The sequence below is a fragment of the Amycolatopsis circi genome, assembly GCF_003385235.1.
GTDB lineage: Bacteria > Actinomycetota > Actinomycetes > Mycobacteriales > Pseudonocardiaceae > Amycolatopsis > Amycolatopsis circi.
The window spans coordinates 1-57,671 of record NZ_PQIA01000036.1 but is presented as its reverse complement, the minus strand read 5'-3'; the positions used below and the strand labels follow the sequence as shown (position 1 = coordinate 57,671).

Sequence of the window (57,671 nt, the reverse complement as noted above, 5' to 3'; positions counted from 1 at the left end):
AGGCGACGCAAGGCGATGTCGCTGAGTGCCGCACAGGGCCACTGCTGATCGTCGCCCGCGGAGATCAGCAGAACGGCGCCCCGGATGCGTTCGACCGGAATGGTCGCGGCCGCCAGCCGCTGGGTGTCCTGCATGCCGTGTGCGAACGCCGCGCGCATCACGACCGGCTCCCCGGCATCGACCTGCCGACGCACAGCGGGCGTGGCGGGGTTGGCGATGAACGGCAGCGGCGTGTCACGCCAGGTCCATGGTGCGACCTCGGTGTCCATGATGTGCAGAAAGTCCCCGTTGGCGGTGTCGCCGTCGATGCCCTGGGTGACGACGCCACTGCCGGCCAGGCTCACCACGGCCGCGACCTCGGGGAACATCGCCCCGGCCAGGAGCGCGGCTTGGCCGCCGAAGGAAGCACCGACCACGCCCAAACCCTGGCCACGGACCTGTTCGTGACTGGCGAGGTAGCGCAACGCCGTGCCGAAATACTCGACGGGAATGCGCACCAGGCGTGCGGGAACGCCGGCAGTGCCGAAGTAGGCCAGGGCCAGCACCGTGAACCCGTGCCCGGCCAACAGTGCCGCGTCGTCCTCGTGCAGGCCGCCTTCCGAACCGCCCAGCAACAACACTCCCGGACAGGGACCATCCTGCGGGGTGAACAAAATCCCCGCCAAACCCTGCGTCCGAACGTCGGTTCTGCGCACGCCGCTGGGCAACCGCAGACGGTCCACCCGGTGGCAGGCGACTGGTTGGCCGCCGCGTTCGGCGGTCAGCAGCAACGGAACAGGCGAGAGAGCATCCGCCGTGGTCACCTCATCCGCATTCGAGCCTGTCTCCCGGGTCATCGACCAGACCAGACCCATCGGATCCACGCCGGTGTAACTGCCGTCTACAGGTGCGGTCGACGTCAAGTCCAGCACACCACCGGATGGCACGACGAACTCCGCGCGCGAGGCCCACCAGACGCCATGCCGGTCAAGGCTGCGAGCGCGGATCGTGACTCGCGCGCCCGCAGGAACACCAAGCAGTCGGATGTGCAGCGAATCGTCCAAGGCCGGGCGTTCAGGGGACACCTGGAGTCGTATGTCATGGCTGGATGTTGCCGTGCTCGTCATGGTCCATGAGCGTGGAGGACCACGAACGGTCGCGTCCAAGCGCCAGTGGGCGCCATCACACCAGCAGAGCTTCCTGCCACCGCATCCCGCAGGCCAACGGGTTTTGTTAGGAACTTTGAGCCGGTTTCCCGCGGCTGCCGCTGAGCGCGACGACCAAGGCGACGACCGCGGTCAGTCCGTGCAGCCAGTTGTCCGCCCAGTTGACGTTCACCGGGTCGTCGCGTGCGGTGCTGAACGCCGTCGCCAGAATCCCGTACGCGGTCAACCCGGTGAACGCCACGAACAGCACCCAGCAGTACGCGACAGCGCCGGAAAGCTTGCGTGCGGCCAAAAGACCGAGCAAACCCAGTGCCGTGTGGACGATGTTCAGCACCGTGCTCGAACTGAACAGCCAGACGGTTCGCGTGGTGTCGTGCCCGGCGTGCGCGGTTTCCGGCACGAAAAACCCGGCGATGCCGAGGACCAGATAGATCAGCCCGAGCACGGCGACGACCGGACGGGCCCAGGAACGGGTGGTGACCGTCGGCATGAGGACTCCTTTCCGTGATGGCCCGCGGCGGTTTCCCTTGCTATTCCTCGCGAAGCGACTTCGCGACGGAACCGCCGGCTTCGTCGGCCTGTTCGCCGGGATCGGGATCCGCCCGGCGCTGCGGGAGATCCTCCGCCGGGGCTGCGGCCCGGGCCGCTTCCGCGCGGGCGAGCGTCTCGTCGTCGGGCGGGTTCGGCACGGGCTGGACGTCCGGCCGTTCCTCGGCGAGCCTGCGGCCGAGCGGCTGGCCTTCGCGCGCCTCGGCGGGCGTCGTGGCCTGCTGCGTTGCCGGACTCCAGCGTTCGGCGGGTTCGACGCCCTCCTCTAGCGGGTCGACTCGCAGTTCGTCCTCGTCGAGGGATTCGGACTGATCGAGCGTTTCGGGCTCGGCCGGATCGCTGTCGGCCATCATGCTCCCTTCTCCGTGCGGCGCTTTCCTCGCCGGGTACCCGCCGGGAAGGGGACAAAACGATCTCAGGCGGCGGCGAGATCGCGGATCGCGGTCTGCGCTTTCTGGATTTCCTGTCCGACCAGGAGCGCGGTGAAGCGGGCGACCGAGATGCTGTGCGCAGCCGAGGCGACCGCGTCCCAAGCCGCTTGTGCGTCGCCCGAAAGGTGTCGCATGCGACCGGCGAGCAGGGCCTCTTCGAGGTGGCCGGACAAGTCGGGGAGGAGTTCGGAGAGGTCGTCGGCGAGGATGCTCAGCGAACCGAGCGTCCGGTACAGCTCCGCGGGGGATTCGTAGCCTCCGGCGCCGGCTTCGCGACGGAGCCTGCGCAGCGCGGTCTGCGCCTGCTCGGCCGGTGCGGGAGACATCGCTTGATGGTCCATGGACCGCTGGTACCCGGTCGTGGGACGGCTAACCGGACGGTTGCCGGGCGGTTGCGGGCCGTTGTCCCGGGTATCCGGGAACGATGGACGGCATCGTCGAACTGATCCGCAGGCGGGCCTGCCTCGCGGAAACCCGCGACGCCGAACGCGTCGCGCACGCGGTGCTGCGGACGTTGTCCGAGAGGATTTCGCCGGAAGCGGCGGGAAGTTTGGCCGCGCAACTGCCGTCCGAGTTGGCGGAAGATCTGCGCCCCGGCGGCGGTCCGGTCGAAGAAGGCTTCGAACTGACGGAATTCGTGGGGCGGATCGCGGAGCGGGCGAATCTGCCGGATCCGGAAGCGGTGCACCGGGCCGGTGTGGTGCTGGACGTGCTGGGCCGGGAGACAGTGCACGTCGCGGACGAGGTGTGGGACGTGCTTCCGGAACCGTTGCGGCGCCTGGTGGAGGCGGAGCGGTCTCGGGTCGCCTGATTCAGGTGTTCCGCATCCGGGGCCGGTGCGGCTGGACGTGGCCGCCGGGTTCGCCCGGAATGTCGCGGTCCACGTGGTCGGCGTGGTGCAGCGCCTGGGCCAGCAGGCCGCGGACGTGCTCGTCCGCGGCGGAGTAGTACACGAACGTCCCCTCGCGGCGGCCCTTCACCAGGCCCGCGAGCCGGAGCTTGGCCAGATGCTGGCTGACCGCGGTCGGCGCGGCCCCGGCCAGTTCGGCGAGGCAGGCGACCGACGATTCTCCCTGCAGGAGCGCCCAGAGCACCTTGATCCGCGTCGGGTCCGACAGCAGCCGGAAGCTTTCCGCGGCCAGGTGGACCTGCTCGTCGGAGGGCATGTCGAAATCCGGCAGGGAGGAGTGCATGTCCCGATGCTACCGCCCCTTCTCGACTACCTGCGCATCTGCGCAGGTATGCTGACAGTCGAGCGGCCCGTGCACGCGGTCGCGAGAGGCCTCGAGCATCCCGGGAGCACCTGATGGCAGAGCCGCGCCGCGACCGTCCGCAGCCGGAGCACGGCCACGGTCATGGGCACGGCCACGGGCACAGCGAGCCCGCGACCTGGCGGCACCGCATCAAGCACTTCTTCACTCCGCACAGCCACGACAGCGCCGATCGTCTCGACACCGCTCTCGAAACCAGCCAACGCGGCATCCGGGCGCTGATCTGGTCGTTCGCCGCCCTCTTCGGCGCGGCCGTCATCCAGCTGGCTCTGGTCGCGGTCACCGGCTCGGTAGCCCTCCTGGGCGACACCATCCACAACTTCGCCGACGCCCTCACCGCCCTCCCGCTCGGCATCGCCTTCGCCCTGGGCCGCCGCGCCGCGACCCGCCGTTACACCTACGGCCTGGGCCGCGCCGAGGACCTGGCCGGCGTCGTCGTGGTGCTGATCATCGCCGGATCCGCCGCGCTCGCCGCCTACGAAGCGATCGACCGCCTGCTGCACCCGCACCCCGTCCAGCAGCTCTGGGTACTCGCCGCGGCGGGAGTAGTCGGGTTCGGGGGCAACGAACTTGTCGCCCGGTACCGGATCACCGTCGGCCGCGAGATCGGCTCGGCCGCGCTGGTCGCCGACGGCCTGCACGCCCGGACCGACGGCTTCACCTCGCTGGCGGTCGTCCTCGGCGCGGCAGGCGTCGCCCTCGGTTTCCCGGCGGCCGACCCGGTGATCGGTTTGCTGATCACCGTCGCGATCCTGTTCGTCCTGCGCGACGCGGCCAAGGAAGTCTTCCGGCGGCTGATGGACGCCGTCGATCCGGCGACCGTCGAACTGGCCGAGCAGACGGCCGCCGCGGTGCCCGGGGTGGAGGGCGTCCGCGAGGTCCGGATGCGCTGGATCGGCCACAGCCTGCGCGCCGAACTCGCCGTCCAGGTCGCCAACACGCTCACCGTCGAGCAGGCGCACGAACTCGCGCACAGCCTGGAACACGAGCTGATCGCGGCAGTGCCCCGGCTGACCGCGGCGGCGGTGCACGTCGAACCGGCGGTCGGGGCGGAGGCCGTGCACCTCGGCTGAGTGTCCGCGGCGGATCGACCGATCGGTTGATCCGCCGCTCCGCCCGGGCAGGCCGGAAAGTCTGGCCACGCAGTCGATTCGCCGCACCGGTGCCGCCCGGCACGGTTGACGCATGGCAATCATCGAGGTGGACAGCCTCGTCAAGCGGTACGGCGGGCAGGCCGTCGTCAACGGCGTCAGCTTCGCCGTCGAGCCGGGCGAGATTTTCGGCATTCTCGGCCCGAACGGAGCTGGCAAGACCACGACCGTCGAATGCGTCGAAGGACTGCGGAAGCCGGACGGCGGGGCGATCCGCGTCTGCGGCCTCGACCCCCAGCGCGACGACGGCGAACTGCGCCAGGTGCTCGGCGGACAGCTCCAGGAAAGCGAACTGCCGGACAAACTCAAGGTCGGCGAGGCGCTCCAGCTGTACAGCTCGTTCTATCGCGATCCGGCCGATTGGCGGGAACTGGCCGAGATCCTGACGCTCGACGGCAAGCTCGGCACCCAGTTCCGCCGGCTGTCCGGCGGCCAGAAACAGCGGCTGTCGATCGCGCTCGCACTGCTCGGCAATCCGAAGGTCGCGGTGCTCGACGAACTCACCACCGGACTCGACCCGCAGGCCCGCCGCGACGTCTGGGCCTTGGTCGAGCGGATCCGCGCGCGAGGCGTGACGATCCTGCTGGTCACGCACTTCATGGAGGAAGCCGAGCGGCTCTGCGACCGGATGGCGATCATCGACGCTGGTCAGGTCGTCGCGGTGGACAGTCCGGCCGGACTGGTGTCGCGCATCGACGACCGGCAGCGGATCCGGTTTCGCGTGCCTGGGCCACTGGACGACGCGGTCCTGACCGGACTGCCGGAGGTCGCCGCCGTCGAGCGGGCGGGCAGCCAGCTCGTCGTCACCGGAACCGGAAACCTGCTGCTGGCCGTGACGGCCGCGCTCGCCCGCCATCAGCTCACTGTCGCGGACCTGCGAGTGGACCAGACCACGCTGGACGACGCGTTCGTCGCGCTCACCGGCCGTTCCATCGAATCCTGAGGAGATCCCGGTGCCCGCTTTGGTCCGGCTCGCCGCCACCGAAACGAAACTGTTCTTCCGCGAGCCGATCGTCGTGTTCTTCGCGCTCGCCTTCTCGCCGATCCTGTTCGTCGTGCTCGGCCTGATCCCCGCCCTGCGCGAACCCGGCCCGGACGGGGTCCGGATGATCAGCCGGTACCTGCCGATCGTGGTCGCGATGGGAGTTTCGCTGTTCTCGCTCAGCGGTTTGTCGCAGCTGTTCGCCTCCTACCGGGAGAAGGGCGTGCTGCGGCGAATGCGGCTCACTCCGGTGAAACCGACGGTGATGCTCGGCGCGCAATCGCTGATGGCCGTGGTCCTGTCGGCGGCGTCGACACTGGTCATTCTCGTGCTCGGACGGCTGGCCTTCGACGTCGACCTGCCTCGGCGACTGCCCGCGTACGTGCTCAGTTTTATGCTGCTGGCCTTGGCGTTGTTCGGGATCGGACTCCTGGTCGCGGCGCTCGCCCGGTCCGCCAAGAGCGCGAGCGCGGTCGGTTCGCTGGTGTTCTTCCCGCTGGTGTTCTTCGCCGGACTCTGGGTGCCGCGTGCCAGCATGAACCAGGTTCTGCTGACGATCAGCGACCTGACACCGCTCGGCGCGGGCGTACAAGCGTTGCAGGACACCGCTTCCGGGAATTGGCCGCAGCTGTTGCACCTCGGGGTCATGCTAGGGTGGCTTGTCGTGGCCGGGGGCTTGGCCGCACGCTACTTCCGCTGGGAGTAACAGGTGGGCATCGAGGGCGATCTGCGCGAAGAGTTCGACCGCTGGGAACACGCACAGACGGCGACCTTCAAAGTGCTGCCTTACTGTCTTCTCGCGGTCAGCGTGAGCATTACTTTGCTGCAGCTGCCAGTGCAGCTTCCGCTCATTCTGGGGCTTTCTTTCGCGGCGGCGCTTTGGCTGCTGTGGTTTCACACGCTTCGTCCGCACGCCTTGAGGGCGGGGTATTACGCCGGTCTGCTGGCGATGACGGCGGTCTTGGCGGCCCTCGCGCCGTGGTACGGCTTGTTCGCGTTCGCCGGTTACCCGCAGGCTTTTCAGCACCTGACGGGACGTTCGCGGTACGCGGGCGCCGCGGCCACCGCGGTGATCTCGGCGATGGCGTTCCTGGGCGGGATCGCCAAAATCAACGCGGAGAATCTGTGGTGGGTGTGGCTGGGCGTCAGCGCGCTTTCGGTCGCGCTGGCGGGAGCGGTGTTCTATTTCGTGGAAATGGCTTATCGGCGCAATGAACTGCAGAAGCAGGCGCTGGCGGAAGTGCACGAGGTCAATGTGAAGCTGGAGGCCGCGTTGGCCGAGAACGCCGGACTGCACGCGCAATTGCTCGTCCAAGCCCGCGAGGCCGGGGTCCTGGACGAACGGCAGCGGATGGCGCGGGAAATCCACGACACCCTCGCCCAGGGCCTGGCCGGAATCCTGACCCAACTCCAGGCGGCTGAGCAAACCGCGGCCGAGCCGACGGTGCTGAACCGCCACTTGGCGAACGCGACGAACCTGGCCCGGGAAAGCCTGGTCGAAGCGCGTCGAACGGTCCAATCCGTCGAACCGTCGGTGCTCGCCGAAGCCCGGCTCCCGGAGGCGATCAGCGAGGTGACCAGGAACTGGTCGGCGGCCAACGACGTCGACGCCGTGCTCACCACCACCGGCGACGCCCGGCCGATGCACACTGACGTCGAGGTGGCGTTGCTGCGGACCGCGCAGGAAGCGCTGTCGAACGTCGCCAAGCACGCGCGGGCGAACCGGGTCGGCCTGACCCTGTCGTACATGCCGGACCTGGTGACTCTCGATGTCCGCGACGACGGCGTCGGTTTCGAGCCGAATGCCAAGCGCGCCAACGGTTCCGCGAACGGCGGATTCGGACTGGCCGGGATGCGGCAGCGGGTGCAGCGCCTCGCGGGGCGACTGGACGTCGAATCGGAACCGGGCCGCGGCACGGCGATCTCGGCGACCGTGCCCGCGATTCCGGCCGGGGGCGAGCGATGATCTCGCTGCTGATCGTCGACGACCATCCGGTGGTGCGCGACGGCCTGCGCGGCATGTTCAGCGCCGACCCGCGGTTCGAGGTGGTCGGCGAGGCCGCCGACGGGGCGGCGGCGATCACCGCCGGTGAGGAACTCCGTCCGGACGTGATCCTGATGGACCTGCGAATGCCGCGAACGGACGGCGTGACGGCGATCAAGGAGCTGGCGAAACGCGGTGTGCCCGCGCGAATCCTGGTGCTGACGACCTATGACACCGACAGTGATGTCCTCCCGGCCATCGAAGCGGGAGCCACCGGGTATCTGCTGAAGGAAGCCCCTCGGGAGGAGCTTTTCCGTGCGGTCGAGGCCGCGGCGCAGGGCCAGGCGGTGCTGTCGCCGACAGTCGCGACCCGGCTGATGGGACAGCTGCGCCAACCGGCGGCGGACCCGTTGTCCGACCGCGAGTTGGAGGTACTGCAGCTGATCGCGAAGGGAGCGACGAATCGTCGGGCGGCGGAGCAGTTGTTCATCAGCCAGGCGACGGTGAAGACGCATCTGCTGCACGTCTACGCGAAACTCGGAGTAAACGACCGCGCGGCGGCGGTGGCTGCCGGGTTCGCGCAGGGGTATTTAACGCTGTAGGGCTAGAGCGGTGCGTGGAGGGTGAGTTCAAACGGCGCGAACCCGCGACTACGGTAGAAGCTGATGGCGGATTCGTTGGCCGCATAAGCTGTGACGCTGAGCTGGTTCGCGCCGGATTCTCTGGCCCACGCGAAGAATTCTTCCGCCAAGGCTGTTCCGACGCCGATTCCTCGGTGCGCGGTGTCGACGCGGAGGCTCTCCAGCACGCCGACCACTGCCCCTGGCCGGAGCGGGTCGGGGCGGCGGATCCGGCCGATCAGGTGACCGATCGCGGAACCCGAGGCGGAGAACGCCAGCAGGCACAGGGAATCGTCGCGGTGTAGTAGATCGGCGAAGTAGGCAGAGCCTTCGCGGCGCGGCCAGGTGAGGTCCATCCATGGGTCGCGCTGACCGCCGTCCTCGGCGAACAGGGCCGTTGCCGAGGCGACGAGCTGCGGTACGGATCCAGATGTGGCGCGGACGACGACAGCATTCATTCCGAAAACGATAACCGGCGCGATTTATCTTGGAAATATCGAATTGCTGCGGAAGCCGCGGGTTGCGGGCCGTGAGGGGAACCCTGAGGGACTCAGAGTCCATGAAGGTTCCCCTCACGGCACACCCGCCACGCAACCGCTAAGCCGACCAGACCCGCTGCCCGCCAACCCAGGTCTCCCGCACCTGAACCCGATCCAACGCCTCCGGATCCGACTCGAACGGGTCCTCCGCCAGCACCGCGAAATCGGCCAGGAACCCCGGCGCGAGTTGCCCCTTGGTCGTCTCTTCGCCAGAAGCGTAAGCCGACCCCGTCGTATACACGCCGAGCGCCGCCTCGACGCTGATCCGCTGCGAAGGCCCGAACAATTCCCCGTCCGGCGCCCGGCGCGTCACGCAGCTGCGCAGCGCGTACAGCGGCGGGAACGGCCCGCACGGATGGTCGGACGAACCGGCCACAGCGACCCCGGCGTCGAGCATCGACCGGTGGGCGAACATCCGCTCGACGCGCTCCTCGCCGTAATACCGGGTCAGCTTGTCCCCGTGCGCGGCGGCGTAGTTCGCGAACGGCACCGCGATCATGCCGTGGTCGCGCATCCTCTTCAGGATCTCGTCGTCGATGATGGAACAGTGTTCGATGCGGTGGCGCGGGTCCTGTCGCGGGTGGGCGGCCTGTGCCTGGTCGACGGCGTCCAGGACGCGGCGGATCGCGCGGTCGCCGTTGGCGTGCACGCAGACTCGCCACCCGGCGTCGTGCACGTGCCGCACGGTCTCGGCCAGCTGAGCGGCGGAGACGCGCTCCAGGCCGTAGCTGTCGGTGCCTTCGATGGGCTGTTCGACCAGGCAGGTCCCGCCGTTGACGGCACCGTCGGCGAAGGTCTTGACCCCGCCTAGCCGCAGCCGGGTTTCCGGAGTGAGCGGGGAGCCGGGGAGGGCGCGGAAGTAGTCGAAGTGGTCGTAGGCGGCCAGCGCGTTCACCCGGAGCGTCAGCTGGTCCTGGTCGGCCAGGTGGCGGAGCATCTGCCATTCGGTGCGGCCGACCAGGGCGTCGCCGACCGAGGTGATGCCCGCGGCGTGCAGGTCGGCGGCGTGCCGGGTGAAGGCGGCGGCCAGTACCTCGGTGGGCGGGTCCTTCACGATCGTCGGACGCGGGGTGAAGGCCGGGAACGCCAGGTCGTAGAGGGCTTGGTCGTGGACGACACCGTCGAGGCGGCCGGCGGCGTCCCGCCCGAGGTGGCCGCCGGGCGGCGGTTCGCTGGCGTCGGTCAGGCCGGAGAGTGCGAGGCCGGGGGAGTTGAGGACGCCGGCGTGCAGCGTCACGTGCACGACCAGTACGGGGTGGTCCGGGCAGGCTTCGTCCAGCTCGGTGCGGGTGAGTTCGCGGCCGCCGTTGCTGCGGAACGAGTCGTAGCCGCAGCCGATGACCCATTCGCCGGGCGGCGTCGCGGCGGCTCGTTCGCGCAGGGCCGCGGTGAGGTCGGCGGTCGAGCGGATCCGGGACGGCGACAGGTCGACCTGCAGCGATTGCGCGGCGACGACGGTCGGGTGCTGGTGGGCGTCGTTGAAGCCGGGGATGACGGTGGCATCGCCGAAATCGTGCACTTCCGCCGAGGGGAACTCGCCGCGCAGGTCGGCGACGCTGCCGTGCGCGACGACCCATTCGCCGCGGACCGCGAAGGCCGGAGGCTCGGCTCCCGCCATGGTCACGATGCGCCGGGCGGTGACGATCTGCACGGATTCCGGTGCGGACACGAGGTTCCCTCCAGGTTCGAAGCAGGCTGCCGCGCGGCGCGATGTCCACAAAGGACAGTGGCAACGGTGCCGCACCGCCGATTCTAGGGGCGGCGCGGGTGCGGGCGCATCGTCGAAGCGGGTTGCGGCAAACGGGTGATCTAGGTCCCACCCGGGTGAGCTGCGGAATGAGAAGCGGCCGCGCGGCGGTGTATACGCTGGAAGCACAGGGCACCAGGCCCGGCTCCCGCGACGGCAGGAGGCTCCCATGTCCGGCATCGGTTCGGCGCGGGCCGCGCTCACCGCTGCGGCGGAGCCATGGGAGATCCAGGTCGGCCGCGACCTCGCCGACCGGCTCGACACCAAACCGCCTTCCCGCTGGTCCCGGCCGGGCGCGGCGGCGGAGGACCTCGCGGACCTGGTCGGCCCGGGCGAGGTGGTCCTGGCCCCGTCGGCGACCCGGCCGTCGAGCGACGGCGTGGTGTGGACGCCGGAGCAGGCACTGGGCGCGGGCGCGCGCGGGGTGGCGCTGTGGGTCGACGACCTGCCTTATCCGCGCATCGTCGGCGCGATCCCGTACCCGGAGCTGATCGCGGTCGAGCACGCGATGGCCGGAAAGCATGCCTGTCTGGTGCTAACCGGCGTCCGGACAACGCTGGTTTTCCGTTACCGCTCGTGGGCATGGCCCGCGGTGGCCGACCTCTTGACGCACGTGCGATCGCGCGCGCATCGGCCCGGCGCGGCGGAACCGGCGCACGCGGGGCCGCCTTCGCTTGGCTGGGACCGGCTTCCGGCGTCCCCGCTGGTGGCACTCGGGCATACCCGGCATACGCGCTACCTCGGTGCGGAACCCGAACTGCCGCGGCGATGGCTGTGGCAGCAATCGCGGCCAGCCGCGTTCGTCGCGCTGACGCGGCAGGAACTGGTCGTCGTCCAGCACGTGCTGGGGCGGCGGCCGTTGACGCACGGGGTGCAGTTGCTGGCGGTGGCTCGGGATCGGGTCACCGGTCTTGCCGGGCGGGGTGGTCGGTTGCGTATTGCTGCGTCGGCGGGTGGGTTCGAGGTGGACCTCGGTGCCGAGTTGGCGGGGGAGGCGCGGTCGCGGTTCGGGCCGATGTTGCGTGCGGACGGGCGGCGTCGGGTGGTGCGGAAGACGTCCGCTCCGCAAGCCTGATCCGGTTGGTGGTGGTCCGGCATGTGCTGGGGTGGCGGCCGTTGACGCACGGGGTGCAGTTGTTGGAGGGCTCGGGGTCGGGTCACCGGCCTCGCCGGGCGGGGTGTTCGGTTGCGTATTGCTGCGTCGGCGGGTTGGTTCGAGGTGGACGTCGGTGCCGAGTTGGCGGGGGAGGCGCGGTTGCGGTTCGGGCCGATGTTGCGTGCGGATGGGCGGCGTCGGGTGGTGCGGAAGACGTCCGCCCCGCAAGCCTGATCCCGAGTTCTCGCGCTGCACAAAGGAAGTCGCACCGGCCCAGCGGCGGCCGGACGAGGATCGGACTGTGCGGTGCCGCCGAACGGCGCGCGCACGGCACCGTGATCGCCGCCGTGCCGCGGATGATGAAGACGGCGCTGGCCGGTGTACGACGCCTACACCAGCGCGTGAACTTGTGGTAAGCAAGCGGGCTATGCGCGGAAAGATGATGCGCGGCTTGGTGGTCGCCGCGATGAGCCTGCTGACCTGTCTCGTCGCCGCACCGCCGGCACCGGCCGCACCGGAGCCGAAGGCGCCGCCCGAGTTCGTCGCCCTGCGCGACGTCGATCCGACCATCGTGCAGGAAATCCGCTACATCACGCCACACAACTTCACTGGCGCGCCGGTCGACGGCTACCGGCAGCCGATGTGCATCCTGACCCGCGACGCCGCGGTGGCGTTGCACAAGGCGCAGCTGTCGTTCCTGCGCCAGGGCTACACGCTGAAGGTCTACGACTGCTACCGGCCGCAGCGCGCGGTCGACAACTTCGTGCGCTGGGCCGAGGACCTGTCCGACCTGCGGATGAAAGCCGAGTTCTACCCGCGCGTGGAGAAGGACCGGCTCTTCGAGGACGGTTACATCGCGGCGAAATCCGGGCACAGCCGGGGAAGCACGGTCGACCTCACGCTCGTCCGCCTCCCGGCGTTCCCGACGCGGCGGTACCGCCCCGGTCAGCCGCTGAAGCCTTGCTACGGCCCGGAAGCCGACCGGTTCCCGGACAATTCCATCGACATGGGCACCGGCTTCGACTGCTTCGACACCCTCGCGCACACGCTCGACCCGCGGATCGTCGGCAAGCAGAAGGAGAACCGGATGCTCCTGCTGCACGGGCTGGAGCGGGCCGGGTTCAAGAACCTGCCCGAGGAATGGTGGCACTACACGTTCCAGCCGGAGACCTTCCCTGCCGCGTATTTCGACTTCCCGATTTCGCGGAGGTCGCTGCGCTGCCCGGTGGCTTAGCTAGCTCTCCTTCGCGGCGGACTTCCGCAGTCCCCGGCGCACCAGCGGCCAGAACAGCGCGATCACGGCCAGCGACACGATGCTCGTCCAGACCTGGGTGCGGGCGGAGTCGTCGGTCAGCAGCATGACCACGATGATCGCCACGACGCCGAGGACGGTCAGAATGCCGAGCCACGGGTGCAGCCACATCTTGAGCTTCAGCCCGGCGCGCTCCTCCGGCGTCATCTTCTGTCGCATCCGCATCTGGGTGCACGCGATGAACGAGTACACGAACAACGCGACCAGGCCCGCGGAGTTCATGATGAAGTCGAAGATGCCGGAGTCCGGCGCGACGAAGTTGACGAAGACCGCGATGTATCCGCCGATCGTGCAAGCCACCACCGCGACGACCGGCACGCCGGACTTGCTCTTCTTCGCCACCGCCCGCGGAGCCAGCCGCTTCTCGGCGAGAGCAGAGAACATCCGGCCCGCGGAGTAGAGCCCGGAGTTGAGCACCGAACACGCGGCGGTCAGCACGACCGCGTTCATCACCAGTCCGGCGCCGGGGAGCCCGAACAGCGTGAAGGCGTGCGCGAACGGCCCTTCCTGCTTGGGATTCGGCAGCTGGTTCCACGGGACGATGGTGACGATCAGCAGCACCCCGCCGACGAAGAACAGCAGGATCCGCCAGATCACCGTGCTGACCGCCTGCCGGACACCCTTGGCCGGATCCTCGGACTCGGCCGCGGCCATCACCGCGATCTCGGTGCCGAAGTAGGAGAAAATCACGATCGCGACGCCGCTGAGGATCGGCCACCAGCCATTGGGCGCGAATCCGCCGTGCTGCCAGAGGTTCGGGATCGAGAAGTTCGCCTTCGGCCAGAGCCCGAACGCGAACAGCGTGCCGACCGCGAGGAACACGATGATCGCGGCGACCTTGATGCTCGCCAGCCAGTACTCGACCTCGCCGAACGACCGCGCGGACACCAGGTTCGTGGTGGTGAAGAACAGCAACAGCAGCACCGAAAACACCCACTGCGGCACCGCCGGGAACCACCCGCCGAGCACCGACCCGCCGACGACCGCCTCGAACGCGATCACGCCGATCCAGTAGTACCAGTACAGCCAGCCGACGAGGTACCCCGCCCACTCGCCGAGCCCCACCCGGGCGTACTCCATGAACGACCCGATCGCCGGACGCGCCGCGGCCATCTCGCCGAGCATCCGCATCGCGAGGAAGACGAGGAGCCCGCCGATGAGGTAGGAGATGACGGCGGCCGGTCCGACGGCGCGCACGACGTTCCCGGAGCCGACGAAGAGGCTGGCCCCGATGATGCCGCCGAGGGCGATCATGGTGATGTGCCGGGAGCGGAGCTTCTTGGAGTTGGTGGTGGTTGTTTCGCTTGTGGTTGTTGCGCCTGCGGTCGGCTCGGCGGGGCTCGCCTTGTCTGCGGCCGCTTCGCTTGGAGTTGCGTCGCCGGGGGTTGCAGTGCGTTCGGCTGCCTTGGAGGGGGCTGCGTTGCTCGCGTGCGTTTCGGCCGGGGACGCGGTGCGTGCAGTTGTCTCGGCTGGGGTCGCTTTGCCCTCGGTCGCCGAGCTGGGCGCCGTCTTGTCTGCGGCGGTCTTGCTCGCGGTTGCCTCGTCGGGGGTCGCCGTGCGTTCGGCTGCCTCGGCTGGGCCTGCTTGGCTCGCGGGTGCTTCGGCCGGGTTTGCCGTCCGTGCAGTCGCTTCCGCCGGGATCGCCGTGCCCTCGGTCGCCGCGCCGGGAGTCGTTTTGCCTGCGGCCGCTTCGCCCGAGGTCGCCTCGCCCGGGGTGTCCGGGCTTCCCTGGCCCTGCTCGGTGATCCGATCAGCCATTGATCGATCTTCCTCTCGTTCGGCCGTGCCGTCCCGCGTCGCGCCCCGGCCGACAACGTTGTCGGAATCGGCCGCGGAGCTGGGCCTCGCTGACGCGGGACAGTGTGCGGCCGCCGGGTCCGTCGAGGCTAGGTGCGAGCGGGTCAGGATGCTGGACGGGACAGTTGTCGATCATCCGAATGGAGCAGCGATACGCGCCGGATTTGTCGGTTATCGACCAGCTCTGGTGCGGAATCCGTTGTTCAGGCTCGCTGGAGGTCTACCAGCGTCTCGGTGATCTGGTGCCTCGTGCTCGCCGCCACCCGAGGATTTGTTGTCGCGTAAGCGGTGTAGGCGTTGAGGCCGGTGCTCAGCGCGTAGCCGTGCCCGCGGGCGTCGGGTTAGTGCGGCTGGGAGAGGTCGCCGGGCCGGAAGGTGTCCACTGTGGTGCTGACAGGCGTGTCGAGGTCGGTCTTGTGCTCGCGCGGGTAAACCCAGCGAAGCGAGGCCGTCGAATCGGCCCCAAGGAAATCGCGCTCGTAGAAAATTTTGCCGTCGCTTTGGTAGCCGGAAATCGAGTAGTGATCGCCTTCGTCCTTGCGATAGGTCACTTGGCCGCCGTTCGCTTCTGTCTCGGCGGCTGCGTCGGCCAATGCCGCCGCGGAGGTTCGGCCGCCCGCGTTGGTGCCCCATACGGTCAGGGTCGCGTCGAGGGCGGTGTTGGTGAACGTCATTCCGTCGCCGTTGTCCGGGCTGTAGGGCGCGGCGGTGTAACCCTGTGGGATGCGCACGGTGAAGCCGAATCGGGGGTTCGTGTAGGTGTTGCTTACCGGTGAGGATGATGGCGGTGTCGGCGAGGAAGGCGTTGCGGTGCCGAGCATTGTCACGAACTTCGGTTGCAGCAGATCGGAGATTTCGGCGTACGGGACGGTTACGGTTTCTTTGCCCGCCGCCGTAGTGCAGCCCAGGTCGTACCACAGGATCTCGAATTCGGCCCCGGTCTTGGTAAATCCGATCGAGGCCGCCGGAACGTGCCCGCGCGCCGGGGTCTGGTCGGCGGCGTCGATGGTGGTTTTCCGGCCGTTGTCGTCGACGGACGCCAGCTGGCAGAAACCGTTCCTGGTGTGCGGTTCGATCCGGTCCGTCAGCGTTCGCATCCCGGCCGCGGTCAGCACTTCGGGTCGGAACATGTCCGGCGGGCCGAGCGGGTTCCCGGTGGCGAGGTCGACGGTGACGGTTTCCGGGAACCGCCACGTCGTGTGCCCCAGCACTTTCGAGTCGAGATCGTGGTCGTAGCGGACGGAGAGCAGCGTCGGGGTCCGCAGCAGAATCTGCGCGGTCGATCGCGCGGCGGGGGTTTCTCCGGCTTCGGTGAACTGGCTTTGCCAGTTCGGATTGGCGCGCGCGTCGCGAATGGCCTTCAGCCGCTTGTCGATCGGGGCGCGCAAAGCGTCGTTGAGGCGTTGCCGCACAGCGGCATCCGGTCCGCCGGACACCTGCGGATACTGGAGGTCGTAGGTGATGGGGAGGGCTTGGTCGCGTCCGGAGTCGGTCCGCATCGCGACGGTGAGCGGCGCGGACGCGGGCGGATCGTCCTGGCGGTTGAAGACCAGGATTCCGCCGGTGACCAGTGCGCCGACGACCACGAGCACCGCGACGACCTTGCCGACGATCACCGCGGTCGCGCCCGCTCCGGTGCCGGTGGCAGGCACCCCGGCTGCCACCGCGCCAGCTCCGATCGGCGCGGCGGCGGTGCCCGCAGTGGTCAGGAGGGCCAGCGGGGTGAGCGCGGTCAGGGCGGCGGCTGAGGTGGCGAGACGCTTCCAGCCGCGCTTCTCCCAGTCCTTGCCGTAAGCCTTGCGGGCGACGGTTTCCAGTTCGGCTACGAAAGCGTCCGATGTGGACGGTCGCCAGGCCGGGTCCTTCGCCATTCCGCGCGCGATCAGCGGACGGAGTTTCTCCGGCACCGCGTCGAGCGGCACCGGTGCCATCTGGTGCAGCGAGCGAAGTTCGTCGGTAGTGCTCGCTTCGAACGGCTGGTGTCCGGTGATGCATTGGTAGAACACGCAAGTCGCGGCGTACACGTCGGTGGCGGGCTGGCCTGGTTGCCCGGCCCACTGCTCGGGTGCCATGTACGACGGGGAACCGGCGGTCAGTCCGTTGTGTCCGTCCAAAGTGGCCAGTCCGAAGTCGACCAGTTTCGACTGGCCTTCCCGGGACACCAGCACGTTTCCCGGTTTGTAGTCGCGATGGACGACTCCGGCGGCGTGCGCGTCGGCGAGGCCGAGCAGCGAACCCTTGAGGATGGCCAGTGCGGATTCGGGGGCGAGAACGTTCTCGGTCGCCAGGAGCGCGCGCAAGGACACGCCGGGCACGGCCTCCATTACCAGCGCCGCGCCTTGCGGCGTTTCGATGAAGTCGAACAGCTGCACGACGTGCCGGCTTCGGACGCCGGACAGCAGCCACGCCTCGCGCCGGAACGCGGCCGCGAGGTCCGGGTCGGCGAGGTATTCCGCGAGCAGGTATTTGATCGCCACCATGCGGCCGGAGTCCTGGTGCTTGGCCAGCACGACGCGCCCGAAGCCGCCGACGCCGAGCACGTCGACCTCGGTGAACCCGGGCGCCTGCCAAGTGTCGCTCATCCCCGCCGCTTCCCCTCCCCGCGAGGACGGTCGCGGTCCGCGAGAGCGTACTCCGGAAATGTGGCAGTGGGGGTGGAGTTGTCACATTTGTGCCTCGGTCGTGGGAAGCGCGGGGTTTAGGCCGCCGAGGTGCGGTTTTGGAGGGTGCGGGGGTGGGACTCGTCGGTTTTGTGCGTTGGCCGAGGGGTTCCGTTCCTTGGCTGGACGGACGGCTTGCGAGCGGGCTGGTGTTTCGCCGGAGGCTGGAGGGCGTGAAGGGCGAGGGCTCAGCAGGCACATTCCCTCGCTCGGCGTCGCGGCACAGGGCTGCGCGGACGGGTGCTTCGCCGGGAGCGGGAGGTTGTCGAGGCGTCACATTCGCTGTTCGGCGGAGGGGTTCAGCAGGCGCATTCCCTCTTTGGTAGTGCGGTAGAGGACCTCGCGGCCGGACCGTCGGCCGGAGACCAGGCCGCTGTCTCGCAGGACCCGGAGGTGTTGCGAAACGGCGCTCGGCGACACGTGCAGGGCGTCGGCGAGGTCGGTGGTCGTGGCGGGGGAGCGCAGTGTCTCCAGCAGTTCGGCTCGACGTCGGCCCAGGAGGCGGACCGCGGGTTCGGCGGGACGGCGTTCGGCGGCTGTCCACAATGCACCGCTGCCTCGGGCCGGGTAGCGGATCGTGGTTTGCGTGGTGGTGTGCAGTTTGATCATCACCCACGGCGGGCCGAGCACGACGGGGGAGAGAACCAGTCCGCCGGCGGGCCGTCCGGGCGAGGGGCGGTGGTCGCCGTCGAGGGTGAGTCGGCTGTCGTGCCAGTTCAGTTTGGTGTGCAGGTCGGCGAACAGGTGGCGCGCGCCGCCGTCGGCCCATTGTTTGGCGCGGTAGGCGATGTCGGCGTCGAGGACTGCGCGCAGCCGGGCCCAGTGCGGTGCGATCAGGCGGTCGTGCGCCTGGCGGAGTTCGGCGGCGATGGCGCGAAGCCCCGCTGCGGGGTCGGCGGCGAGTGCCCGGGCGGGGGCAGGCAGGTGATCGCCGAACACGCCGTGCAGGCTTTGCCGGACCTGGCTCGCGGTGGTCCGGAGCATCGCGGCCAGCGCCTCGTCGATCGTGTTCGCCGCGCGGGCCGGGGCAGGCAGGAGGAACTGCGGCCAGCTGGCCCGTCCGGTGACGAGCAATGGCCAGGTCCAAGGCAGGTCCAGCGGACGGGCGGCGAGTTCGTTCGCGGCCCAGCGGGTCCAGCGTCGGTGGCGCGTCGGGCCCCAGCAACCGGCGAGGGTCTGCAGACCGGAGACGGTCTCGGACAGCGGCGAGACGGCGAGCCTGGTGGCGGCCAGGTCGCCGGTGCTCAGTTCCAAAGTGAGCGGCACGTCGCGATTATGCGGCACTCGGCGGGTGTTCGGGTGAGATCGGCGGGCCAGTGGGTGGGTGTGGCGGCCTGACGGTCCTGTTGTGCTTGGGGGCGAGTCGGCCGAACTCGCGCGTGCGGTGCGGGGCTCGGTGGATTGTTCAGGGGACAAGGCACCGAACCAGCGGTCGCGGCGACGTCTCCGTTATGCAGCACTCGGCGGTTGCCTCAGCCGAGCGCGGCCGGGTCGCCGAACCACCGGGCGAGATGGCGGTCGAGGTCGTGCTGGTCCTCGCCGATCCAGGCGACGTATCCGTCCGGACGGAGCAGGATGGCCGGAGCATCCAGAACCGCGGCGGAGTCCGCGAGGAGGTCGACACGGTCCGCCCAGCCTTCGATGTTCAGCCGGTCAGTGCGGTCGAGCAGCAGGCCTCGGCCCTGATGCAGGCGGTCGTAAAGGCGGCCTTGTTTCAGGTCGAGGTCGGGGAGACGGCGGCCCAGCAGGTCGGGACCCTCGCCGAAGTCGTAGCGGAGGTCGATCGCGGTGATTTTCCCGATCAGGCGGCGGTTGACCTCGTCGAAGTCCATCAGTTCGGTGAGCAGCCGGCGCACGGCCCGCGGTCCCGCTTCGGCGGAGGACAGTTCCATCTGGGCGCGGGTGTTGTCGAGAACGTCGGCGGCGACGGGACGGCGTTCGGCCTGGTAGGTGTCGAGCAGGGGGCCCGGGGCCCAGCCGCGGACCTGGGCGGCGAGCTTCCAGCCGAGGTTGAACGCGTCCTGGACGCCCAGGTTGAGGCCCTGCCCGCCGGTAGGCGGGTGGATGTGCGCGGCGTCGCCGGCCAGCAGCACGCGGCCGACCCGGTACTGCTCGGCCAGGCGGGTGGCGTCGCCGAAGCGGGACAGCCAGTTCGGGGAGTGCATGCCGAAGTCGGTGCCGGCGATGGCGCGCAGTTGGTGCTTGAAGTCCTCGAGAACGGGCGGTTCCGCGCTGATGCCCACGGCCGGGACCACGACGCGATAGACGCCCTCGCCGACCGGCCCCAGCATGAACCGCTTGTCGGTCTCGCGGATCTCGGCCGCCTTGGCGGTGATCTCCTCCTGCGGCGCGGTCGCGGACATCTCGCCCATCAGGGTCTCGGTCCGCGAGGGTTCGCCGGGGAAGCCGACGCCGAGCAGCTTGCGCACGGTGCTGCGCGCGCCGTCGCAGCCGACGAGGTACCGCGACCGGATCCGCTCGCCGTCGGCCAGTTCGACGGTCACTCCGTCCTCGTCCTGTTCGAAACCGGCGACCGCGCAGCCGTGCCGGACCTGTGCGCCCAGTTCGATCGCGTGGTCTTCGAGCAGGCGGACGACGACCGGCTGCGGAATGCCCAGCAGGTACGCGGAATCGAGGCCTGCGGGTGCGGGTTTGGGGATGCCCGCGAAGATGCCGCCGACCGGACGCTGCCGTCCGCGTTCGAGGACTCGCTCCAGCAGTCCGCGCATAGCCAGCTGTTCGAGGCTGCGGATATGCAGGCTGACGATGCGGGCGAGGGGGACCGGCTCGGTTTCCTTTTCCAGGACGAGGACCCGCACGCCGTGCAGCCGCAACTCGGCGGCGAGCATCGCGCCGGTCGGGCCGCATCCGGAGATGACTACGTCGATCATGAACCACCTGTTCGTTCGGTTCTCCTGTGTTGAGCCGCGGTGTGCTGGACCGCAGCCGGCGTTCGGCGGGATGTGCCCGGCTGCCGCTCGACCCGATGCCAGGGACGCCAACCTCGCCAAAACGCCCGCCCCATGCCCTCGTTGCCGCTTGCTCGTGTCCGTGAGGGGAACCCTGAGGGACTCTGAGTCCCTCAGGGTTCCCCTCACGGACAGCCGCATCCCGCACCGCACCCGAAGTGCCGCTTGAGTTTCTGGCATTGGCTGCTCGGCGTGGTCGGGAGGGGTTGGCTGCTGCGCATCCGCTTGCCGGGTGCCTTGGCCAGCGCGTCTTGCTGTGGTGTGCCCGGTCGCGGTGCGTCTGGCCGCCACCAGTTCGACCGCGGGTTGCGTTTGACCGTCTTGTGTCGGCTCGCGTGGTGGGCTTGGCTGCTGCGCGTCCGCCTGTCGCCAGCTCAGCTGCTCGCGCTCGGTTGCCGTGTGCAGGGCTGCTGCGCGCCCGGTCGCCATCCGTTCAGCCGCACCGCGCCTGGCATCCGTGCGTCCGGACGCAGCGGATCCAGCCGTCGTGCGGGGTCGTCGGCAGGCGTGGCCGCAGGCGGACCCGCCGGGCCGGTTCCGGATTCGCGCAGGACTTGGCATCGGCCGGTCAGTCTGCAGCGCCCGGGACCCTTCGGCAAGCGAAATACCGCGGCTCAGCCACCACACGGCGAAACATTCGATGTAGCTCCAGCCTACATGATGGCGAACACCTGTTCGACCCGGAAAAGATCCCGGGCATGAAGGCAAGCGACGCGCAGACCAAGCTTCCCGCCGCGTACTGGCGGTTGTGGTGGGCCTCGGCGGCGGACAACGTCGGCGACGGTGTTTTCGCGGCCGCCGTTCCGCTGCTGACGGTCACGATCACCCGCGATCCGGTGCAGGTCTCGGTCGTCTCGGCGGCGACCTACCTGCCCTGGCTGCTGCTGTCCTTGCCCGCTGGTGCGCTCGTGGACCGCCGCGATCGGGTCGGTCTGTTGTGGCGGTCGCAGGCGTTGCAGGCGGCGATCGTCGCGGTGGCCGCGGGGCTGATCTGGCTGGGGCGGATCGACATCGCGGGTCTGGCGGTCATGGGGTTCGGGCTCAGCGCGTGCGAGGTCGTGTTCGCCAGCGCGTCGCTCGCGGTGGTGCCGGACCTTGTCTCCGACGCGCAGTTGCACCGGGCGAACGGCAGTCAGTACGCGATCGCCAATGCTGGGCAGTTGTTCGTCGGGCCGCCGATCGGGAGTCTGCTGTTCGCGGGAGCGGCGGCGTTGCCGTTCGGTGTGGACGCGGTTTCGTTCGTGGTGTCCGCTGTGCTGCTGGCGACCCTTCCGAGGCGCCAGTTGCCGCAGAGCGCGCGGCCGCCGATCCGGGTCGCGGTGGCGGAGGGGGTGCGCTGGCTCGGGCGGCACCGGTTGTTGCGGACTTTGGCCGGGCTGCTGGCGGTGAACACGTTCTGCTACCAGCTCGGCAACGTCACCGTCGTACTGCTCGCGACGCAGACTCTGCACGTCAGCGAGCGCGGTTACGGCGTGCTGCTCGCCGGGGCGGCGGTCGGCAGTGTGCTGGGCGGGATGGTCAACGCGCGGGTGGTGGCGAAAATCGGGGCGCTGCAAGCGTTGTTGACCGCCTTGGTCGCCAATGTCGCGATTTTCGGGCTCATCGGCGTCAGTCCGAATGCGGTCGTTCTTGGTGCCCTGTTGGGGATCAACGGATTCGCGACGACGCTCTGGAGCGTGGTCACGGTCAGCCTGCGCCAGCAGGCGGTGCCGACGGAACTGCGCGGGCGGGTGCACAGCGTCTACCGGATGCTGGGGTGGGGGTTGATGCCGCTGGGGTCGCTGGCCGGCGGGCTGGTCGCGGACGTGTTCGGCATCCGGGCTGCCTATCCGGTGGCGGGAGCGGTGCGGGGGATCGCGTTGGCCGTCGCGCTGCCGGTGCTTCTGCCGGCGATGCGAGCCGGGAGGTCCGCTGAGTGACGGGCAAGTGAAAAATGCGGCGGAAATGTCCTCAGTGGACGTATTCCGGAACCGCACAGGTCGAAGGTCAATCAGTGGGCAACCGACCGTATGGTTTCCTTTACCGTCCTTTTCGGAATAGTCCTCTTATTGGCAGGCCGCCGATAAGGGGACTTTCTCTTCGCGCCGTCAATAAGGCGGCTCCGCTGTTCGGCTATTGGTCGCGGAGAAGCTGCAACGTTTCGGTCGGCGGGGGCGACTGTGCGGGCGGAGGTGCTTGTGACGGAATCCACAGAAGCGGCGCGTACTCGAGCGGGACCGGAACATCCGAAGGGCGGCCGCGGGAGAGCGAGAGCTACTGCCGTCGCGCGCCATTCGTGTGGTCTCCGGGCGCCGGTGAATTCCGCTCGGCGGGATGCTCCGGAATTTTCCGGTGATCGGGTGAGGTTTAGCGGGCGGATTCGCTGATTCTCTGAGATCGACTTGCCGCGCTACCTGTCGGAAGCCTTTTGGCCGAAGGCGGAAGGTGATCGTTTCCCGCGAGACGGCGGAAGCCGGGCCAGCGGCCGCGAGGTTGCTGCGGTCGGAGTAACGGCGACGGCTGTTGGCACCACTTCTTTGGTGGCGGCCGTCGATTCGGTGGTGTCGGAGACAGCGGGTTTACGCTGGTCGGCGCAGCGGGAATCGGTGCTGTGCGCGGGATGAAGATCCACCGAATGCGAAGGCGGATCATCCGCTTATCTGCGTGTCGCCCCGAGGTGTGAGCCCGTTGTTCATATTTTAGAATGGTCTCGGCAATGTGTGACGCTGGGTGCGAACCGGCGTAAGCGGGAGTCCATCGTTTGGCGGTTGCTGGAGCGCGACCGAGCTAGGCAGGGTATGGATTCCGGTGCGGGTCCGGACTGCGTGACGCCCGCACTCCTGCTGGGGGATAGTGCTGCGCGAGCAGGGGGCAATTCCTCGTGCGGCTTCAACGAGTATTCGAAAGGCATGGTCATGCACTCCCGGAAAGAAAGATGCGAAGTCCCGAGACCGCGCCCGGTGCCCGGCGTCGGCAGCGCGGACCGGCTCGCGGCGGTCCTCGCGCGGCTGGCGGTCCGGCATCGGGCGCCGGGAGCGCAGGTCGCGGTCTGGTCCGCCGGCGAGACCGTAATGGTCCAGACCGGTGCCGAAAGCCGGGGCCGGCCGATGCGGGAGGACTCGCGGGTGCCGATCGGCTCGGTCACCAAGGCGGCGACCGCGACGCTGGCGATGATGCTCGTCTCCGACGGCGATCTCGAGCTGGACCAGCCGGTCGGCGAGATTCTGGGCGACCCCGGGCTTTCCTGTGCGCTGACCCTGCGCAGGCTGCTGAGCCACACGAGCGGGCTGCCCTCGGACCCGGCCGACGCCGCGGGGACGGCCCGGAAAGAAGTGCGGTCCGCGGAGTTCGTCTGCGAGCCGGGGACCGCGTTCTCCTATTCGAATCTCGGCTACGCGCTGGTCGGCCTGTTGATCGAAGAGGTCACCGGGATGGACTGGCGCGAGGCGGTCGAGTCGATCCTGTTGCGGCCCTTGGAGATCGAACCGGTTTACGTCGACAGTCCGGGCATCGCGACCGGGCATGCCCGCGACGGCGAACGTCCGCTCGATCAGGTGCTGCCGCCGATGCTGGACCCGGCGGGCGCGCTCGCGCTCAGTGCCCGCGACCTCGTCGCGCTCGGCCGGGTGCACCTGGGCAAGCCGGGATTGCTCGACGTCGTGACAGCCAGTGACCTGCATCGGCCGGTGCCGGGCGCGGAACCGTTCGGCCTCGCGGACGGCTGGGGACTGGGGCTCGCCTGCTTCGGCGAGGAGGAGTTCCGCTGGCTCGGCCACGACGGAACGGCCGACGGCACCTCGTGCCACCTGCGGATCGACCAGGCCGGCGCCTGTGTGCTCGCGCTGACCGCCAACGGCGCCGGGGGCACCGACCTCTGGCACGACCTGGTCGACGAACTCCCGGGACTCGGTCTCCCGTCCCAACGCGCCCAGGTTGCGGAATCCTGCCCGATTCCGTTTCCAGACGGCGATTTCGGCAATTATCGCAACGGGGCCATCGGATACACGATCCGGTCGGACGCCCGCGGCGACGCGTGCCTCGACGTCGACGGCGACGTCTTCCCCGAACTGACCCGGTACGCCGACGGCACGTTCACCGTCCGCGATCCGGCGACCGGCCGCGCCACCCCCTGCGGCCGGTTCCGCGGCGAACCCGGCGCGGCGACCGCCGTCGAAATCGGCGGCCGGCTCGCGCGGCGGTGCTGAGCGGCCTCTCGAACCCCTTGTCCCCACCCGCGCCCGGCGGGATCCCTTGGTGTGCCCGGAAGGTAGCGAAAAAGATGACCGCCCAAGACATTCCGGCCGAAACGGATGCAGTCGGCAGCCTGCCGGAGCTGTTCGCCGCCCAGGTGCGATCGGCTCCGGACGCGATCGCTGTGGACGGCGCGTCGACCCGGCTGACGTACGCCGAATTGGCGGATGAAGCCGCCAGGCTGGCTGCGTATTTGGTTCGGCTGGGGCTGCGCGCGGAGGACCGGGTCGGCGTGCTGGCGGAGCGGTCGGCCGCGTTGGTCGTCGGGGAGCTGGCTGTCGTCACTGCGGGTGGCGCGTACGTGCCGCTCGACCGGCGCGCGCCGGACAGCCGGTTGCGGGCGCTGCTGGTCGAAGCCGGGGTGACGGTGCTGCTGACCGACGACCCGGTCCGGGCCTCAGAAATCCACACTGGACAGATCGCGGTGCTCGGACTGTCGTTGCCCGAAGCGGACTTTCCTTCCGTGGCAGTGCATCCGGACAATCTGGCGTATCTGGTGCACACGTCCGGCTCGACCGGAAAGCCCAAGGGCGTCGCCGTCCGGCATCGGGACGTGGCGGCGCTCGCGGCCGACCGGAGGTTCGCCGGGAACGCGCATCGGCGGGTGCTGCTGCACTCGACGGCCGCGTTCGACGCCTCCACCTATGAGATGTGGGTGCCGTTGCTGACCGGCGGCACCGTGGTGGTCGCGCCGCCCGGCGACCTCGACGTCGAGAGCCTGCGCGAGGTTCTTTCCCGGTACGACGTCGGTGCGGTCTGGCTGACGGCGGGCCTGTTCCGGGTCGTCGCGCAGGAAGCGCCGGACTGTTTCCAGGGCGTGCGAGAGGTCTGGACCGGTGGCGACGTCGTCCCGGCCGGGGCGGCGCGGCGGGTGCTGCGCGCCTGCCCCGGCGTGACCGTGGTCGACGGCTACGGCCCGACCGAGACGACCACCTTCGCGACCGCTCACGCCGTTCAGCCGGCGGACGTCACGACGGTGCCGATCGGCCGCCCGCTGGACGACGTGCGCGCGTATGTCCTGGACGACGCGCTGAATCCGGTCGCTCCCGGCGAACCCGGCGAGCTGCATCTAGCCGGCGCTGGCCTGGCGCGCGGCTACTGGGCGCGTCCCGGGGCGACGGCGGAGAAGTTCGTCGCCGATCCCCGCGTGCCCGGCGAGCGGATGTACCGCACCGGCGACGTGGTCCGCTGGAACGACCAGGGCGAGCTGGAATTCCTTGGCCGCACCGACGATCAGGTCAAGATCCGCGGGTTCCGGGTGGAACTCGGCGAGATCGAAACCGTGCTCGCCGCGGACGAGACGGTCGCCGAGGCCGTGGTCGTCGCGAGGCAGGACGGTCCCGGTACGAAGCGTCTGGTGGCCTATGTCGTGCTGGTGCCGGATACGGCTCGAAAAGACCTGAAAACGGTTGTCGCGGCGGTGTTGCCGAGCTATCAGGTGCCGTCTGCGATTGTCGTGCTGGACGAGCTTCCCTTGAGCGCCAACGGAAAGGTCGACCGGAAAGCGCTGCCCGCGCCGTCAGCGGAATCGGCGGACGTCGGGACCGAGCCGAGGACGGACACCGAGCGTGCGGTCGCCGAGATCGTCACGGAAGTGCTGGGCCTGGACCGCATCGGCGTCGAGGACGACTTCTTCGCCCTGGGCGGCGACTCGATCCTGGCCGTGCAGGCGTTGTCCAGGTTGCGCCGGGCGTTCGGCGCGGACCTCTCGGCGCGGGCGCTGTTCGACGCGTCCAGTGTGGAAAAACTTGCGCAGCTCCTGGAAAACGGCCCGCGAGCCGAGCAGGCGATCCCACTCGCGTCGCCGACAGACCTGCTTCCGTTGTCCCCGGCGCAGCGGCGATTGTGGCTCCTCGACGAAATGACCGGCGGCAGCACCGAGTACAACACCGGCGTCGGGATCCGCCTGTCCGGCCCGCTCGATCCGGCCGCCCTGCGCACCGCGCTGGCCTCTTTGTGCGCACGGCACGAATCGCTGCACACGACGTTCGAGTCCGTTGCGGGACAAGGGATGCAGCGGATCGCGCCGACCGGGGAAATCCCCTTGGACATAGCGGATTCCGCCCCGGACGACGACACGCTGAAGGCTGAACTGAGCGCACCGTTCGACCTGCGGACCGGACCGCTGACCCGGGCTGTGCTCTTCCCGCTCGCCCCGGACGAGCACCTGCTTCTCTTGTGCCAGCACCACATCGTCACCGACGGCCGGTCCATCGCCGTCCTCACCGACGAACTCCTCGACCGGTACAGCGGCACAAAACTGACCCCGCTGCCGCTCGGCTACCGGGACTACACCCAGTGGCGCCTGGCCTCCGAACGCCTCGACCAGCTCGGCTACTGGCGCGGGGCCCTCGACGGTCTCGAACCGCTCGCGCTGCCGACCGACCGCCCGCGGCCCGCGCAGCGCACCACCGCGGGCGCGGTGCACCGGCACGACCTGCCCGCCGACCTGGTCCGCCGCGTCGCGGAAGCAGGACGGACGCAGGGAGCGACGCTGTTCATGACCCTGACCGCGGCTGTCCAGGTCGTCTTGGCCGCGTACAGCGGGCAGCGGGACATCGCGGTCGGCACGGCCGTCTCCGGACGCGACCGGGCCGAACTGGAGCAGCTGACCGGGTTCTTCGTGAACACCCTCGTACTGCGGTCCTCAGTGGACGGTACGCAGCCGTTCGATCGCTTCCTGGCGGACTTCCGCGAAACCGTGCTGGCCGCGTTCGCGCACGGCGACGTCCCGTTCGACCGCGTCGTGGAAGAAGTCCAGCCCGAACGCGACCCGTCGCGGACGCCGTTGGTGCAGGCCGTCGTCGTCCTGCAACGCCCGTTGGTGGCGAACCGGACGGTCGCGGGCCTGCAGGTCAGCGAGTACGCGCTGCCGCGGCCTTCGGCGCGCTTCGATCTCGTGGTCGAGTTCTGGCCGGAGCCGGACGGTCTGCGCGTCACCGTCGAGTACGCCACCGCGCTTTTCGACGCTGCCACCATCGAACGTCTCGCGCTGAGCCTGGAAGTCCTGCTCACCGGGATCGCCGCCGATCCGGCACGGCCCGTGGGCGACCTCCCGCTGCTCACCGCCGAGGACCGCCGGTTCCTGCTGCCGAGCCAGCCCGAGAGGACACCCGCCGAGACGGTGCCGGACATGTTCGACCGATGCGCCGAGCAGAGTCCGGACGCCACCGCAGTGGTGTGCGGCGACCTCAGCCTGACCTACGCCGAGTTGCAGTCCCGGGCGAACCGCCTCGCACAGCACCTGATCCGGCGCGGCATAACGCCGGAGGAACGGGTCGGCGTACTGCTGGACCGCTCGGCCGACCTCGTCGTGGCCGTGCTGGCGATCCTCAAGGCAGGCGCGGCCTACCTGCCCTTGGACCTGCGCGCCCCGGCCGACCGCCTGAGCCGCGTCCTCGATGGGGTGTCGCTGGTACTCACCGACGACACCTGGCACGACACCGCCGTCACTGTCCACAAGGGAACGTCCCTCGTCGTGGCGGACGTCGACGAGCCGTCCACCACACCGGAAACCGCGCTGAGCGCCCAGAACCTCGCGTACGTCGAGTACACCTCGGGCTCCACCGGCGTCCCGAAGGGCGTGGCAGTGCGGCACGCGGACGTCACGGCGCTCGCGATCGATCCGTGCTTCGCCGGCCACGAACGGGTCCTCCTGCATTCCCCGCTGGCCTTCGACGCCTCGACCTACGAGCTGTGGGTACCGCTGCTCAACGGCGGCACCGTGGTCGTCGCGCCGCCCGGCGACCTGGACGCCGACGTCATTCGGCAGCTGGTCGCCAAGCGCCAGATCACGGCACTCTGGCTGACCGCCGGTCTCTTCCGGCTCTTCGCCGAGGAGACGCCCGACTGCTTCGCCGGACTGCGCGAGGTCTGGACCGGCGGCGACGTCGTGCCGCCGCCCGCCGTGCGCAGGGTCCTCGACAGCTGCCCCGGCATCGCCGTCGTGGACGGTTACGGCCCGACCGAGACCACCACCTTCGCCACCTCGTTCCGGATCACCACCGAGGTTCCCGACGTCATCCCGATCGGCACCCCGCTGCAGGACGTCCAGATCCGCGTCGTCGACGACCGGCTCCGCCTGTTGCCGCGCGGCGCGGCCGGAGAAGTCTGCATCGCGGGAGCCGGGCTCGCGCGCGGGTACTTCGACCAGCCGGGAATGACCGCGGACCGGTTCGTCGCCGATCCGTCCGGCGCTCCCGGGGCCAGGATGTACCGGACCGGCGACCTGGGCCGCTGGCGCACCGACGGGACGCTCGAATTCCTCGGCCGCGTGGACGACCAGGTCAAGATCCGCGGTTTCCGAGTCGAACCGGCCGAGATCGAACGCGCGCTGGCCGCCGAGCCCGACGTGACCCAGGCGTTCGTGACCATCCGGACCACCGGCGGACGCAAACAGCTGGTCGGCTACGTGGTCCCGGCGAACGTGGACACCGAAGCCCTCCGCCGGGCCGTCGCCCGCACGCTGCCGGACTACATGGTGCCCTCGGTGCTCGTCCCGCTGGCCGAGCTGCCGCTCACCGCCAACGGCAAGGTCGACCGCCGCGCCCTGCCGGAGCCGCAGACCTCCAGCGAGCGGACGACAGCCCCGCGCACCGAACGAGAGGCCGTGCTGGCCGGGATCTGGGCCGACGTGCTCGGTCTCGACCGCGTCGGCGTGGACGACAACTTCTTCGCCCTCGGCGGCGATTCGATCCTGAGCATCCAGGTCAGCTCCCGCGCCCGGCAAGCGGGACTCAGCGTGACCACCGCCGACCTGTTCCGCCACCAGACCATCGACGCGCTCGCCCCGACCGTCAGCGAGGCCACGGCAATCCCAGCGCGCGGCCCAGAAAGCGGCGACGTCGTCCTGACCCCGATCCAGCATTGGTTCTTCGGCCTGGACACGGACCGCTTCGACCAGACGATCGCCGTCGAACTCCCCGCCGACGTCGATCTGACCGCGCTGATCCCGGCGCTGGCCGCGCTGTCCGAGCGGCACGACGCGCTGCGGATGCGGTTCAGCCACGACCGCGACGCGTGGCACCAGCACAACGCTGCCGTCGAGGAAGGGCACACGCTGCTGCGATGGACGCTGTCCGGCCAGCCGCGCACCCTGCACCTGGCCGCGCACCACCTGGTGGTCGACGGAGTCTCGTGGCGGTTGCTGCTCGAAGACCTCGACCGCGCCTACCAGCAGGCCGTGCGCGGCGAACCGATCGACCTCGGTCCGCGGACGACTTCCTTCCGCGAGTGGGCCGGCAGATTGGCCGAGCACGCGGAGGCGGGCGGTTTCGACGACGAACTCGCGCACTGGTGGGAACTGCCCACGCCGACCCCGCTTCCGGTCGACGGCACGGCGGAGAACACGTTCGGCCAGGCCCGCGTCGTCACGGCCCGGCTCACCGCGGACGAGACGCACGCGTTGCTGCGCCAGGTGCCGCAGGCGTACCGGACGCAGGTCAACGACGTGCTGCTGGCCGCGCTCGGCCGGGTGCTGGGGGACTGGACCGGGAACCCGCCGGTCATCGACCTCGAAGGGCACGGCCGCGAGGAGCTGTTCGACGGCGTTGACCTGTCGCGGACGGTCGGCTGGTTCACCAGCATTTTCCCAGTGGCGCTGGACGTTCCGGACGGCTGGGGCGCGGCACTGAAAGCGGTCAAGGAGCAGCTGCGCGCGGTCCCGCGACGGGGGATCGGCTACGGCGCGCTGCGCTATCTCGCCGGGTCCGCGCCGGTGATCGAACCGCAGGTGAGCTTCAACTATCTCGGCCAGTTCGACCTGCCCGGCGATCTTTACCCGGCCCTGCACCGGGAACTCGAGCTGGACGTCGCGTCCGACACTGTTCGGCCGCACCTGCTGGAGGTCGTCGGCCGGGTCGAGGGCGGCGAGCTGGAGCTGGCCTGGCATTACGCCGAGGGCGTCCACGAGAAGTCCACAGTGGACCGACTGGCCGCGGCGATGGCCGAAGCGCTTCGCGAGATCGTCCGGCATTGCGCGGAGCCGGGAGCGGGCGGCCGGACGCCGTCGGACTTCCCGCTGGCCGGGCTGGATCAATCCACAGTGGACTATTTGGTCGGCGACGGCCGCGACGTCGAGGACATCTACCCGCTGACGCCGATGCAGGCCGGGATGGTGTTCCACGACCTCGCCCAGCCCGGCGACCGGGTCTACTTCGAACAGGTTTCGTTCACTGTGGACGAGGTACCCGATCCGCAGCGGCTCGGCGAGGCCTGGCGACGCATTGTCGAACGGACTCCGATCCTGCGCAGCCGGATCGTGTGGGACGGCGTGCCGCAGCCGCTACAGGTCGTGCAGCGCGCTGTCGAACTGCCGGTGTCTTACTTGGACTGGTCCACTGTGGATCCCGAAGAAGCGCTAGAGAAGCTGCTGGCGCAAGACTTGGCCGAAGGATTCGACCTCGCCCAAGCCCCGCTGGCACGCTTGGTCATCGCGCGGGAATCCGCCACGAAAGTGCGCGTGCTCTGGACCTTCCACCACGTCCTCCTCGACGGCTGGAGCGTCTTCGGCATCCTCTCCGACGTAGTCGCCCTGCTGCGCGGTGAGGAACCGCCGGTCCGGCCGCCGTTCCGCGACTACGCGGCCTGGCTCGCCGATCAAGACGAGGAACGAGCCGAGGAACACTGGCGGGCCGAACTCGCCGGAGTGACGCCGACTTCGTTGCCCGTCGAGCGTCCCGCCGTCCGCACGCACTCGTCGAGTTCGACCGGCCGGATCCCGGTGGAGCTGGACGACGAGACGTCCGCCGCGGTCTACGCTTTCGCGCGGCGGCACCGGCTCACGGTCAACACCGTCGTCCAGGGCGCGTGGGCCGCGTTGCTGGCGCGCTACAGCGGCGAAACCGAGGTCTGCTTCGGCGCGACCGTGTCCGGCCGTCCGGCGGAATTACCCGGCGCGGACGACATTCCCGGCATCTTCATCAACACCCTGCCGGTGCGCGTCCGGCTCGACGGCACGCGCGGGGTCGCGGACTGGCTGCGCGATCTTCAAGCGGCGCAAGCGGAATCGCGTCGGTTCGGACACGTCGGCCTGACCAAGCTGCAGGCGTGGAGCGGCGGCGGCAACCTGTTCGACAGCATCGTGGTCTTCGAGAACTACCCGATCGACGAGGTGTCCGAGCTGCGCGACGTCCGCGCGGCCGAGCGCACCAGCTACCCGCTGGGCGTCGTCGCCTACCCCGGACGCCGGTTGTCGCTGATTCTCACGCACGACCCGGCGCGGATCGGCGACCCGGCGGCGGCAAGGCTCGCGGCGCACCTCGAAGCGCTGGTCCGAGGCATGGTCGCGGCACCGCACGAACCGGTGTCCCGAGTGCCGATGCTGTCCGACGCCGAGATCAAGCACCTGCTCGCCGAGCGGAACGAGACCGCGCGCCCGCTCCCGAAGGCGGCCGTGCCGGAGCTGTTCGAGGCGCAGGCCCGCCGCACCCCGGACGCTGTCGCGCTGGTGACGGACGACGAGGAGATCACCTACCGCGAACTCGACCTCCGCGCGAACCGGCTGGCCCATCGGCTGATCAACGCGGGCGTACTGGCTGAGGACCGCGTGGCCGTCTTGATGGACCGCTCGCCGGAACTCGTCGTCGCGGAACTCGCGATCCTCAAGGCCGGTGGCGCGTACCTGCCGCTGGACCTGCGTGCCCCGGCCGAGCGGCTGAAGCTGCTCCTCAGCGAGGCCGAAGCGGCGGTGTTGGTAGCCGACGCCGCGTGGTTGGCGACCGCCGAGGAAGTCCACAGTGGCACCATTCTCACCGGCGAGAGCGGCACCTCGGAGACGTCGCCAGCCGTCCGCGTCGATCCCGAACAGCTCGCGTACGTCATCTACACGTCCGGTTCGACCGGCCGTCCGAAAGGCGTTTCGGCGCGGCATTGCGACGTCGTGGCGCTCACCGCCGACCAGCGATTCGCCCGCCACGACCGGATTCTGCTGCACTCGCAACAGGCCTTCGACGCCGCGACCTACGAACTGTGGGTGCCGCTGCTCAACGGCGGCACCGTCGTGCTGGCCCCGCCGGGAGACGTGGACGTCGAGACGCTCGGCCGCTCGCTCACGACGCACGGCGTGACCGGCGCGTTCCTCACCACCGGGCTGTTCCGGCTGGTCGCGCAGGAATCGCCGGAGGTCTTCGCGGGCGTGCGGGAAGTCTGGACCGGCGGCGACGCCGTCCCCGCGGCCGCGCTGCGCCGGGTCCGGGCGGCCTGCCCGGACACCCTGGTCGCCGACGTCTACGGCCCCACTGAGACCACCACGTTCGCGACCGTGCACCCGCTGCCCGGCGAGGTCCCGGACGTCGTCCCGATCGGCGGGCCGCTCGACCACACCCGCGGGTACGTCCTCGACGACGGCCTCCGGCTCGTCCCGCCCGGCGCGCCCGGCGAACTGCACCTCGCCGGCGCGGGCCTGGCGCGCGGCTACCTCGGCCGCCCCGGGCTGACCGCCGAGCGGTTCGTCGCGGACCCGTTCGGGCCGCCGGGGGAGCGGATGTACCGCACCGGCGACCTCGTGCGGTGGAACGACGAGGGCGCGCTCGAGTTCGTCGGCAGGGCCGACGAGCAGGTCAAGATCCGCGGGTTCCGGGTCGAGCCGAGCGAGATCGAGGCCGCGCTCGGCGAGCACCCGGGCGTCGAGCAGGCGGCTGTGCTGGCGCGTTCGGACGGCGGCGTGAAGCGCCTGGTCGCCTATGTCGTCGGCGAGACCGATGGTCTGGCCGAGTTCCTCGGCCGGACCCTGCCGGACTACATGGTGCCCGCCGCGTTCGTCCGGCTGGAGCGGTTCCCGGTGAACGTCAACGGGAAGCTCGACCGGCAGGCGTTGCCGATGCCCGAGTTCGGCGCGCGGGACCACGTCGCGCCGCGGACCGAGCGCGAACGCACGATCGCGGAGATCTGGGCCGACGTGCTCGGTGTCGAACGCGTCGGCGCGACGGACGACTTCTTCGAACTGGGCGGCGACTCGATCCTCAGCATGCAGGTGGTCTCCCGCGCCCGCCGGGCCGGGTTGGAACTGCAGCCCGGCGACCTGTTCGCGCACCGCACCCCGGCCGCGCTCGCCACGGCGGCCCGCACCGCGACGGCGGCGGTCGAGCGCGGCCCGGTCCACGGCCCGGTGCCGCTCACCCCGATCCAGCAATGGTTCTTCACGACGCAAACCGCCGAGCCGGACCACTTCCACCAGTTCGTTCGTCTGGGAACTGTCGATTCGGACGCGGCGAACGCAGCCGTTGAGGCCCTGCTGACGCACCACGACGCGCTCCGGATGCGCTTCGCCCGCGGCGAAACCCATTGGCTCCAGGAAAACGGCCCGGTCGGCGCTGAGGCACCGCTGGTCCGCTTCGAGCAGGACCGGCTCTCCGTGCACCACCTCGTGGTCGACGGCGTCTCGTGGCGCGTGCTCCTCGAAGACTTCGAACGTGCTTACCACCAAGTGCTGGAGGGCAAACCGATCGATCTTGGCCCCCGGACGACGTCCTTCCGCGACTGGGCGCTCCGGCTCGCCGAGCACGCTGCCGCAGGCGGGTTCGACGACGAACTCGGCTACTGGCGGGCCGTGTCCGGTCGGACCACGCTGCCGGTCGACGGCCGGGGCGACTCGACCGTCGCTTCGATGCGTTCGGTGACCGTCCGGCTGTCCGCGGCGGAGACCAGGGCACTGCTGCGAGACGTTCCTGCGGTCTATCGGACGCAGGTCAACGACGTGCTGCTGGCTGCCCTCGGCCGGGTCCTGCGCGACTGGACCGGCGGGACGGCCGTGGTCGATCTGGAAGGCCACGGGCGCGAAGAGCTGTTCGACGACGTCGACCTGTCCCGGACGGTCGGCTGGTTCACCACGGTCTTCCCGGTGGCGCTGGACGTCCCGGACGACTGGGGCACGGCGCTCAAGTCCGTCAAGGAGCAACTGCGCGCGGTGCCGCGGCGCGGGATCGGCTACGGCGCGCTGCGGTACCTGACCGGCACGGCACCGGAGATCGACCCGCAGGTGAGCTTCAACTACCTGGGCCAGTTCGGCTCCGGCCGGCTGGAGTCCGACGAAAGCCCGCGCTCGGCTCGCGCGCATCTGCTGGACGTCGTCGGCCGCGTCGAGACCGGCGAGCTGGAATTGACCTGGTACTACGCGGAAGGCGTCCACCATCAGTCCACTATGGACACGCTGGCCGCCGCGATGACCACTGCTTTGCGCGAGATCATCCGGCATTGTGCCGAGCCGGGAGCGGGCGGCCGGACGCCGTCGGACTTCCCGCTGGCCGTGCTCGACCAGTCCACTGTGGACGAGCTAGTGGGCGACGGCCGCGAGGTCGAGGACATCTACCCGCTGACGCCGATGCAGTCCGGGATGGTGTTCCACGCGCTGTCCCAGCCCGGGGAGCGCGTCTATTTCCAGCAGGTCGGGTTCGTGCTCGACGGCGTCGACGATCTGGCCGCGCTGGAACGGGCATGGCAGCAGGTGGTCGACCGGACGCCGGTACTGCGGACGCGGATCGCCTGGGAGGGCGTGCCCGAGCCGGTCCAGGTCGTGCAGCGGCAGGTCCCGGTCCCGATCGCCCGGCACGACTGGCGAGACCGGACCCCGGACGAACGCGACCAGTCGTGGCAGGACCTGCTCGCCGCAGACCGCGCCCAAGGGCTCGACTTCACGGAAATGCCGTTGCTGCGCCTGGCTTTCGCGCGACTGTCGGACACCGAGGTCCGCGTGCTGTGGACGTTCCATCACGTCCTGCTCGACGGCTGGAGCGTCTTCGGCGTGCTGTCCGATGTCTTCGCCGCCTACTCCCGCGCCGAACTGCCCGAGCGCCCGCCCTTCCGCGACTACGTCGCTTGGCTGGACCGGCAGGACGACGCGGCGGCCGAGGAACACTGGCGGCGCGAACTCGGCAGTCTCGTCGCCCCGGCCCGGCTGCCCTACGACCGGGCACCCGCACAGGCGCACACGAGCCGGTCATCGGAATGGCTGCGCGTGCCGGTCGAAAACTCCGGACGGTTGCGGGACTTCGCTCGCCGGGCCGGTCTCACGCTCAATACCGTCCTGCAGGGCGCGTGGGCGCTGGTGCTGGCCCGGCTCAGCGGCGAGCGCGACGTCTGCTTCGGCACCACGGTTTCCGGGCGTCCGGTCGATCTGCCCGGCGCGGACGACATCACCGGCATCTTCATCAATACCCTGCCCGTGCGGGTCACCGTGACTGGGGCGGACGTGACCGAGTGGCTGGCTCAATTGCAGTCCGCGCAGGTCGAATCCCGCCGTTACGGCCACCTTCCGCTGACCAAGCTCCAGGCCTGGAGCGGTTGCAGCGGAGGCCTTTTCGACAGCATCGTGGTCTTCGAGAACTATCCGATCGACAACGCGTCAACGCCCGGGTTGCGGCTGCGCGACGTCGACGCCGCCGAGACGACGAACTACCCGATCAGCGTCGTCGCGTCGCCGGGGGAGCAGCTGACCCTCGACGTCGGCTACGACCCCGACCTGTTCGACACCGAGACCGCCGAGCGGATCACCCGGCAGCTCCTCGCCGTGCTCGACGCCTTCAGCGCGGGCCCGGGATCGCTGGAAGACATCGACCTGCTCACCGAGGCGGAACGCCACCGGGTGTTGGTCGACTGGAACGACACCAGCCAGCCGCCCCCGGAAGACGACCTGGCCGACCTGTTCGCCGCGCAAGTCCGGCAGGCGCCGGAAGCGGTCGCGGTGACCGGCGACGGAATCCGCCTGACCTACGCGGAGCTGGACCAGCGATCCGACCGGCTCGCCCGATATCTGGTCTCGCTCGGCGCCGAGCCGGAAACGCTCGTCGGCGTGCTGATGGACCGTTCGCCCGGGCTGGTCGTCGCCGAACTCGCGATCATCAAAGCCGGTGCCGCGTACCTGCCGCTGGACACCCGCGCACCCGAGCCGCGGCTCAAGACTCTCCTGTCCGGCGTGAAGATCCTCGTCACTGACGACACTTGGCGCGATACCGCGAGCAAGGTCCACAGTGGACCCACCGTCGTTCCCGGAGAGCAAACCGCGGCCGCGAAGCTCCCGAAGGCAGATCCGGCCAACCTGGCGTACGTCATGTACACCTCCGGATCGACCGGAAAACCGAAGGGCGTCGCACCCAGCCGCCGCGACATCGTGGCGCTGGCCGCCGACCGGCGTTTCGCGGCACACCACCGAATCCTGCTGCACGCCTCGCAGGCCTTCGACGCCTCGACGTACGAACTCTGGGTGCCGTTGCTCAACGGCGGCACGGTCGTCGTCGCCCCGCCTGGTGACCTCGACCTCGAAACGATGGGCCGCCTGTTCGCCGAATACCGCGTCGGCTGCGCGTTCCTCACCACCGGCCTGTTCCGGCTCGCGGCCCGCGAAGCGCCGGAGATCTTCCGCGGGCTGCAAGAAGTCTGGACCGGTGGCGACGCGGTTCCGTCGGCCGCGGTGCGACGGGTGCGGGAAGCCTGCCCGGACACGACCGTCGTGGACGTCTACGGCCCGACCGAGACGACGACGTTCGCGCTGTCGCATCCGGTGCTCGGCCCGGTGCCGGACGTCGTGCCGATCGGGAAGCCGCTGGACAACACGCGGGCATACGTCCTCGGCCCCGACCTGCGGCCGGTGCCGCCGGGAGCGCTCGGCGAACTGCACCTCGCCGGCGCGGGCCTGGCGCGCGGCTACCACGGCGCTCCCGGCCTGACCGCCGAGCGGTTCCTGCCCGATCCGTTCGGGCCGCCGGGGGAGCGGATGTACCGCACCGGCGACCTCGTCCGCTGGACCGCGCGGGGAGAACTGGACTTCGCCGGCCGCGCGGACGAGCAGGTCAAGATCCGCGGGTTCCGGATCGAACCGGGCGAGGTCGAGGCCGCGCTGGCCGCGCATCCCGGGATCTCCCAGGCCGAGGTGCTGGCCCGCGAGGACCACGGCGTCAAGCGGCTCGTCGCCTACTACACCGGTGAGGCGGACGAACTGCCCGCATTCCTCGGGAAGACCCTGCCTGACTACCTGGTCCCGGCCGCGTTCGTCCGGCTCGACCGATTGCCGTTGACCGGCAACGGAAAACTCGACCGTCACGCGCTGCCCGCCCCGGACTTCGGCACGACCGGCACCCGCACCGCCCCGGCGACGGAGGCCGAACGGGTCCTGGCCGGGATCTGGTCCGAGGTGCTCGGCGTCGAGGACGTCGGAGCCGAGACGAACTTCTTCGAACTCGGCGGCGATTCGATCCTCAGCATCCAGGTCGTCTCCCGCGCCCGTCGCGCCGGGCTGATCCTCTTGCCGCACGAGGTATTCCGGCATCCGACGCTGGCCGCCTTGGCCGCGCACGCCGGAGGCGATCACGGGCCGAAAGCCGAGCAGGGCCCAGTCGTCGGCGAAGCGCCGCTCACGCCGATCCAGCGCTGGTACTTCGAGACCCAGCCGGAGCGGTTCGACCAGCGGGTGGTGCTGGAATTCGCCGAAGATGTCGACGAGCCAGCGCTGCGTCGCGCTCTCGAAGCGGTCTGGGCGCACCATGACGCGCTGCGCCTGCGGTTCGATCAAACTCAGCACAACGATCCGGTCGGCCCGGTGGAACTGCTCGTCGGCGAGCCCTCGTTCGAGGTGAAGCGGGGTCCGCTGCTGAACGCGGTCCTCGACGGGCGACGGCTCCTGCTGGCCGCGCACCACTTGGTGATCGACGGTGTCTCGTGGCGAATTCTCTTGGAGGACTTGGAAACCGCCTATCGGGGCGAAGCCCTCGAACCGAAGACGACGTCATTCCTCGCCTGGTCCCGGCGGCTCGCCGAACACGCCGAGGCAGGCGGTTTCGACGACGAACTCGCTCACTGGCAGTCTCTGCCGCCGGTGCGTCCGGGCGCCCCGGGCCTCATCGCGGACACTCGCGAGGTCACCGTCCGCCTCACCGATGAGGAAACCCGGGCGCTGCTGCAGGACGTCCCCGAGGTCTACCGCACGCAGGTCAACGACGTGCTGCTGACCGCGCTGGGCCGCGTTCTGCGGGACTGGACCGGCGAAACCCCGGTGATCGACCTCGAAGGCCACGGCCGCGAGGACCTGTTCGCGGGCATCGATCTGTCCCGGACGGTCGGCTGGTTCACCAGCATGTTCCCGGTCGCGCTGGATGTCCCGGACGACTGGGGCCCCGCGCTCAAGGCCGTCAAGGAACAGCTGCGCGCGATCCCGCGGCGGGGCATCGGCTACGGCGCGCTGCGGTATCTGACTGGCACGGCTCCGGAGATCGACCCGCAGGTGAGCTTCAACTACCTCGGCCAGTTCAGCAGTGCCGAAGGCGGACTGTTCCGTGTCGGCAGCCTGGACGCCGACGTTGACCCGGACGCGCGTCGGACCCACGTGCTCGACGTCGTCGGCCGGGTCGAAGCGGGAGTGTTGGAGCTGACCTGGTCTCACGCCACCGCAGGCGACACCGTCGAAACCCTGGCCGAGCAGACGTTGAAGGCACTGCGGGAAATCATCGCGCACTGCGCCGAACCGGGCGCGGGCGGGCGCACCCCGTGCGACTTCCCGCTGGCCGCACTCGATCAGTCCACTGTGGACCACCTGGTCGCGGACCGGAACGTCGAGGACATCTACCCGTTGACGCCGATGCAGGGCGGAATGGTCTTCCACGGCCTCTCGCAGACGGCCCAGGGCATGTACTTCGAGCAGGCCACCTTCGTGCTCGAAGGGGTCACCGACCCGCAAAGGCTCGGCAAGGCGTGGCAGCAGGTCGTGAACCGCACGCCGGTCCTGCGCACGTCGTTCGTCTGGACGGGCGTGGAGGAACCGGTCCAGGTCGTGCACCGCGAGGCCGAACTGCCGGTGCGGCAGCTCGACTGGACCGACCTCGACGGGCACGAGGCGGAGCTGGCGCGGCTGCTCGCCGAAGACCGCGCGCAGGGCCTCGACCTGGCCGTCGCCCCGCTGGCCCGCGTCACGCTGGCGCGGCTGTCGGAAACGGAAGTCCAGGTGCTCTGGACGTTCCATCACGTGCTGCTCGACGGCTGGAGCGTGTTCCAGATCCTCTCAGACGTCTGCACCGCCTACGCCAGGCAACCGCTGCCGTCGCGGCCGCCGTTCCGCGACTACCTCGCCTGGCTGGGCGAGCACGACCAGGCGGCCGCCGAACAGTTCTGGCGCACCGCACTCGCCGGAATCGAAGGCCCGACGCAGCTGCCGAGCGACCGGACCCCGCCGTCCGGCCACGCCGCGTGCTCGGCGGAGTGGCTGCCCGTCCGCCTGGACCGGCCCGCCACCGCCCGGCTGGACGCGTTCGTCAAACGCCACGGCCTCACGCACAACGTCGTGCTGCAGGGAGCCTGGGCGCTGCTGCTGGCGGTCTACAGTGGACAAACCGACGTGGTATTCGGCGCCACCGCGTCCGGTCGTCCGGCCGAAGTGCCCGGGGTGGACGACATTCCCGGCATCTTCATCAACACCCTGCCGGTCCGGGTCGCCGTGGACCGCGGCGTTCCCGTCGCGGACTGGCTCGCCAAATTGCAAGCGGCCCAAGCCGAAGCGCGCGGGCACGGGCACGTCCCGCTCGCGCGGGTCCAGGGCTGGGCGGGCCTGCCGGGCGGGGTGAACCTGTGCGACAGCCTCGTGGTGTTCGAGAACTACCCGATCACCGGCGCGGCGGCGGGACACGGCCTGACCGTGCGCGACCTGTCCGCGCGGGAGACGACGAACTTCCCGATCACCGTGGTCGCCTCACCCGGTGCGGAGCTGTCGGTGGACGTCGGCTACGACCCGGCGCTCTTCGATCCCGCGACGGTGACAGACCTGTCCGCCCGGCTGCTGGAAATCCTCAGCGGCCTGACCGCGGACGGCGCCCGCGCGCTCGGCGCGGTCCCGGTCGTCACGGCGGCGGAGACCCAGCTCCTCGCCGAGCGGGCCGACACCTGCGGCGAACCGGAGCCCCGGTCGCTGCCCGAACTGTTCGCCGAGCAGGTCCGGCAGCGGCCGAACGCGCTCGCGGCCGTCCTCGGCGGCGAACCGGTCACCTACGCCGAGCTGAACCGGCGGGCCAACCGGCTCGCGAACCGGCTGGCCGGACTCGGGCTGCGGCCGGAGGAACCGGTCGGGCTCGCCGTGGACCACGCGGCCGCGGCGGTCGCCGAGCTGGCCGTGGCCAAGGCGGGCGGCGCGTACCTGCCGATCGACGCGCGCGCTCCGCTCGAGCGGCAGCGGGTGCTGCTCGACGGTGTCCGGTTCATCGTCGCGGCGGAAGAACATCCGCTCGGCCAGACGGTTCTGCTGTCCTCGGTGGACGATGAGCCGGACAGCGACCCGGATGTCACCGTCGACCCGGATCAGGCGGCTTGCGTGATGTACACGTCCGGTTCCTCCGGGGTGCCGAAGGGCGTGGTGGTGCGCCACCGCGACATCGCGGCGCTGGCCGCCGACCGCCGGTTCCGCAGCGGGGCGCACGAGCGGGTCCTGCTGCATTCGCCGCTCGCGTTCGACGCCACGACCTACGAGCTGTGGGTGCCGCTGCTCACCGGTGGCTGGGTCGTCACCGGCCCGGACACCGGCCTCGACGCGCCGCTGCTGCGCGGCCTCGTCCGCGAGCACGGCCTGACCGCGGTGTGGGTCACCGCCGGGCTGTTCCGGATCCTCGCCCAAGAGACGCCGGAGTGCTTCACCGGCCTGCGCGAGGTCTGGACCGGCGGCGACGTCGTCCCGGCGGAGGCGGTACGGCGGGTGCTGGCGGCGTGTCCGGGGCTGCGGATCGTCGACGGCTACGGCCCGACCGAGACGACCGTCTTCGCCACGGCGCACCCGATGGACGGAACGGTGCCGGACCGGATCCCGATCGGCCGCCCGCTGGACGGCGTCCGCGCCCGGGTCCTCGACGCGGACCTGCGCCCGGTGCCGCCGGGCGTGCCGGGCGAGCTGTGCCTGGCCGGCGCGGGACTGGCTCGGGGCTACCGGAGCCGGCCCGGCCTGACCGCGGACCGGTTCGTCGCCGACCCGGACGGCCCGCCGGGGGAACGGATGTACCGCACCGGCGACCTCGTCCGCTGGACGCCGGACGGCACGCTCGAATTCCTCGGCCGCCGCGACGACCAGGTCAAACTGCGCGGATTCCGGGTCGAACCGGGCGAGGTCGAGGCCGTGCTGGCGAAGCATCCGGACGTCGCGCAGGCCGCGGTGCTCGTCCGGGAGGACCAGCCGGGCGTGAAGCAACTGGTCGCCTATGTGGTTTCGGCGGCCGAAGAATCCGTGCTCCGGGAGTTCCTGGCCCGGTCCCTGCCGGACTACCTGGTGCCGTCGGCGTTCGTCGCGCTCGACCGGCTTCCGGTGAGCACCAACGGAAAGCTCGACCGGCGGGCGCTGCCTGCCCCGCGGGCGGCGGAGGCCGGGCACGTCGAACCGGCGACGGAGACCGAGCGCGCGCTCGCCGGGATCTGGGCCGAGGTGCTCGGCGCGGAGCGCGTCGGCACGCGGGACAACTTCTTCTCCCTGGGCGGCGATTCGCTGCGCAGCCTGCACATTTCCGCCAAAGCCAGCGCGCTCTTCGACGTCCGGCTCACCCCGGCCGACGTGCTGGCCGCGCGCACCGTCGCGGCGCTGGCCGAAACCGTCGAAGACCTCGTACTCAGCGAGCTGGAACGGCTTGCCGCAGAACTGGAATCGTGAGGACTCCCCATGACCGCGTCCCGTGAAGACCGCATCGCGGCGCTGCCCGCTCACCTGCAGGAAGCGCTGCGCCGCCGGATGGCCGGAACGGCCGGTCGCGCGCCGGAGATCCCGGCCGCCGCCGACCGTTCCGGCCCCGTCCCCTTGTCGTCCGCGCAACGCAGGCTGTGGTTCTTCAGCCAGCTCCGCCCGGGCGATCCCGAATACAACAGCGCGTTCGCCTTGCGGTTGACCGGTGAACTGGACGTCGAGGCATTGGCGACCGCGTTGCGGTTGCTGGTCGCCCGGCATGAACCGCTGCGCACGACCTTCCACGAGGTCGACGGCGAACCGGCGCAGCTAGTCCAGCCGCCGTATGAAGTCGCGCTTCCGGCGGTGGATGCCGCGCCGGAAGACCTCGACGCTGTCCTGCGGGCGGAGTATTCGCGGCCGTTCGATCTCACGCACGGGCCATTGTTGCGGGCGGTGCTCGTGCGCCTTGGTCTGGCTGAGCACGTGCTGCTGGTGTGCGTGCACCACATCGCCACCGACGGCGCGTCGATGGGCGTGCTGACCGAAGAACTCGGCCTTCTTTATCGCGACGGCGAGCGCGCGGAGTTGGCGCCGCAACCGTTGCAGTATGCGGATTTCGCGCTGTGGCAGCATAATCGCCCGACTCGCGCCGCCGGGCTGGAGCACTGGACCCGGCAGCTGACCGGCGTAACCCCGCTGGACTTGCCGACCGACCGTCCGCGTCCGGCCGCCCGCAGCACGGCCGGTGCGGTGCGCGAGTTCGCCGTTCCCGCGGACGTGGCCCGGCGGCTCGCGGAACTGGCGCGCACCTCGGAAACCACGCTGTTCACCGTGCTGCTCGCGGCCTGCCAGGCGCTGTTCGCGCGCTACACCGGCCAGGAGGACATCGCGCTCGGCACCGTCGTCTCCGGCCGGGACCGTCCGGAGCTGGAGCGGGTCGTCGGGTTCTTCGTCAACACCGTCGTCCTGCGCTCGGAGGTCGACCAGTTGGCTTCGTTCGCTGACCACCTGGCCGTGGCGCGGCAGTCGGTCCTCGACGCCTTCGCTCACGACGACGTGCCGTTCGAGGAAGTGGTCGACGCCGTGCACGCGGGCCGCGACCCCGGCCGCAACCCGTTGTTCGACGTCATGGTGCTGCTCCACAACGCCACTGGGACCGGGCCGGTGTTCCCGGGGCTGGCCGCCGAACCGGCCGGCGTGGCGCGGGATTCGTCCAACTTCGACCTCACCGTCGAGTTCGAGGAAGCCGACGGCCGCCTGGCCGGGCTTGTGGAATACAGCACCGAACTGTTCGAGGTCGGGACGATCGACCGGCTGATCGCGCACCTGCTGCGACTGCTGGCCGGGATCGGCGCCGACCCGGGCCGCCGGATCGCCGATCTGCCGCTGACCACCGAGACCGAGGAAGCCCAGCTGCTCGGCTGGCGCGGCCCGGTGCTCGACGTCCCGGACGGCACCATCGTCGACCTCCTCGACCACCGGGCCCGGACCCAGCCCACGGCGACCGCGCTGGTTTGCGGCGATGTCCGGCTGAGTTTCGCGGAGTTCGCCGCCCGCACCGACGTGCTCGCCGCGGATCTCGTCGACCGGGGTGCGGGGCCGGACCGGGTGGTGGCCGTGCTGCTCCCGCGCTCGGCGGACGCGATCATCGCGTTGTTCGCCGTTCTCAAAGCCGGTGCGGTGCACCAGTCGATCGATCCCGGTCTGCCCGCGGAGCGGATCGAGGTGCTGCTGGCCGACACGCAGCCGGTGGTGGTGCTGGACCGCATCGGCGGATTCACCGACGGTCCGCGCCCTGCCCGGCCGCAACCGTCGGATGCCGCCTACGTGATCCACACGTCCGGTTCGACCGGCACGCCCAAGGGCGTCGTGGTCGAGCACGCGGCCTTGATGAACCTCCTGGCCAACCACCATGCCGCTTTCGGTCGCGAACGGTTGCGGGTCGCACTGACCGCGTCGCTGTCGTTCGACACGTCGTGGGAAGGACCGCTGCTGCTCGCCGACGGCCACGAACTCCACCTGATCAGCGACGAAGCCCGGCTCGACCCGGCCGCGCTGACCCGCTACGTCCGCGAGGAACGCATCGCCTTCCTCGACGTGACCCCGTCCTACCTGCGCCAGCTGCTGCCCGCCGGACTGCTTACCGGCGCGCAGCGTCCGGAATTCCTGATGGTCGGCGGCGAGGCCATCGGCGAAAGCCTGTGGCACGAACTGGCCGGAGGCGGGGTAGCCGCCGGAAACTACTACGGTCCAACAGAGTCCACTGTGGACGCGACGTGGGCGCTGGTGGCCGGGGAGCGGCCGTCGATCGGCCGTCCGCTGGGGAACGTCGGCGCGTACGTTCTCGACGAACAGCTCCGGCTCGTCCCGGCCGGAGTCCCGGGCGAACTCTGCCTCAGCGGCGCCCAGCTCGCGCGCGGCTACCTCGGCCGACCGGGCCTGACCGCCGACCGGTTCGTCGCGAATCCCTTCGGCGCGCCCGGAACCCGCCTTTACCGGACCGGCGACCGCACCCGCTGGACCGCCGACGGTCAGCTGGAACACCTCGGCCGGACCGACGACCAGATCAAGGTCCGCGGCTTCCGCATCGAGCCCGGCGAAGTCGAGACCGCACTGCGTGCTCAGCCGGGTGTTATCGATGCCGCCGTCGACGCGCGCGGCGGCAGGCTCGTCGCGTACCTCGTCGGCGACTCCGACGGGTTGCGGAGCGGACTCGCCAGGACTTTGCCCGCGCATCTGGTGCCGTCGGTGTTCGTCCGCCTCGACCAGCTTCCGCTGACCCGGCACGGCAAACTGGACCGCCGGGCGCTCCCGGAACCGGAGATTTCCGCGTCCGCGGAGTACACCGCCCCGCGAGACGAGCGCGAACAGCTGGTGACCGACGTCTGGGCCGAGGTGCTCGGCCTGGAACGCGTCGGCGTCGACGACGATTTCTTCGCGCTCGGCGGCGATTCCCTGCTCGGCATCCGGGTCGTCGCGCGGCTGCGCGCGGAACTGGGCGCCGACGTGCCCGCCCGGCTGGTCTTCACCGCGCCGACCCCGGCGCTGCTGGCCGCGCAACTGCCGGACGCGTCCGCGCCGCAGGAGGCGATCCCGCTTCTACCGCGTGGCGAAGGACCGTTCGAAGCACAGCTTTCCTTTGCCCAGCAACGACTCTGGTTCCTCGACGAATTCGACCCCGGCAGCACCGAGTACGTCTCGCCGACCGCGCTCCGGTTGCGCGGCAACCTGGACGTGCCTGCGCTGAACCAGGCGCTCACCGCGTTGGTGGCCCGGCACGAGTCGCTGCGCACGACCTTCGCGACGGTCGACGGCCGCGGCGTGCAGATCGTCCACCCGCCGCACGCCGTCGACCTCCAGGCGTTCGACGGCGACCTGGACACCGCGCTCGCCGCGGCGACCGGACCGGTCGACCTGCACACCGGCCCGTTGCTGCGCGCCGCACTCACCCGGCTCGGCCCCGACAACCACGTGCTCACCCTGGTTCTGCACCACATCGTCACCGACGGCTGGTCCTCAGGCGTGCTCCTGAGCGAACTCGCCGTCTTCTACGCGGCGTTCACCCGCGGCGACGAGCCGGAGTTGCCGTCGTTGCCCGTGCAGTACGCCGATTACGCGGTCTGGCAACGGAACCGCACCGACTTCGACGGCCAGCTCAGTTACTGGCGGCACCGCCTCGCCGGTCTCGAACCGCTGGAACTGCCCACCGACCGGCCACGCCCGGCCGTCCGCACGAAGAATGGCGCGCTGCACGAGTTCAGCGTGCCGGTCGGCACCACCGCGCGCCTCGCGGAACTGTCCCGGCAGCAAGGCAGCACGCTCTTCATGACGCTGCTCGCCGCCTGCCAGCTGCTGTTCGCGAGGTGGTCCGGGCAGGACGACGTCGCGGTCGGTACCGTCGTGTCCGGCCGGGAACGCACCGAGCTGGAAGGCCTGATCGGCTTCTTTGCCAATACGCTCGTCCTGCGGTCCACTGTGGACCCGACCCGTGACTTCGCCGAGTTCCTCGGCGAAGTCCGCGACACCGTACTCGACGCGTTCGCGCACCAGGACGTCCCGTTCGACCGCGTCGTGGACGACGTCCAGCCCGAACGCGACCCCAGCCGCACCCCGTTGTGCCAGGTCATGGTCGTGCTGCACAACACCCCGGACGCCCGCCCCGCGCTGCCCGGGCTCGCCGTCGAGGAGGTCGCGCCGCCGATCGTGACCGCCGGGTTCGACCTGGCGATCCACTTCCAGCAGACCGCCGGGCGGCTCGACGCGGTCGTCAACTACAACACCGACCTGTTCGACGCGGCCACGATCGAACGGCTGAGCAGCTGGCTGCATCTCCTGCTGGCCGGGATCGCGGCGACTCCCGAGCAGCCGCTCGGCCGGTTGCCGTGGATCACTGCCGACGAGCGCGACCGCGTCCTGCGCGAATGGAACCCGACCGCCGTCGCGGCTCCGGAGCCGACGCTGCACCGGCTGTTCGCCGCCCAGGCGGCCCGCACCCCGCACGCCGTCGCGGTGACCTGCGAAGGCGTCGAACTGACCTACCGAGCACTGGACCGGCGGGCAAACCGCCTCGCGCACCGGTTGATTGCCGAGGGGGCCGGACCGGAGCGACTGGTGGCGCTGCGGCTGCCGCGTTCGGCGGACCTGGTCGTCGGGATCCTCGCCGTGCTGAAGTCCGGCGCGGGGTATCTGCCGATCGACCCGGACTATCCGGCCGCGCGGATCGAGGCGATGCTGGCCGACGCACAACCGGTGTGCGTCGTGGACACGATCGCGGCGGACGGCCAACCGGACACCGATCCCGGCGTGCGAGTCCGGCCCGAGAACACCGCGTACGTCATTTACACCTCCGGCTCCACCGGCATGCCCAAGGGCGTGCTCGTCCCGCACGCGAACGTGACCCGGTTGTTCTCCTCGACCGAGCACTGGTTCGGCTTCGGCGACCAGGATGTCTGGACGCTCTTCCACTCCTACGCGTTCGACTTCTCGGTGTGGGAACTGTGGGGCGCGCTGCTGCACGGCGGCCGCCTCGTGGTGGTCCCGTCCGACACCGTCCGTTCGCCGGAGGAATTCCTGGCTCTGCTGGCCGAACAGCAGGTGACCGTGCTCAACCAGACGCCGTCGGCGTTCTACCGGCTCGGCGCGCTGCCGTCCGCGCCGTTGAGCCTGCGGTACGTGATTTTCGGCGGCGAGGCCCTGGATCCGGTGCGCCTGGAGGACTGGCGACGGCGGTATCCGGCCGGACCGCAGCTGGTCAACATGTACGGCATCACCGAAACCACCGTGCACGTCACGTATCGCGTGCTCGACGACCGCGCGACCGTCGGCGTGCCGATCCCGGACCTGCGTGCCTACGTCCTGGACGCCTGCCTCGAACCGGTGCCGCCCGGTGTCACCGGCGAGCTGTACGTCGCGGGCGCAGGCCTCGCGCGCGGCTACCTGAACCGCCCCGGCCTGACCGCGTCCCGGTTCGTCGCGGACCCGTTCGGCGAGCCGGGCACCAGGATGTACCGCACCGGAGACCTGTTGTGCTGGACCGCGGACGGCGAACTCGCCTACCGGGGCCGAGCCGATCACCAGGTCAAGATCCGCGGTTTCCGCATCGAACTGGGCGAGGTCGAGGCGGCGCTGTCCGCGCATCCGGACGTGACCGGCGCGGTTGCCGTCGCACACGGCACCGGCGATGCCCGGCGACTGGTCGCGTACCTGACCGGAACGGTGCCGGGGACCACCGTGCTGCGCGAGTTCCTCGCCCGCTCGCTGCCCGCGCACATGATCCCGGCGGTGTTCGTCGCACTGGACGAGCTGCCGCTCAATGCGAACGGGAAGCTCGACCACCGAGCGCTGCCCGCACCCGGTGCACGGGTCGAAAACCGTTATGTGGCCCCGCGTACCGAGATCGAGACCACGCTGGCCGAAGTCTGGTCGACCGTGCTCGGCGTCGACCAGGTCGGCGTCGAGGACAACTTCTTCGGCCTCGGCGGCGACTCGATCCTCAGCATCCAGGTCGTCTCCCGTGCCCGCCAAGCCGGGCTGACGGTGACGTCGAAGGATCTTTTCCAGCACCAGACCATCGCTGAACTCGGCCGGGTCGTCACCACTGGCGGACCCGTCGAGCAGGCACCGGAGCAGACCGGGCCAGCGCCGCTCGGGCCGATCCAGTCGTGGCTGTTCGCGCACCTGGACGAGCCGTGGCGGCTGACCATGTCTGTCCACCTTGTACTGTCCTCAGTAGACGTTTCGCGCTTGACCGCCGCGATCGCTGACGTGACCGCCCGTCACGCCGCGCTGCGGATGCGGTTCTCCCTAGTGGACGGAAGCTGGCAGCAGGAACCGGCGGCCACGGAATCCGCGGACATCCTGCGGCACGCCGATCTGTCCGAAGTGGACGACATAGTCGCGGCGATGCACGACGAGGCAGTGCGCGCCCAGACCTCTTTGGACATCGTCAACGGCCCGGTGTGGCGCGCGGTGCTCTTCACCTTCCGGGATCGGTCGCCGCAGCTGTTCCTCACCGCGCACCACCTCGTCATGGACGGCGTGTCCTGGCGTGTCCTGCTGGGCGACCTCGAACACGCCTACCAGGGCGAGCCGCTGGAACCGGCGGGCAGTTCGTTCGCACACTGGGCCCGGACGCTCGCCGACCACGTCCGCACCGGCGGGCTGGCCGGCGAGGCGGAGTACTGGAGGAGCGTGCTGCACGGGACCGAGACCGGACTCCCGGTCGACCGCTCCGGGCGCAACACCGCGGAGTCGGCACGTTCGGTGTCGATTTCCCTTGGCCGCACAGAGACTTCCGCGCTCCTGCAGGACGTGCCCGGCGCGTACCGGACCGAGGTCAACGACATCCTGTTGAGCGCCCTCGCTCGCGTGCTGGCGCGCTGGACCGGCCGGTCCCAGGTCGTGCTCGAGATGGAAGGCCACGGCCGCGAGGACGTCGCCGCACCGCTCGATCTGTCGCGGACGATCGGCTGGTTCACCGCGCAGTACCCGGTCGCGCTGACCGTGCCCGGCGACGGCTGGGACGCGATCCTCAAGTCCGTCAAGGAACAACTGCGCGCCATCCCGAACAAGGGCGTCGGCTACGAAGCGCTGCGCTACCTCAGCGAGTCTCCGCTGCGGAACGACCCGACTCCGCAGATCTCGTTCAACTACCACGGCCGCTGGGACGTCGGGACCGCCGAGGACGGGCTCTACCAGGGGCGCGGGGAAAGCCTCGGCCACGATTCCGCGCCGGACAGCGTCCGCCCGTACCTGCTGGACGTCGTCGGCGTGGTCGAATCCGGCGAACTGCACCTGACCTGGGAATACTCCGCCGAGGTGCACGAGGAGGCGACCGTCCGCGGCCTGGCCGACGCGACCGTCGAAGCGCTGCGGGAAATCATCGCGCACTGTGCGTCCGCCGGTGGCCGCACGCCGTCGGACTTCCCGCTCGCCCGGCTCGACCAGGCGACGGTGGACCGGCTGGCCGGGGACGGCCGCGAAGTCGAGGACATCTATCCGCTGACGTCGCTGCAGGCGGGCATGGTGTTCCACAGCCTGGTCGACAGCGGGTCGAGCGCGTACTTCGACCAGTTCCGGCTGCGGCTGGCCGGGGTCCGGGACCCGCGAGCGCTGGGCGAGGCCTGGCAGCGGGTGGTGGACCGGACGCCGATCCTGCGCAGCAGCACCGTGTGGGACGGCGTCGACGAGCCGGTGCAGCGCGTCCATCGCGGCGTCCGGGTCCCGGTCGGGCAGCACGACTGGCGCGGCCTTGCCCCGGAAGCGCAGCAGGCCGAGCTGGCGAAACTGCTCGAAGCCGACCTGGCGGCGGGCATGGATCTGACGACCCCGCCGTTGATGCGCTTGGAGATCGCCCGGCTTTCCGACGACCAGGTGCAACTGCTGTGGACCTCGCACCACGTCCTGCTCGACGGCTGGAGCGCCGCCCAGGTGTTCGGTGAGGTGTGCGAGCAGTACACGGCGATTGTCGAAGGCACGCCAGCGAAACTGACGCCGCGCCGACCGTTCCGCGACTACCTCGCGTGGCTGGCCAGCCAGGACCGGGCCGCAGCAGAGGAGCATTGGCGCGAGGTGCTCGACGGCTTCGCCGCGCCGACCCCACTGCCGTACGACCGTCGTCCCCGCGAGGCGCACCGCGCGGAATCCGGGGCGACGCTGCTGGTCGAGCTGTCCGCGGAGGAGTCGGCGGAGCTGCGTGACATGGCGAAAGCCGCCGCGCTGACGGTCAACTCGGTCGTGCAGGGAGCGTGGGCGCTGCTGCTCGCGCGCTACAGCGGCGAGCCGGACGTCCTGTTCGGCACCACGGTTTCCGGACGGCCGCCCGAACTTCCCGGTGTCGAAGCGATGATCGGGATGTTCATCAACACCGTGCCGACGCGGGTGGAAGTCCGAAATGGACAGTCGGCCGCCGAATGGCTGCGCGCGATCCAGGCCGAGCAGGCGGACGCGCGCCGGTACGACTTCCTGGCGCTCTCGCAACTGCAGACCTTCACCGGGATTCCGGCGGGCGCGGCGTTGTTCGACAGCGTGGTGGTTTTCGAGAACTACCCGATCGAAGACAGCGGGCAGGACGGCGTCCGGGTGCTGGACGTCGATTCGCTGGACACGACGAGCTATCCGCTGAACCTCACCGCTTATCTGCACGACCGGCTCGGGCTCGAACTTTCCTACGACCCGAAGCTGTTCGACGAGACCACCGCGCAGCGGCTGGCCGGGCACCTCGCCCAGCTGGTGCGCGCGATCGCCGCCGATCCGCACCGTCGCGTCGGCTCGCTCTCGCCGCTCACCGCCGGCGAGCGAAACCACGTGCTGGCCCTGGGACACGGCGATTCGGCCGACCTCCCGGCCGAGACTGTCCTGGACGTGTTCGACGCGACCGTCGCGCGGATGCCGCACGAGACCGCGCTGGTCTTCCACGACACCGTCCTGGATTACGCGGAGGTCGACGCCCGCGCCACGCGGCTGGCGGAGGAACTGATCGAGCGGGGTGCCGGGCCGGAGCGAGTGGTGGCCGTCATGCTGCCGCGCTCGGCCGAGGCGGTCATCGCCGCGCTGGCGATTTTCAAGGCAGGCGCGGTGTATCTGCCGATCGACGCGGATCTGCCGGCGGAACGCGTCCGCTTCCTGCTGGACGACGCGCGCCCGGTGGTCGTGCTGGGCAGGCCGGACGAGAGTTACGCACCGCCAGCGCCGCTCTCGAAGCGGCCGGACGCGGACACCGCCGCGTACGTCATCTACACCTCGGGCTCGACGGGAACGCCGAAGGGCGTCGTCGTGGAGCACCGCGCGCTGGTGAACCTGCTGGTGGCGCACCGCGCGGTCTTCCTCGACCGTGGGCGGGAGCGGACGGCGCTCACCGCGTCGCTGGCCTTCGACGCGTCCTGGGAACCGTTGCTGGCCATGATCGACGGCCACGAGTTGCACGTGCTGGACGATGACACCCGGCTCGACCCGCGCGCCCTGGTCCGCGCCGTCCGCGCGCACGGGCTCAACCTCCTCGACCTCACCCCGGCCTACCTCCAGCAACTGCTGGACGCCGGGCTGGCGACCGGCGAAGTCCGGCCGCGCACAGTGATCACCGGCGGCGAGGCAGCGACCGAAACGCTGTGGCGGCAGCTGGCCGCCGCCGATGTCACCGGCCACAACTACTACGGCCCGACCGAAGCGACCGTCGACTCGATCCACGCGCCGGTGACCGGGGACCAACCGCTGATCGGCCGTCCGCTGACCAATTTCCGCGCGTATGTCCTCGGCGACACCGGCGAGCCCGTGCCGCCCGGCCTGCCCGGCGAGCTGTTCCTCGCCGGACCGCAGCTCGCGCGCGGCTATCTCGGTCGGCCGGGCCTGACCGCGGACCGGTTCGTCGCGGATCCCTTCGGCCCGCCGGGGGAGCGGATGTACCGCACCGGCGACCAGGTCCGCTGGACCGCCGATGGCTCGCTCGACTACCTCGGACGCGTCGACGACCAGGTCAAAATCCGCGGGTTCCGAGTCGAGCCAGGGGAGATCGAGACCGTCTTGCGGCGGCATCCGGCGATCGCCGACGTCACGGTCATCGCCCGTGAAGGCCGCCTGGTCGCGTACGTCGTCGGCGAAGCGCAGGGCCTGCGCGAGTGGACGCGCGAACGGCTGCCGGAGCACCTGGTCCCGTCGGCGTTCGTGTCGCTGGACGCGCTCCCGCTCAACCGGAACGGCAAGCTCGACCGCCGTGCGCTGCCTGCCCCCGGCCGCGCCGGAACCGCCGAGTACGTCGCACCGCGGACCGCCGTCGAACAGCGGCTCGCCGCGATCTGGGCCGACGTCCTCGGCATCGACCGCGTCGGCGCCGATGACAGCTTCTTCGAGCTGGGCGGCGATTCGATCCTCAGCATGCGGATCACGTCGAGAGTGCGCGCCGAGTTCGGAGTCGAGGTGTCGCCGCGGATGCTGTTCTCCGCCCCGACGCTCAGCCAGTTCGCCGCCGAACTCCCTGTCGAGCAGGCCGCTGCGGAAGCGATCCCGGTCGTCGCGAGGGACGGTGCGCTGCCGTTGTCGTTCGCTCAGCAACGCTTGTGGTTCCTGGACGAATTCGAACCCGGCGGCCTGGAATACATCTCTCCCACCGCCTTGCGTCTGCGCGGCGAACTCGACATCGATGCGTTGCGCCGGGCCTTGACCACGGTCGTCGCCCGGCACGAATCGCTCCGCACCACCTTCGACGCGATCGAGGGCCATGCCGTTCAGATCATCCACGAGCCTGCGCCGATCGAACTTCCGGTGGCGGACTTCGACGAGACCGTGCTGGCGCGCGAAGCACTCCGGCCCTTCGACCTGCGCACCGGCCCGCTGCTGCGCGCCCGGTTGTTCCGGGAGGAAACCGGCGACCACGTCCTGCTGCTGGTGCTGCACCACATCGTCACCGACGGCTGGTCGGCCGGAGTGCTGGCCGCCGAACTGGACACCTGCTACTCCGCCTATGTCCGCGGCGAGGAGCCGCAGCTGCCCGCGCTGCCCGTGCAGTACGCGGATTTCGCCGCCTGGCAACGGGATTTCCTCGACAGCCTCGACCTCGCCGAGCAGCTCGACCACTGGCGGGACCGGCTCGCCGGGCTCGCGCCGCTCGAACTGCCCACCGACCGGCCGCGCCCCGCGGTCCGCACGAGCGAGGGGGACTGGTACGGCTTCGCCATTCCGGCCGAGGTCGCCGCGAACCTCCGCGAACTCGCGGGCACCCGGCACGGCACCCTGTTCATGACGCTGGTCGCGGCCTTCCAGGTCGTGTTGTCGCGGTGGTGCGGGCAGGAGGACGTCGCGGTCGGCACGGTGACCGCCGGACGCGAGCGGGCCGAGTTGGAGCGGTTGATCGGCTTCTTCGTCAACACCTTGGTTCTGCGGTCCACAGTGGACTCGCGCGGCTCGTTCCGGGAGTTGCTCGGCGACGTGCGCGACACGGTGCTCGACGCGTTCGCCCATCAGGACGTGCCGTTCGAACGCGTGGTGGACGCCGCCCAGCCAGTCCGCGATCCGAGCCGGACACCGCTGTTCCAGGCGATGGTGGTGCTGCAGAACACCGGCGACCGTCCGGGCGGCGGTTCGCTCGTCGCCGAGGAGGTCGCGCTGCCCGCGACGACCGCGACGTTCGACCTGCTTGTGCAATTCGAGGAGGACGGCGGGTCGCTGCACGCCGCGATCAACTACGCCACCGGCCTGTTCGACGCCTCGACGATCGAACGGCTGGCGGGTCGCTTGCTGACCGCGCTGACGGTTCTCGCTGCTCAGCCGGACGAGCCGATGGCGTCTCTGCCGCTGCTGCCGCAGTCCGAAGTGGACCAGTTGCGGGCTTGGAACGACACTGCGGCGGCGGACTCGGGAGCGTCCCTGGCACAGCTGGTCGAAGCACAGGCCGCGCGGACTCCGGACGCTCCCGCGCTGGTGTCCGACTCGGGGGAGATCACCTTCGCCGAGCTGAACGCGCGGGCGAATCAGCTGGCCCGGTTGCTGATCGACCGGGGCACCGGTGCGGAACGAATCGTCGCCGTCCGGCTGCCGCGCTCGACCGCGCTCGTCGTCACCGAACTGGCGATTTCGAAGACCGGTGCCGCGTTCCTGCCTGTAGACCCGGGCTATCCCGCCGAGCGCATCGAGTTCATGCTGCGCGACGCCGACCCGGTCTTCGTCGTGGACAGCGCACTCGACGCGGGGGAGTACGCCGACACGAATCTCGACGTCCCCGTCGACCCGGAGCAACCGGCGTACGTGATCTACACGTCCGGTTCGACCGGGCGGCCCAAGGGCGTCGTGGTGCCGAACGCCGGACTGGCCACCCTCGCCGCCGCCACGATCGGCCATTTCCAGGTCCGCCCCGGCGACCGGGTGCTGGCGTTCAGCTCGCCGAGCTTCGACGCCTCGGTCGTGGAACTCTGCCTGACTCTGTCCGCGGGCGCCGCGCTCGTCGTTCCGCCCGAAGGGCCGCTGCTCGGCGCGCACCTGGCCGAGGTGCTGACCGGACACCGGATCACGCACGCGGTGTTCCCGCCGGTCGCGCTGGCAACGGTGCCTGACGTGCCGCTGCCGGACCTGCGCACGGTCGTCGTGGCCGGTGACGTCTGCCCGGCCGAACTGGTCGCCCGCTGGGCGCCGGGGCGGCGGATGATCAACGCGTACGGGCCCACCGAATGCACGGTCGCGGTCTCGTGGAGCGAACCGCTGTCGCCGGGCGGACCGCCGCCGATCGGCAAAGCGATCCGGAACACCGAAACGTACGTGCTGGACGCCGAGCTGCGGCAGGTGCCGATCGGATCGTCGGGCGAGCTGTACGTCCGCAGCGCCGGACTGGCCCGGGGATACCTGTCTAGGCCCGGCCTGACCGCCGACCGGTTCGTGGCGAATCCCTTCGGCCCGCCCGGATCGCGGATGTACCGCACCGGCGACGTCGTCCGGCAGACGGCGGCGGGGGACCTCGAATTCGCCGGGCGCGTGGACCACCAGGTCAAGATCCGCGGGTTCCGCGTCGAACTGGGCGAGATCGAGGCGGCGCTGCGGAAGCACCCGGAGGTGCGCGAAGCCGTCGTCGTGGCCCGGGAAGCCGGTGGGCACAAGCGATTGGTCGCCTACGTCGTCGGCGAAACCGCTCAGCTGCGCTCATTCCTGGGCGAGACGCTGCCGGACTACCTGGTCCCGTCGGTGTTCGTGCCGCTCGACGCGATTCCGGCGAGCCCGAACGGAAAGATCGACCGCGCCGGGCTTCCGGAGCCGGATTTGTCGGAGCTGCAGACCGCCGAGTACGTCGCGCCCGGCACTGAGCTGGAGGAACTGCTGGCGAACGTCTGGGCCGAGGTCCTCGGAATCCCGCAGGTCGGCGCCACGGACAACTTCTTCGAACTCGGCGGCGATTCGCTGCTCAGCATCCAGGTCGTGCACCGCGCCCGGCAGGCCGGGCTGGCGATGCGCTCGAAGGATCTGTTCACGCACCAGACGGTCGCGGAACTGGCGAGCGTGGTCCAGCCGGCCGATGCGCCCGAGGACGACCGCGAAGCCGTGGTCGGGTCAGTTCCGCTGACGCCGATCCAGCGATGGTTCCTGGACTCGTCGCCGGCGAATCCCGCGCACTTCAACCAGTCCGTGCTGATCGAGCTGAACGGCCCGGTGGACGAGGAAATCCTGCGGCAGGCGATCGACGCGCTGGTGGCTCAGCACGACGCCCTGCGCCTGCGCTTCGAGCAGGCCGCCGACGGGTGGACCCAGCACAACGACCCCGTCGATTCCGGTTCCGTGCTGCGTCGAGTGTCCACTGTGGACCTGGAGTCGGCTGCCGAGGACGCCCAGGCGAGCTTCGACCTGGCCCGGCCGCCGCATCTGCGGGCTCTCGTGTCGGACGGTGCCGAGAATCCGCTGCTTTTCCTGGTCGCGCACCATCTGGTCGTCGACGCTGTCTCGTGGGGCATCCTGCTGGAGGATCTGGAGCGGGCCTACCGGCAGATCGAAGCCGGGGAAAAGCCCGACCTGGGCCCGAAGACGACGTCGTTCCGGGACTGGGCGCGCCGCCTGCGGGAGTTCGCCGAATCCGGCGCGCTGGACGGCGAGCGTGCGCATTGGACCCGTGACCTGCCCGGCTGCGAGATCCCGGCGGACCGGGCGGGCGCTGCTCCGGAGCCGCAGGAACTGGTGACGATCCGCGTCGACGAGCGGGACACCGATGCCTTGCTGCACCTGGCCCCCGGTGCGTACCGGACGCGGATCAACGACGTCCTGCTGACCGCGCTGGCCTGGACGCTCAACCGCTGGACCGGCGAACCGGCGGTGGCGGTCGACCTCGAAGGCCACGGCCGGGAGGAGATCCTGGACGATGTCGACTTGACCCGGACAGTCGGCTGGTTCACGACGCTGTTCCCGGTCGCGCTGGAGGTCGATCCGGCCGCGAGCTGGCGAAACCTGGTCAAGTCGGTCCGTCGGCAGCTGCGGGCGGTGCCGGGGAACGGGTTCGGGCACGGGGTCCTGCGGTCCTTCCGCTTCCCCGACCTGGGCCGCTCTGCTCCGCGGGTCGCCTTCAACTACCTGGGGCAGGGCGAGAACACCGGGTCCGGGGACGGGCTGTTCCGGCGCTCGCTCCCGCCGCTGGGCCGGGACCAGGACCCGGCGAACCGGTCGCCGCACGCGCTGGAGGTCGTCGGCGGGGTGCGGGAGGGGAAGCTGGAGTTTTCCTGGTACTACCAGCCGGATCAGCATTCGCGGGCGACGGTGGCCGGGGTGGCTGCGGGGTTCGCGGACGCGTTGCGGGCTATCGCGGCGGATTGCCGGGGCGGCGAGGCATGAGCGGGATCGCAGGCAATCGCGACTATCGGCTGCTCTGGACCGGCCAGGTGGTCTCCGAGGCCGGGTTCAGCACCACCATCATTGCCTTTCCGCTGTTGGTCCTGGCGCTCACCGGTTCCGCAGCGCAGTCCGGGCTCGTGCTCGGGGCCGTCGCGATCAGTCAGCTCGTTGCCGGGTTGCCGGCGGGGGCGTTGGTGGATCGGTGGTCTCGCAAGCGGATCATGCTCTGCTGCGAGGCCGCGCAGGCGGTGGCCGCGATTGGGTTGGTGCTGGCGTTGTACTGGGGCGTCGCGGATGTGTGGATGCTCGTCGTGGTGGCCATTGTGATGGGGTTGAGCCGGGCGTTGTTCGAGCCCGCGGAGGAGGCGAGTCTGCCTCGGTTGGTGGCGGAGGAGCAGGTGCCTTCTGCGGTGGCGATGAATGCTGCTCGGACGAGTGCGGGGCAGTTGTCCGGGACTGCGCTTGGCGGGTTTCTCTTCGCGGTCGGGCGGTTTGTTCCGTTTCTCTTCGACGTGGTCGCGCATGTGTTCGCGTTCGTATCGTTGTTGTTCGTGCGGTTGCCGCGGCAGCCGGAGCGGGCGGAGGGCGGGCCGCCTAAACATCTTGGGCGGGAGATTGTCGAGGGGCTTCGGTGGGTGTGGTCGCGGCCTCCGTTGCGGGCGACTGTTTTGTGCGTGGTCAGTTTGAATTTGTTCTTTTCCGCTTATTACCTGGTGATCATTGTGTTGGCTAATGAGCGGGGGGTGCCTGCCGGGGAGATCGGGGTGATGGCGGCGATGCTGGGGGC

24 protein-coding genes (1 of these 24 running past the window's edge) are annotated in these 57,671 nt (G+C 70.2%); 13 read left to right on the top strand and 11 right to left on the bottom strand.

The features are described from left to right. From D0D37_RS18015 to D0D37_RS18000, 4 genes are all read right to left on the bottom strand, one after another. On the bottom strand, positions 1-1,106 hold the 5' portion of the coding sequence (locus tag D0D37_RS18015; protein ID WP_116201712.1) for an acyl-CoA thioesterase/bile acid-CoA:amino acid N-acyltransferase family protein. The gene continues 217 nt to the left of window position 1, outside the view; only the first 1,106 of its 1,323 coding nucleotides appear in the window; its start codon is at positions 1,104-1,106; its stop codon lies off the left edge, out of view. Positions 1,107-1,212: 106 nt separating this feature from the next. Next, positions 1,213-1,635, bottom strand: a complete 423-nt coding sequence (locus D0D37_RS18010) for a DUF4383 domain-containing protein (protein ID WP_116201711.1) — start codon at positions 1,633-1,635, stop codon at positions 1,213-1,215. A gap of 40 nt (positions 1,636-1,675) precedes the next feature. Beyond that, the gene (locus D0D37_RS18005) at positions 1,676-2,047 is read right to left on the bottom strand and encodes a hypothetical protein (RefSeq protein WP_341867988.1); all 372 of its coding nucleotides are present in this window, start codon (positions 2,045-2,047) and stop codon (positions 1,676-1,678) included. 62 nt (positions 2,048-2,109) lie between these two features. Then, positions 2,110-2,451: a hypothetical protein gene (locus tag D0D37_RS18000; RefSeq protein ID WP_162834290.1), complete on the bottom strand. Its 342-nt coding sequence runs from the start codon at positions 2,449-2,451 to the stop codon at positions 2,110-2,112. Positions 2,452-2,549: 98 nt separating this feature from the next. Between D0D37_RS18000 and D0D37_RS17995 the strand changes: the two genes are divergently transcribed. Continuing rightward, a complete protein-coding gene (locus D0D37_RS17995; RefSeq protein WP_116201709.1) occupies positions 2,550-2,936 on the top strand; it encodes a DUF2267 domain-containing protein in 387 nt (128 codons plus the stop codon). 1 nt (position 2,937) lies between these two features. Here D0D37_RS17995 and D0D37_RS17990 read toward each other — a convergent pair whose 3' ends face one another. Beyond that, positions 2,938-3,318: an ArsR/SmtB family transcription factor gene (locus D0D37_RS17990; protein WP_116201708.1), complete on the bottom strand. Its 381-nt coding sequence runs from the start codon at positions 3,316-3,318 to the stop codon at positions 2,938-2,940. A 113-nt stretch (positions 3,319-3,431) separates the two neighbouring features. On the opposite strand from D0D37_RS17990, the gene D0D37_RS17985 reads away from it, so the two are divergent. The 5 genes from D0D37_RS17985 (at position 3,432) to D0D37_RS17965 (ending at position 8,115) form a co-directional block, all read left to right on the top strand. Next, positions 3,432-4,469, top strand: a complete 1,038-nt coding sequence (locus tag D0D37_RS17985; protein ID WP_208720016.1) for a cation diffusion facilitator family transporter — start codon at positions 3,432-3,434, stop codon at positions 4,467-4,469. A 112-nt stretch (positions 4,470-4,581) separates the two neighbouring features. Continuing rightward, positions 4,582-5,490, top strand: coding sequence for an ABC transporter ATP-binding protein (locus D0D37_RS17980; RefSeq protein WP_116201707.1), 909 nt, complete (start codon positions 4,582-4,584; stop codon positions 5,488-5,490). Positions 5,491-5,500: 10 nt separating this feature from the next. Then, positions 5,501-6,235, top strand: coding sequence for an ABC transporter permease (locus D0D37_RS17975; protein WP_116201706.1), 735 nt, complete (start codon positions 5,501-5,503; stop codon positions 6,233-6,235). A 3-nt stretch (positions 6,236-6,238) separates the two neighbouring features. Further along, positions 6,239-7,495, top strand: coding sequence for a sensor histidine kinase (locus D0D37_RS17970; RefSeq protein ID WP_116201705.1), 1,257 nt, complete (start codon positions 6,239-6,241; stop codon positions 7,493-7,495). Next, on the top strand, positions 7,492-8,115 hold the full coding sequence (locus D0D37_RS17965) for a response regulator (protein ID WP_116201704.1): 624 nt from the start codon (positions 7,492-7,494) through the stop codon (positions 8,113-8,115). Before D0D37_RS17970 ends, D0D37_RS17965 begins: the two co-directional genes overlap by 4 nt. Before the next feature lie 2 nt (positions 8,116-8,117). Here D0D37_RS17965 and D0D37_RS17960 read toward each other — a convergent pair whose 3' ends face one another. Next, a complete protein-coding gene (locus tag D0D37_RS17960; protein ID WP_116201703.1) occupies positions 8,118-8,591 on the bottom strand; it encodes a GNAT family N-acetyltransferase in 474 nt (157 codons plus the stop codon). Between the two features lie 139 nt (positions 8,592-8,730). After that, positions 8,731-10,341, bottom strand: coding sequence for an amidohydrolase (locus D0D37_RS17955; protein WP_116201702.1), 1,611 nt, complete (start codon positions 10,339-10,341; stop codon positions 8,731-8,733). A gap of 247 nt (positions 10,342-10,588) precedes the next feature. Here D0D37_RS17955 and D0D37_RS17950 point away from each other — a divergent pair, with 247 nt between their 5' ends. Further along, positions 10,589-11,494 carry a hypothetical protein gene (locus D0D37_RS17950; protein WP_116201701.1) on the top strand — a complete coding sequence of 302 codons (906 nt, stop codon included), beginning with the start codon at positions 10,589-10,591 and terminating at the stop codon, positions 11,492-11,494. A gap of 448 nt (positions 11,495-11,942) precedes the next feature. After that, positions 11,943-12,749, top strand: coding sequence for a M15 family metallopeptidase (locus D0D37_RS17940; protein ID WP_116201700.1), 807 nt, complete (start codon positions 11,943-11,945; stop codon positions 12,747-12,749). Here the strand turns inward: D0D37_RS17940 and D0D37_RS17935 are convergent, their stop codons facing one another. The 4 genes from D0D37_RS17935 to D0D37_RS17915 form a co-directional block, all read right to left on the bottom strand. Beyond that, entirely contained in the window at positions 12,750-14,585 is a 1,836-nt protein-coding gene (locus D0D37_RS17935) for an amino acid permease (protein WP_244223560.1), read from the bottom strand. It lies immediately after the preceding gene. Positions 14,586-14,965: 380 nt separating this feature from the next. Continuing rightward, a complete protein-coding gene (locus D0D37_RS17925) occupies positions 14,966-17,206 on the bottom strand; it encodes a protein kinase domain-containing protein (RefSeq protein WP_116201699.1) in 2,241 nt (746 codons plus the stop codon). A 351-nt stretch (positions 17,207-17,557) separates the two neighbouring features. Then, positions 17,558-18,550, bottom strand: coding sequence for an ArsR/SmtB family transcription factor (locus tag D0D37_RS17920; RefSeq protein ID WP_116201698.1), 993 nt, complete (start codon positions 18,548-18,550; stop codon positions 17,558-17,560). A 206-nt stretch (positions 18,551-18,756) separates the two neighbouring features. Further along, complete coding sequence (locus tag D0D37_RS17915) at positions 18,757-20,175, bottom strand: FAD-dependent monooxygenase (RefSeq protein ID WP_116201697.1); 1,419 nt, start codon at positions 20,173-20,175, stop codon at positions 18,757-18,759. A gap of 776 nt (positions 20,176-20,951) precedes the next feature. Here D0D37_RS17915 and D0D37_RS17910 point away from each other — a divergent pair. The 5 genes from D0D37_RS17910 to D0D37_RS17890 all read left to right on the top strand — a co-directional run. Further along, the gene (locus D0D37_RS17910; protein WP_116201696.1) at positions 20,952-22,172 is read left to right on the top strand and encodes an MFS transporter; all 1,221 of its coding nucleotides are present in this window, start codon (positions 20,952-20,954) and stop codon (positions 22,170-22,172) included. A gap of 1,020 nt (positions 22,173-23,192) precedes the next feature. Beyond that, on the top strand, positions 23,193-24,437 hold the full coding sequence (locus D0D37_RS17905; RefSeq protein WP_244223559.1) for a serine hydrolase domain-containing protein: 1,245 nt from the start codon (positions 23,193-23,195) through the stop codon (positions 24,435-24,437). A gap of 74 nt (positions 24,438-24,511) precedes the next feature. Further along, entirely contained in the window at positions 24,512-42,082 is a 17,571-nt protein-coding gene (locus D0D37_RS17900; protein WP_116201694.1) for a non-ribosomal peptide synthetase, read from the top strand. A gap of 9 nt (positions 42,083-42,091) precedes the next feature. After that, positions 42,092-56,884: a non-ribosomal peptide synthetase gene (locus tag D0D37_RS17895; protein WP_116201693.1), complete on the top strand. Its 14,793-nt coding sequence runs from the start codon at positions 42,092-42,094 to the stop codon at positions 56,882-56,884. Continuing rightward, the coding region (locus D0D37_RS17890) for an MFS transporter (protein WP_116201692.1) at positions 56,881-57,671 on the top strand (791 nt) is incomplete at its 3' end. The genes D0D37_RS17895 and D0D37_RS17890, both read left to right, overlap by 4 nt.

Coding starts and splice junctions, on each gene's coding strand:
- D0D37_RS18010 (WP_116201711.1), bottom strand. CDS start 1,635: ATGCCGACGGTCACCACCCGTTCCTGGGCCCGTCCGGTCGTCGCCGTG.
- D0D37_RS18005 (WP_341867988.1), bottom strand. CDS start 2,047: ATGATGGCCGACAGCGATCCGGCCGAGCCCGAAACGCTCGATCAGTCC.
- D0D37_RS18000 (WP_162834290.1), bottom strand. CDS start 2,451: ATGTCTCCCGCACCGGCCGAGCAGGCGCAGACCGCGCTGCGCAGGCTC.
- D0D37_RS17995 (WP_116201709.1), top strand. CDS start 2,550: ATGGACGGCATCGTCGAACTGATCCGCAGGCGGGCCTGCCTCGCGGAA.
- D0D37_RS17990 (WP_116201708.1), bottom strand. CDS start 3,318: ATGCACTCCTCCCTGCCGGATTTCGACATGCCCTCCGACGAGCAGGTC.
- D0D37_RS17985 (WP_208720016.1), top strand. CDS start 3,432: ATGGCAGAGCCGCGCCGCGACCGTCCGCAGCCGGAGCACGGCCACGGT.
- D0D37_RS17980 (WP_116201707.1), top strand. CDS start 4,582: ATGGCAATCATCGAGGTGGACAGCCTCGTCAAGCGGTACGGCGGGCAG.
- D0D37_RS17965 (WP_116201704.1), top strand. CDS start 7,492: ATGATCTCGCTGCTGATCGTCGACGACCATCCGGTGGTGCGCGACGGC.
- D0D37_RS17960 (WP_116201703.1), bottom strand. CDS start 8,591: ATGAATGCTGTCGTCGTCCGCGCCACATCTGGATCCGTACCGCAGCTC.
- D0D37_RS17950 (WP_116201701.1), top strand. CDS start 10,589: ATGTCCGGCATCGGTTCGGCGCGGGCCGCGCTCACCGCTGCGGCGGAG.
- D0D37_RS17940 (WP_116201700.1), top strand. CDS start 11,943: ATGCGCGGAAAGATGATGCGCGGCTTGGTGGTCGCCGCGATGAGCCTG.
- D0D37_RS17935 (WP_244223560.1), bottom strand. CDS start 14,585: ATGGCTGATCGGATCACCGAGCAGGGCCAGGGAAGCCCGGACACCCCG.
- D0D37_RS17925 (WP_116201699.1), bottom strand. CDS start 17,206: ATGAGCGACACTTGGCAGGCGCCCGGGTTCACCGAGGTCGACGTGCTC.
- D0D37_RS17915 (WP_116201697.1), bottom strand. CDS start 20,175: ATGATCGACGTAGTCATCTCCGGATGCGGCCCGACCGGCGCGATGCTC.
- D0D37_RS17910 (WP_116201696.1), top strand. CDS start 20,952: ATGAAGGCAAGCGACGCGCAGACCAAGCTTCCCGCCGCGTACTGGCGG.
- D0D37_RS17900 (WP_116201694.1), top strand. CDS start 24,512: ATGACCGCCCAAGACATTCCGGCCGAAACGGATGCAGTCGGCAGCCTG.
- D0D37_RS17895 (WP_116201693.1), top strand. CDS start 42,092: ATGACCGCGTCCCGTGAAGACCGCATCGCGGCGCTGCCCGCTCACCTG.